The sequence below is a fragment of the Colwellia ponticola genome (assembly GCF_005885605.1).
Lineage (GTDB): Bacteria > Pseudomonadota > Gammaproteobacteria > Enterobacterales > Alteromonadaceae > Colwellia > Colwellia ponticola.
Map to the genome: position 1 here is coordinate 576,716 of NZ_SZVP01000001.1, position 57,671 is coordinate 634,386.

The window sequence follows — 57,671 nt, forward strand, 5'->3', positions numbered from 1 at the left end:
GGCGATGTAAATGACTTTCCGTTGCCTTAACAAACGCTTTAACCGCGGTGATTTCTTGTGGTAAAGCACGCACGGTAATTAAACCCGCTTGCGGAGAAACAATGACAGAACGACCTTTACCGGTACCCACAAAAGCAGTTAACGACTCTTTTAGTTCATCCCAAAAATTTGATTCATTTTCGGTATATAAATTAATACCACTGTTTTGATTACCTGAACCATTATTACCATTTTGGTTATTATTACCGCTGTTATTGTTGTTATTGCTGTTGTTGCTACTATTACTGTTATTATTGTTACCACTATTTGGATCATTTTCCGAAACGCCACCCGAGTTGATAGAAGTACTCGATGAACCAAAACGTTTCAAAAAGAGGTAATTTAAGGCGATAGTTTCGGTGCGTATGCCTGGCGGAAAAACTTTAACGACATTACCACGGCGTATAATTTCATAGCCGTAAACATCTTCAACTACTGTTAAGGCTTCTGTTAAGGTAACATTATTTAAATTTAACGATATTTGTCCTACGACATCGGGGTGAATAACCACGTTATAGCGTGACCCTCTGACAATCGCTTGAAAAAAATCTTTTGCTTCAACTTCTGTCGCCGACACTTCCAAGCGTTTTTCCGCCAACATGCCTTGCTTAGCTTGATTCATATTAGTAAGCATTAACTCTTGCTGTACCGAGCTAGGCAATTGAGTTAACGGTTTTGGGCCATTAATTCTTTTGTTTTCTTTAATAGCGGCATCTAAATCTTCCTTTATTTCAACGGGGTCATTAGGCACGGATTGACAACCCACTAAGGTGAAAAATATTGTTGATAAAGCAATTTTTAATGTTAATTTTTTCATAGGGATACTTGTTTTTACCATGAGTTAGCTACCGTATTTTCTACCACGTTATCTTTAAGAACGTGACTTTTAAACCCTTTACTTTTAAAAATATTAATTTTTAATCGCTTAGATTTACTACGTAAAATCACGTTATGACTATTGATTGCAGTAATTCGATACTCACCAATATAGTCAAACATTTTGTATATTTTGCCATTAATAACCGCCGTATGAATGCCGTCACCATGAATAATTGAGCTGAGAACAAACCCCTTTTCAGGCGCTAACTTGTTATGAGTGCTGGCATTACTCCCCCCAAAAGGACGTGTAGGGTCAACATCGCTAGCAATACTTATCGATGCCGTAAGCATGTTCATCAACATAAACGCAGCTATCACTAAAAAGCGCTGTGAACAAAGGCTTAATAATGAAGTAAAATAAGCTTTAAACACCAATGAACTCCTTAGTTAATCCTAAACTGTAAATGGTAATATCTACTTCACTGTTAGGATATTCTTTGACTTCAAATTGAAAGTCTTGCCAAAAAAACTTCCACGATAGCTGTTCAAGTCGTTGTAAGTAATTTCGTAACTGAAAATACTCACCTGATAACTTAATTTTTATACCATGTTGATATAAATTTAAACCAACAGGCTCTTCCGTACTGATAGGCTCCGCTGTACTGGCCTTATTTTTGCTAGCTTGCTCTGTAATGGCGTTACTTGGCTGCTGTGCTAACGCTAATAATGGTTTGGCTCCTGTCAATTCAAACGAGAGTAATGACACGCCTGGCTCAAGGTTCAATAATTTCAATAGCGCTTGACGCATTTCACTCGGACTAATAAGCTCTGTGGTTAAGTGCACGAGTTGCTCATCAATTTTGCCAAGTTTGGCCTCAAGTTGTGCTATTTTTTTACGCGTCTCTTCATCAGGATCTTGTTCAAGTGCTGATTGATACTCTGTTATAGAAAAGTTAAGCGTTTGATTACTCAACGTGATTTCTTGGCTTTTTCTATCAAAACCAATAACTTGAGCCGACTTTTGCTCAATAAAAAAATATGATATGACAAAGAATATTGCCACCACACCAGTTAATAGCAGTAAAAATTGCTCTCTACTGGTTAGTTGCAAAAATTTTTCACAAGTATTCCGCCATTGTTGCTGCATTAACTTTTATCCTTTTGGGCGATAGAGCTAACAACAAACTCTGTAATATTGTCATCATTTTTAGCAAGTTTAAATTGCACAAACGCCTTACCTGAAAGTAATCGCGATGCTTTAAAGCCGGCTAACCATGCAGGTACCGCCTGAGGGTTTCGAGCAAGACCGGTAAAGCTCATATTGTTAGCGTTAATACTGATGGTTTGCAAACGAATATCTTTATGGTGCATAACTGACAAATCATTCATCACCATCACAAAGCCGCCGGCAAACGTTTCATTAGCATCGGTCAGTTTATCTAGTAGCGCATCTTTATGCTGCATCACGCGTTTTATTTTGGTCAGTTTACTGGTCAAATCAGCGGATACTTGCCTATTTCTTAATTGTGCTTCTAACTCGCTAACCTGTAGTTTTTTTTGCTGTTGAACATTTAATAAATCATGGTATTGGGTAGCTGAGCGCTTAAAGTTAACCTCAGTTAATACCGCCCAAACAACCATAATCACTAACAATACTAACCAAACACCTAGTATTTTGGGTAAAGATAATAAAGCTTTGTCAGGAAATAGTTCTGCTTGTAATAAGTTGATCGTTTGTTTAGTGGTCATCATGCGCCCCCGTTAATTCTTCTAGCTCAGCATGGTACGGGGGATTATTTAAACTAGCGCCAATAACAACTGCAAACTCTCGATGTTGATGATACGGTGTTGGTAAGTCAAGTAAGCTAACAGGCACAGCAGTATTTTCTGCTAGCTTTTCTACTAAAAAAGCCTCTAATGCAATAGGTAGTAAAACTTTAATGCCTTTAATAGGTGCTTGTTTTAGTTGCCGCTCAAAGTAATCTGTAGAGCGCTGGATCTCTAAGCTAATATTATCAATAACACTAAAAGACAGCTCTTCAGCGGTTTTACTTGCTAGCTCAGCGAAACCACGTAAACGACGATGAAAAAACAGTTGTTTCTCTTTCACTATGATTAAAACAATTTCTTCATTAGGTTGCTGACAAACCAATAAGTAGGCTTCTTTTTGTGGTGCTAACAAGTTAGCAAAAGCAAACTCTTGCGTAGTAATAGTACTGACCTTAACACTACCTTGCTCGGTAGCTGTAACCAACTTTTTCAGCTCGTCTAGCGGCGCACAAACGACATTAATTTTTTCTTTACCACCAGCAGGGGTCGGTGCATCATAATAGTCAAGCACCATGTTATCAGGAGCAATACTAACCTGATCTTTAATTTGCCATTTGAGCGCACTGTTAATCTCACTGTCAGGCACGCTAGGCTTATCTACTTGTACTATTTGAGCTTGTGTTTCATTAAGGACTAAATTAGCCGCGCCATCTAATTCATTGTTATGATGTAATAACTGAAGCGTTTTGACGAAATTGCTAGTATTGGCCTTTTCTTGTCGAAAAAAAACATTCACTGCACGCTGCTCATCGATAGGGCTATTAAGATCTTGTTGGGGAATTGAACATAAAGAGACGCCCTGTTGCTGAAAAGCGATACCAAGACGTTGTGCAGAATTACTTTTTGAAAATATTTGGCTTATTTTTGTTAAGAATGACATTTATTGGCAATATCGCATCATAGCTAAAATTATTATCAATATACACTTTGTTACACCTAGAGAGCAAGCTTTACATTAGTGATTAGTGGGTCATTATTAACTAAGTTTATTAGCTATTTACCCTTTGACTAAACTTATACGGCAGGTTAAAAACCAGACTATAAATATTAGAATTGTTATGTACAAAAGTGACTGCTGGTAACAAGATGGTTTATACTATTTTTTTGTTAAAAAAAATCAAACCCATTAAATTTAGTTTAGCCTAATTAAGACTCACCAAATATAACTCAACTCAATGTAAAGTAAGACAAAAAATGTCTCAAGCCTTGTCGTTATTACAAAAAATACAACACCCACTATTCGAAAAATATCAGCTTGATGTGCGCGTAAAGCGAGATGATGCCCTCCACGGCATTATTTCAGGTAACAAGTGGCGTAAACTAAAGTACAACCTTGCTCACCTAAAAAATCAAGGTTACCAAGGCGCATTAACGTTTGGCGGTAGCTATTCTAACCATCTTCATGCTTTTGCCTATGCCTGTAAGCAAGAAAATATTCCTTGTATTGGCATCATTCGAGGGGAAGCTGATTATGCTAATAACTTTACCTTAACTTGGGCAAGGCATTGGGGCATGAAATGTCACTTTGTTGACAGAAAAACCTACCGTCGCCGATTTGATACAGACTTTATAAACGAACTCAATGCTTTATACCCCGAATATTTTATTATTCCTGAAGGCGGCAGTAATGCTTTAGCCGTCACCGGTGTTGCTGAAGTTTTAACAGAGCTAGCTAGCCAAGCCGATTTTGATACTTTGATCACCCCCGTTGGCAGTGGTGGTACGCTAGCAGGTTTAATTTCTGGTGATAGTGTCGTCAATAACAAACAACATAAAATTTTAGGCATCGCGGTATTAAAGCAGGCGGAGTATTTACGTGAGGAGATTAAACGCTTAGTTACTCCTCAAGGCTTAAAGCACAACAACTGGCAATTACTAACTCACTTTCATCGTGGCGGTTATGGAAAGTTCAAAGCGGCTGATGTTGAGCGACTTATTGCCTTTAACAAGCAAACCGGCCTAACCTTTGAGCCTATGTATTCAGGAAAAATGATTTTAGCGTTACTTGATTTAATTTCACAAGACTACTTTGCTGCTCATGAGCGTATTATTTTATTACACACTGGCGGCTTACAAGGACTTGGCGGTATGATTGAACAAGGACGGCTTAAAGCAAGTGACTGGCCCCCTATGCCAACGTTATAATAACTTATATTGGCACATTGTTATTGGCACATTGTAGGTCGGCACGAGCGTAGCGAGGCCCGACAGGTTTAGCTTTGTCGAGGCAAGCATCGACCTACAAATCCCCAACGCATCGTTCTACACCGGGTACTGCCTTTGTAGGTTAAAACCTTAATAAGTAACGACCTTGATTATCTGGTCGCCCGATAAAGCGTAACGATGATGTTAATTGCGCAGGAAATTGTGCGCCAGGCTTTAAATAACCCTGCCCCGACACTTTTTGATTGGCTAACGATATACGCGCAGTAAAGTGTAAACCAAGATTATTTTTGGGGGATATTTTCGCGATTAAATCACCTTGTTGACAAGATAAATCCGCATTGACGTTACCTAATTTAATATTATTTTCTAAGGCGAGCACGCCTGAGCCTAGCCAACTGACTTGCCCTTGTGCTTGCTCGCATTGTAACTCTTCTGAAATATCCAGCCTTAACTGTGTTATCAATAATTCAACATTACCTTGTGCGGTGACTGGCATAAGTGATGGCATAGTTAATGCGAGTTGTTTAGCAATATCATTCGCCCCAAAAAAAATCTCAACATCGTTGAGTAATAACTGCTTAGTCGTAGCAGTTAGGGTAAATTTTCCTTCAGCGCCTGGTGAAAATGCCTCACCAAAGTTAACGTCTAACGTAGGTGATAAACGTAACAACGACCAAAAATTTAGTTGTGTTTTAATATGGTTAATTTGATAGTTATTGATTAAGGCTTGCGTTATTTCACCTTGCCAAATAGAACCAGAAACACTACCGATATTAATATTTTTAGGTAATTTAACGGTATTTAACACTAACGCTAATGGCATAGTTGCCACCAAAAACACTACATAACTGCTGACAAAAATTGCGATAACCGCAAACCACTTCTTCATTTAATTTCTCTATTTTGTATTTAACTCTATGTACTTAACTACACCTAGTCGTCTTGAGTTGCTATCACTTAGGCTTAGTATTTAATTCACAGCCTAGCAAGGTGTAAGCGTCTCACCCTGACTTCACCGATTTTATCACCAGGCGTTAAATCTATTGCCTTAACCTGTAAACCCTCATTATTAGCTAAATGCTCAAGCCAAAACAATAATTGGGTAAATGACGTACTGTCTACCCACACCTGTAAATCATCCCCTTGCGGCTGCATACGCGTGATGGTTATTTTATAGGTTTTAGCACTGCGATTAGCGACACTTGAGAGACTGCCGCTAAATTTTTTTGCACCTGAGTATTGCTTAGCCTGTTGATACAATGAGGTGTTTTCTTGCACCCAAGTTAATAATACTTGCTGTCTTGATAATTTATTATCGGCTTGAATTAAACGTTTATTTATCGGTTGCCATAGCGCGCTATAAAAAATAAACGCCATAAAAACAACCGCCATTACCGCAACAAGGCGCTGCTCTCTACCGTTGAGTTGTTGCCACCATGCTTTCATTACGATGCGTCCTTACTAGGTTTATGATTACCATTATCAGTAATACTAAAAGAGCCGATGACTTGCTCCCCCTGATTAGTTTGCCCGCCTTGCTTAACCGCTAACTTAGCATGTGCTAAGGCTAATCTAAACTGCTCAAAAGCTTGATAGTCTTTTGCTGTTGCCTGAATGCGCAACTCGCCTCGCTTACCATCAAACTTTAATGAGGTAGGTTTAAGTGTTGGCACTTTAGCAAAAGCGGGCTGTAACTTAGCTAATAATGCTAAAAAACCTTGCTTATCGCCTAAACTACCGAGTAAAGCGAGCTCTCGATTCAACTGTGATTTTATCGTCGAAAGTCGTACCCGCTTTGTATTAGGAAAAGCCTCTTGATAACTAGCGATAATAGCTTGCTCAACCCTTTGTTGCTCGGCGTTTAACTGCCAGAGTTGCACACTTTTATCAACCAAACTCAGCAATAGCGCAAAGACAGCAACACCAGCTACCCAGAGCCATTGTTGCTTGGAATGGCTACGTTTTTCTTTGACTTTATATTGACCTTGCAACAGATTAAAGCCATTAAGATGATGACCATAATGACTGGCCATTAACGCCAACGGTAGTTCTTCAGGCATTGCTGTTAACGCTATTTTTTCACTGTCTATTAAGGGAGAGTAAGCGGCAATATTGACGCTAGGCAACGGCTTATCCTTTTTATGCTCGCCGGTATTTTTACGCTGCTTAGTAGTTGTATTAGCCAGTAACTGACACTGTAATTGCCACGTATTCGTATCTAGCGTAAAACCCTGCCAAATATCCTGACGAACAATAACTTGTGCTTGCTTATCATCACCTAGGGCAATAGCGCTCCAAATATTGTCGTTATTGTTGACCTTATATGGCATAGCTAACACATCAGCAATAATATGTTTAGTGTACAACTTCGCATCGGCTAACCATGACAACCATTGCTGCATTTGACGATGAGCAACAATCGCGGTAAAGCAATTATTACCCTGACTATCAACCGCCAAATCAGCATAAGCAAAAAATAGCTGCTCAACCTCTTCGGCTAAATTATCTTCTAACATATATGGCGCCGCTAAGCGCATTGCTCTGCTAGATTTTGCTGGCACGGTTAACGATTTAAGCAGTACATCACAGCTAGGGACTAAAATTTTAACCTGCCGCTGTGCCGCTTTACTGGTTAGCTCGTTAAGTTGTTGAGCATTGTCTAACTCACCGCTAGCAATAATATCTTGGCTATTATTTTTATTGTCAGCAACAATCAGCCAATAAATACGATCCTCGGCTTGGCTTCCTAAACGGATAAATAATGTTTCTGTCATTAGTTACGTCCTATAGTACGACTAATTACTTGAATTTGTTGGGTATCATTAACTTTCATTATCGAACGCATGGCAAAATAACTATGGTTAAAACGGGCATTGGCTTTTAATTGAAAATACTGACTATCGACAACAAACTGCGCTCTTTGCCATTGGCTCATACTAACCTTACTTAGCTCTGGCAGCTTATAGAAATCTTCTACATTTTTATAGCCTGAACTACCCCGTGAATTTAGTATTTCTTGTGCATCTTCGACACTTAAATCAAGCAAGGCTTGCAATAATTCAGGTTTTTCAACATCAAGGGTATTAATATTAATCAAGTGCTGCGCATTTTGTGGCAGCACACAGACATAAGGTGTTAAGGCTAAAATAACCGCTGGGGTAAAATGTTCAATTAACCTTAATTCGTTAACACTGGTTAAATAGTTATTCGCGGCAAGATAAGGAAATTCGCGCGCAGCGTAATCATTATCCTCTGCACCGCCTGAGCCGGTAATGATATCATCATCATCGAGCCAGTCGCTTAGCGCATTTACCATAGCTTCAGCTTCAAAATTACCCACCCCAGCAATATGTAAATTAATAATCAGTGCTTCTAGCACAGTGGCTGCCGGTAATACTTGATTACTACCACGACCAACACGCTTGGTAACATTCTCTGTGTTAGCCGCAGTGTTTAATGACGCTGAGGTATTGTTGTCATTAGCCGATGCTGCTTGCTCTTTTGTAGTTGCTTTAGGATGTAAAGCATTAAGGTTTAAACAACTTTGTAAATCGGTAACTACACCACTTATTTCACCAAAATCAACGGGGTAGCTGGTTTCCTGCGCTGCCCATATTTGGTCAAGATGAGTTACATGCGACTGTTCTTTAAAAGCTTTTATTAACACGCGCTTGGTAAAAGCTTCTGCGCCTAAGGCATACCAATAAGCTTGTTGATTGAAAGCAATATTAGTACTACGCTGCAGCTGAGTTTGTAATCGGGTGGTCATTTGCGTGGCAATAATAGCAGCTAACGCGACAATTAGCATGACGGTAATCAAGGCAACGCCTTGCTGATTTTTTTTGTGCAACTGAGCACTTAAACGCGCTATAACCATCAACTAGGTCCTGCTCTGCTCATCAGCGCCAAGATCACCTGCCACTAAAAATTGGCGACGAATTACCCCATAATCTAGTGTATCAATTTCAATGGCAATTGCTTGGGGAAGTGTGTTTCCAGACCATTTTTTTTGCCATTGACTACCATCATAAAACTCAAAAGCTAATCGAGTTACCTGAGTAATTAATGGTCTTATCTTGGGCTCTTGACCAACAACCGCATCAACAAAGTTGTAATGTAAACGCTCTAGGGTTTGATCAACCAGTCGATAGGCAACACTTTGCATATCGCTACGCGGTAATAATAACCCTGGGTTAGTCCAGCCATTTCTAACAAAAGCAATGGCTTGTTGGTCGGCTAAAAAATTATTATCTGCAGTCTGTAAAAATTTTTTGCTCGCAGCTTCGCCATTAATACGCATAGTACGTTTGGCGATTTGGCTGAAATCTCGCTCTATTAATAAAAAGGCACGTTGTAATTCATTTTGTCTTTCACTGCGTATTTTAGCGCTTTCGTCGCCACGTAATACCGTATCAAAAATGGTAAAACTGGCTAAACTAATGACAGAAAATATCGCAATAGCAATCAACACTTCAATTAAAGTAAAACCTTTTTTCCTTGCTGTCAGCCCTCTATTGACGCGATGAACAGTAAGATAAGCACTAACTTTCATTAGGGAGCCCTCTGAGCGAGGTAAGTCATTAAGTTAGCACTTACCAACTTATCACCTTCTGTTAAACCTACTTGTATATTGACTGCACGTAGCTCTTTATTCGTTGTTTTAATTACGTTTTGTTGCCAATACCAGGTTCTGCCCGCCATCTCGACTTTACCTTTACGATTGTTTTTCGGTGGCCAAGCTTTATCTAAACTCAACTCAACTAACTGATTAGATGCCACCCAGTTAGCAAACATTTGCTCTTCTAAATGACTAATATGCCGATAATTATTATCAGCAACAGCCAGTAGCGCCACGCCAGCAATAGCAAAAACTGCCATAGCTAGCATGACTTCGATTAAGGTAAAACCACATTTTTTAGCAAGAGCTGAACTATTAATGCTCAAGTACGGGTCCCTCAATAGTTAAAGGCACGCTGTAAATACCGGTAACACGATAAGCTAAATCTTCTGCGCTTTGACGATAAGCTAACGGTGGTGCTAAACGAAAAGTAACACTAAAAGGACTAAGATCGCCGCCGGATAGAATATACACTTGTGGGATGACTTTCTTTTCTTGTTCTTCTTTAGATAATAAAGTGAAATCGTCTTCATCTTTTGCTTTAAATATATCAGCATCAAAGAGCAAGGGCTCTTCAATAGGCAAATCATCGAGCTCTATACTCAGCTCTATTTCTGCAGGTACGGTAACATTAGCTTGCCAGCCCTGTTCCGCAATTTCAGTCCATCGCGTGCCATCGTAGCCAAAAAACTGATAACCATTTTTTTTTACAACTAAACCTAGCTCAACATTATTAAGCATGCCGTATTCTGCCGCCACTTCAAAAATTGCTGCAAAGCGCGCACTCTCATGCTTTAACTTATCGGCAGGGTTATTACCTGAAAAATTAAACTGTACCAAACTAGCCATTAATCCAATCAACACGACAACGACCATCACCTCAATTAAGGTAAAGCCTCGATGCTGTGCTGCTGAGATTGAGCCGTAAGAGTTTTTAAGGTTCATAGTATAATTAACAGTATTGATCATTTCGTTTTGAATAAGCATTGCTGAGTGAGCAAGCAAGGCGCGTAAAGCCATCCATGGCCCTCAACACCAGCATCCCTGCTACATAGTGTAATTAACACTGCCGATTTACATAAGCATTATTGAGCGAGCAAGCAAGACACGTAAAACCACACATATTGATGCCGCTCAACACCAACATCCTCGCTGCATAGTATAATTAACACTGCCGATTTACATAAGCATTGTTGAATGAACAAGCAAGACACGTAAAACCATCCATGGTGCTCAACACCAGCATCCCTGCTGGTGATGCTTGCTTTTATCACTTCAATAACACTTATTGTTGATTATTTCAGTGCCAATTGCTTTATCACTCCGTAATGTGATGAGTATTAACACTGCCGATTTACATAAGCATTGTTGAGTAAACAACACTTATTTTATTAAAGTTATATATACCAACTCTATTAAATTTATTCCCAACTCAGCGCTGTATTAGCGAGCTTAGAACAAGCAAAATTTGTTAAGTATAGTGAGTCTATATTTCATAAATTTTGTGCTGTTATCAGTTTGCTAATAAGCGCCCAAGGGCGAGTACCTAATAAAAGGCAAAGGCTTACATGCGGCGTTATTGATTTTAACAAGGGAGTAACCATTCTCTTCAATCAATGCCTTGCCTCTAAGCCTTTTAATTCTCGCTGAGTGGGAAATAACTTAATAGATTTGGTATTAATAATGGTTGAGCTTGCAGCGCTAAGGCATAATTTACAGGAAAGAGCACGGAGTTGACGCTAGTCAATGAGTACTTTTGACGCATAAATTAAGCTTTATCGCAAAAAGATTGGCCATTATTTACTGGAAGTCGCCCAAATTCCAATTACCTATATCATCTTCTGTGCCGGCTTCGCCGTCTGGCCCCACTGAGAACACATCCATTTTACCCTGCTCGCCCGGATTCAATAACACATAGTCATTACCCCAAGGATCTTTAGGCAAACGCTTAATATAGCCACCATCAGGAAAACGACGTGGCTCTGGCGCTATATCTGTTTGATCAACTAGCGCGTCTAAACCTTGCTCAGTAGTTGGGTAATCGTAATTATCCATTTTATATAAACTTAACGAGGTTTCTAATGCGCTCACATCCGATACCGCTTTTTGCATATTAGCGCGCTCTTGGCTACCCATTAAGTTAGGTACCACCATGCTGGCTAAAATACCTAAAATAACAATAACCACCATGACTTCAAGTAAGGTGAAACCTTGTGCTTTTTTCATGTTTGTATTTATATTCATCGTGCTTTGCTAACCTCTAATAACATTGTGTAAAAAAGTAAAACTTAACCGCCCACTAGGCTATTAAGTTGTAAAATCGGTTCTAAAATGGCCATAACAATAAAGAGTACCACGCCTGCCATAGCGACCATCAATGCTGGTTCAAAGGCTTTTAACGAGATACTGACTAAGGCATCAAACTCTCGGTCTTGGTTGTCAGCCGCGCGCCCTAACATATGCTCTAATTGGCCACTTTTTTCGCCACTGGCAATCATGTGCAGCATCATCGGCGGAAATAACTTAGTTTGTTCTAATGACACGCGTAAACTAGCGCCCTCGCGTACTTTATCGGTAGCGCCTTTGACTTGTTGTTTAATATATAAATTGTCGAGCACTTCACCTGAAATACGCATACTTTCAAGTAAAGGCACGGCACTTGCGGTTAGAATACTTAAGGTACGAGCAAAACGCGCTGTATTAATGCCTCGGGCAACCTTACCTATACCTGGTATTTGTAATAAATGTTGATGATAAGCCATTTCCATATCAGGCTTTTTCAATAACTGTACGCACAACAACATCAAAGCAGCGATAATAAGCACCAGCATTAAACCATAATCACGCAGAAAGTCACTACTGGCAATGAGAAACTGCGTAGTGCCAGGTAAGTTCTCTCCCATGTGCTCAAACTGACCAACAATTTTGGGCACCACCGCGGTGAGCAAAATAGTAATAACACCAACAGCCACCACGGTCATGATAAGAGGGTAAACCAGTGCTTGAATAAGCTGCGAGCGCATTTGTTGACGTTGCTCGGTATAATCTGCCAAGCGATTAAGTACTTTATCAAGGTGACCTGATTTTTCGCCCGCAGCCACCATAGCCCGATACAAACGATTAAACGCTTTAGGATATTCTGCCATGCTTTCAGATAAACCATAGCCTTCGGTCACTTTAGTGCGCACGCCCATGATCATACTTTTAATGCGATTTTTTTCACATTGCTCAGCCACTGCCAGTAACGATTCTTCTAATGGTAATCCCGACTCAACTAAGGTCGCTAATTGGCGAGTAACGAGCGCTAGCTCTGCGGCAGAAATTTTACCTGCTTTGCCTTGGCTAAAGCTCGTTGAAAAACCCTTATTATCATGGTCAATTTTATTTTTTCGTTGCGATAGCGTCGAGGTAACCACTGTTGGCATTAACCCTTGGTCACGCAATAAACCGCGTACTTGCCTAGGCGTATCGCCTTCGATAACACCCTTTTTTGTTTTACCGCGGCTATCTACCGCTTGGTATTCAAATGCTGCCATAGTTGCTTGTATGCTTATTTTTAGTGATATCTTGCTCAATAAGTGACTTAATCTTCACGGGTTACTCGTAACACTTCCTCTAACGTAGTTTGACCCAGCATCACTTTATCAAAACCATCTCGGCGGATACTGGCGCTGGCGCGTCGGGCGTATTTTTCAATAACTTGTTCACCCTCACCATTATGAATAAGCTCTCGTATATGCTCATCAACCGGCAATAATTCATGAATACCCATACGTCCTCGGTAACCTTTAAAGTTACAGTCACTACAGCCCACCGCGCGATAAATCATCGCCTTGTTATGAGCAGGCAAGGCTAATAATTGTCTTTCTTCTTCATCGGGTAGATGGCTTACTCGACAATGTGGGCAAAGGGTTCTCACTAGGCGCTGCGCCAAAACGCCCAGTAAACTTGACGATAAAAGAAACGGCTCTACGCCCATATCTTCCATGCGTGTTATCGCACCAGCAGCGGTATTGGTATGTAAAGTAGATAGCACTAAGTGACCGGTTAAACTTGCTTGCACTGCAATTTGGGCGGTTTCTAAATCTCGAATTTCACCGACCATGACCACATCTGGATCTTGACGTAAAATAGCCCGTAAGCCGCGGGCAAAGGTCATATCGACTTTGCTATTGACCTGGGTTTGTCCAATACCTTCAATGGCATATTCTATTGGGTCTTCCACCGTTAAAATATTACGCTCTTTTTCATCTATTTGCGTTAAACCCGCATACAAGGTAGTACTTTTACCCGACCCCGTAGGCCCAGTAACCAGAATAATGCCATGGGGTTTTTCAATCAATGCAGAGAAATTGATCCGATTAGTGTCAGTCATGCCTAATTCTTGTAAATCTAAGCGGGCGGCATTTTTATCTAATAAACGTAACACCACGCGCTCGCCATGCCCTGTAGGCATAGTTGACACACGCACATCAACCGCACGACCACCAATACGTAATGAAATACGACCGTCTTGTGGAATACGTTTTTCGGCGATATCGAGTTTTGCCATAACCTTAATACGCGACACCAGTAATGAAGCAAGCTTGCGATTAGGCTTAAGTACTTCACGCAAAACACCATCAACCCGAAAACGTATTTGTAAGCTATTTTCAAAAGTCTCAATATGAATATCTGAGGCTCTCTCTTTTATCGCTTCACTGAGCATAGCATTGATTAGCTTGATAATGGGCGCATCGTCTTCATTTTCAAGTAAGTCCTCACTTTCAATGAACTCGTCAGCAAGTGAGTATAAATCAACCTCATTACCAATATCTTCCATCATCTGTTGCGCTTCAGAGGAGTCTCTTTGATAAACTTGGGTAAGTAATAATTCGAACGCGGGTAGTGATAAAAAATCAAATGAAAAAGGCGCTTTAAGTAGGCGGCGAACCTCTAAAATAATGTCAAAGTTAACATCCGCCAAACAATGCAAAATATAATCGCCGCTGTGTTCGTCAATAGACACTAAGACACTGTGCCGTTTAGCAAACGAGAATGGTAACAACCACGTACTGCTCGCTTGTATTTGAGCGACTTCCTCAATAACGCTTAATGCGACTGGGTCAGTCATTATTATTTATCTTCTGTTACTGTCGGTGGTTTAGGAAGGTCGACATCTTTTTGATTGAGCTTTTGCTGATACTCGTCAAACGACGGCGGCAGCGTTAACTTGTCTTGCCACTTAGGTAAAATAGGCATATTTTTATTGCTCATTAATGATAAACCTTCCTCACGTTTACGAATTTGATCGGCGCGAATATAATTATACTTTTCTTCACTTATATCGGTCATTAATGTTGAATCACGGACAATAGTTGCTCGTAAAAACACCATAAGATTACGTTTTCGGGTGCTATTACTGGTTGATTTAAACAAGTGACCAATAATAGGAATGTCACCTAAAATGGGGACCTTTTGCACGCTTTCTTGTATGTCTTCATCAATTAAACCGCCAAGCACTACCGTATCACCACTATCAGCCATGACCGTGGTTTTAATTTCTCTTTTGTTAATTGAAATATCAACACCGGTAGTGCCACTAACCGATGACACCTCTTGTTCAATAATTAATTGCACTGCATTACCTTCATTCACTTGCGGTGTAACACGTAATTTAATGCCCACTTCTTGACGGTCAACTGTTTGAAAAGGGTTGGTGTTATTACTGCCCGTTGCTGAACCGGTAATAATAGGCACTTCTTGACCAACAATAAAATAGGCTTCTTCATTATCTAAGGTAGTGATACTTGGCGTGGCGAGAATATTAGAGTTAGTGTCACTGCTAACCGCTTGCACAATAGCGCCCCAGTCATTTTTAGCAACGCCAAACATCATGCCACTGACATTACCCAGTACTTGCGCAAGAATACTGTAATCACCATTTTGATCTGGGTTGACCACGGTATCGCCATTTTCTTTGATAACAGTACTGCCCTTTTCACCTTCGGCAGCTTGTGCACCTGCAGCAATGGAGGAAAGACTGGCAGGGCCATTGGTAAATTGCGTAAAACCACCCGCCTCGTTATACCACTGAACGCCAAGGCTAACACCGTCGCTTTCAAACACCTCAACAATAATCGCTTCAACTAATACTTGCGCGCGGCGCACATCTAACTGACGAATAACCGCTTCTAAAGAGCGCAGCATATCGGGCTGGGCGGTAATGACTAGGGCATTGGTTGATTCATGCGCCTCAATACTGACTTCACGCGTTTTATTATTACTTGCCCTTGTGGTCGCTACTTTTTCTTCAGAGACAATAGAGTCACTCACGCCTTGTAATACTTTAACTAAATCTTCCGCTTTTGAATATTTAAGGTAATACACGCGCGTATTGCCATTGGTTTCTAGCTCGCTATCTAAACGCTTAACTAAGCGTGCAACGCGCTCACGGGTTTTAACTTCACCGCTAACAATGACGCTATTAGAGCGGTCATCTGCAACAATTTTAGGAATTAAAAAAGTATCTTGGCCTGCTTTACCGCTCGACTTATTCATGGCCTCAATAATACGCACTATCTCACCGGCTGAAGCATAATTAAGTTTAATTATTTCAACATCTTGATCTCCGGCTCTATCAACACGCTCAATAATTTTTACTAGTCGATTAACCGTTGATGCCGTCCCTGTTAACATAATCACGTTAGCCGGGTCGTAATTAACCACGTTCCCCCCCCCGGCTTGGTCTGATAGTTGGCGAAGCAAGGGGACTAATTCACGGACAGTGACATTTTTAACTTCAACCACTCGGGTGACCATTTCATCACCGATGACATTGCTTTTTGCGCCCACCACCGGAATGGCCGCCGTTTTGGCATCTTTATCACGAATAATTTTAACAATGTTATTGTCCATTTCTATTGCGGCGTAGCCATATACTTCAAGGACATTGAGAAAGAATTGGTAGTATTGTTTTTCAGATAATAAGTCATAACTGCGAACATTGATTTTACCGCGAACATTGGGGTCAACGATCATGGTTTTTTTCAAGTTTTTACCGACGATATTAACGAATTCGGTAATTTCAGTGCCTTTAAAATTTGGCGAATATTGCGCGGCACTGGCTTGACCAACAAAGCATAAGCCATTAAAGACTAACGCTGTCGTTAAAATTAATAAAAACTTTTTCATCATTATTACTGTCTCTGCATTGTCACGCTATTAACAAGTACATGCTTAAAAGAGCACGTTAAAGCGTGATGGTTATACCAAGTTGATTAAGGGATTACTCTCTCTGTGAGCATTTAATCAAAGCGGTATTACATTAATTAATTCGATTAATCGAGCGCATTACTCTACGCTAATCAGTATTTCAGTTAAACTACCTTGACGGTCAACCAACAATGAAATATTACCTGCTTGCTTCATAGCTGCCATTGCTTGCATTGCTTGGGCAGGAACAATTAAATCGTAGCCATTCATTTCAACCGCAACATCACCGGCTTTTAAACCAGCTTGCTCAAAAAACTGTGCTTTTTTGCCTGGACGCAAGGTGTAGCCAACAATACTACCTGCTTGGCGTTTAGGTGAAATTTGTAAATAATCGCTTATATTGGCAGGGCTTTTAACCAGTTCATTGCGCAGTTCTTTTGCGCTAACTGCTAGTCGTTTATTATTACTTTGATCGATAACCTCTGCACCAGCAGATTGGGACGCTACCGCGGAGACGGTGTTCAGTATCGTTGTTGTATTACTCTTATTGGAGATACCGCGCGCTGGCTGATTATAATCAAAACCATCAAGCATTAAGGTTTCTAATCGCCCAGAGTGCTTAATGATCACTCTATCCATCAACACTTGCTCTAAATTGGCCCGTGTACCGGTAATAATATCGCCAATACCGTAGGTTTCTTGCTTACCTCGGTGCTCAATAATAGCCGCTGCGATAGATTGTTCATCACTGGCAACTAGACCCGACAAAGTTAAATTTAACGAAGTTTCAGGAGCATTAACAACCTCAGTTTTCGCAGAAGTATCAGCTTCTTCATTGAACTGCCCAAAAAGGTTAAGCGACTGGACTTTACTCACATCGATGGTTTTATTACTATTTTTGCTATTTATTTTTTTTGAGTAAGCGTTGTTAACGACACTATTATCAGTAGTTTTTGTTGCTGGAATAACTGACCAAGTTATTTTAGCGCTTATATAAGCAATATAAACAATTAATAACGCCATCACGACTTGTGCCACACGTCGATGAGTGCAATGAGTGAGCAAAGAGGTAACCGCTATCATGTTAGTGGGAAAGGCCATAACTACTTATTATATTATTGAATAATCTAACCATTTATAGCCACAGCCCAATGCTAGATTTGTATTAAGTAAACACGAATGATACTTGAGCGTAAGGTTAGCAACAAGTCATAGCTAAGATTTTTAAGTACTTTAGGTAAATAAAATCACTTAGGCTAAAAAGAGGAGGTTGTTATACGTATTTTCAGACCAATATCTGTTGTAAAGCTATTACTTAAGGCAAGTTTATTATGTCAACAAAATCTCCTACGCACAATGACACCATTAGATTAGACAAATGGTTGTGGGCAGCAAGGTTTTATCGCACCCGTGCTATTGCCAAACAAATGATTGATGGTGGTAAAGTTTTTTATAATGGCCAACGTACTAAGTCAGGTAAAGCCGTATCAATCGGTGATATAATAAAAATAAGACAAGGCTTTGAAGAAAAATCCATTACTGTTATTGCCTTAGCAGATAAGCGTAGCGATGCTACTTTTGCTCAAACACTCTACCAAGAGAGCCAGCAAAGCATTGATACCCGAGAAAAAAATGCACTAGCGCGTAAGCAAGGTATTTTACTGAGCCCTGCAAGTGATACTAAACCAGACAAAAAACAACGTAGAAAGCTACGTGAATTTAAAGAAAGGATCTAACTGCTATGAGTCAATTTAATGAATTAAATCGTTATTTATTTACCGATGCCCATGCCCGTGGCGAACTAGTACAATTAAGCAGTAGCTTTAAAAGTATTATTAAAAACCATAATTATCCTACGGGTGTTGAGAAGTTATTAGGTGAATTACTATGCGCCACTTGCCTATTAACGGCCACCTTAAAATTTGAAGGTGATATTACCGTGCAATTGCAAGGCGATGGCCCTGTCGGTTATATGTCAGTAAGTGGTAACAATAACCAACAAATGCGTGGGATTGCTAAAATGGCAGAAGAGACCACTGCCGATACCCTACAAACATTAATTGGTAAGGGCACTATGATTATCACCATACGCCCTAGCGCCGGAGAAGCATATCAAGGTGTTGTTGCGTTAGACCAAGAAACACTTGCCGATTGTTTAGCCCATTACTTTGAAGTCTCTGAGCAAATTCCCACTAAAATTTGGTTATTCAGTGACACCCAGCAGCAGTTAGCAGCTGGCGCTTTAGTGCAATTATTGCCTGATGGTGATGGTAGCGTTGAAAATAAAGAAAAACAGGTGAGTGATTTTGACCATTTATGTCAGCTTACTAACACCATTAAAAGTGAAGAAATATTTTCGTTAGAGGCACAAGCACTGCTTTATCGTTTATATCACCAAGAGCAAGTGAACATTTTTGAACCGCAAAAAGTGAGCTATGTCTGTGGTTGTTCTGCAGATAAATGTTTATCGGCAATAGCACAGATTGAGCCAAGTGAAATAAAAGCATTGTTAGCAGAGCAAGGTAAAATATCGATTACTTGTGAGTATTGCATTACTACTTATGATTTTGATGAACTGAGTCTAAAAAGTTTCATTTCGAAAGTTAACCATTAAATAAAAAGCCTTAAAAGCGTCTTTTTAGCACTAAAAACACAAATAATTACCTGCCTTAATTATCATTTTAGTTATCATTTATTTCATATGGTGATAATTAAGGACTAATTAACATAGTAGTCTACTCCTTTAGCTAGTTGACTTAATCGCATTCTAGCCCAATTACAATGGCATATAAGATAACCATTCATTGTGCTTATAACGAAAACTTTCACAATAAACTATTTTTTACTTTCGTTTTGCTCGATATTATCCTAAAATAGCCGCGATGAAAACATACTGAAACCTTTCATAAATTCATAATGCATTTCATTAACCACCTTATCTTACCATTAATGTTAAATTAAAAAATTTGTCATACTTAGGAGTGAATGTGCTATGACCGCCCCAAAAAACTCAATTGATCTGTCACAATACGGCATCAACGATGTTAACGAAGTAGTTTACAACCCATCGTACGAGTTGCTTTTTAGTGAAGAAACTAAAGCTAGCCTTGAAGGATTTGATAAAGGCGTAGTAACTGAGCTTGGTGCAGTTAATGTAGACACGGGCATATTTACGGGTCGTTCTCCTAAAGATAAATATATTGTTCGTGATGACGTAACTCGCGATACAGTATGGTGGTCTGATCAAGGTAAGAATGATAACAAACCAATGACGCCTGAAACTTGGGATCACTTAAAAGGTTTAGTGACTACACAACTTTCTGGACAACGTTTATTTGTTGTTGATACTTATTGTGGTGCTGATGAAGCAACACGTTTAAAAGTACGTTTTATTACGCAAGTAGCGTGGCAAGCACATTTCGTTAAAAACATGTTCATTCGCCCTACTGATGCAGAGCTTGAAAGCTACGAACCTGACTTCGTAGTAATGAACGGCGCAAAAACAGTAAATGATAAATGGCAAGAACAAGGCTTAAATTCTGAAAACTTTGTTGCTTTTAACTTAACTGAAAAAATTCAATTGATTGGCGGTACTTGGTACGGCGGCGAAATGAAAAAAGGTATGTTCTCAATGATGAACTACTACCTTCCTCTACAAGGCATAGCATCTATGCATTGTAGTGCTAACGTTGGTGAAGATGGCGATACCGCAATTTTCTTCGGCCTATCTGGCACAGGTAAAACAACGCTTTCAACGGATCCTAAACGTCAACTTATCGGTGATGATGAGCACGGTTGGGATGACAACGGTGTATTTAACTTTGAAGGTGGTTGTTACGCGAAAACAATTAACCTAAGCAAAGAAAATGAACCTGATATCTACAATGCTATTCGTCGTGATGCGTTATTAGAAAATGTAACTGTTGATGCCAATGGTAAAGTTGATTTTGATGATAATTCAAAAACAGAAAACACGCGTGTTTCTTACCCTATTCATCATATTGATAATATTGTTAAACCAGTTTCTCGTGCCGGCCATGCTAAGAAAGTAATTTTCTTAACTGCTGATGCTTTTGGTGTTTTACCACCCGTAGCTAAATTAACACCTGAGCAAACTGAATATTATTTCTTATCAGGTTTTACCGCTAAATTAGCAGGTACTGAGCGCGGTATTACTGAGCCAACCCCTACTTTCTCTAGCTGTTTTGGTGCTGCGTTCTTAAGCCTACATCCAACACAATACGCTGAAGTATTACATAAACGTATGGACGCTGTTGGCGCTGAAGCTTATCTAGTAAATACTGGCTGGAACGGTACTGGCAAACGTATTTCTATTAAAGCAACACGTGCCATTATTGATGCTATCCTAGATGGCTCTATTGATAACGCTGAAACAGAAATTGTGCCTTTATTTAACTTAGAAGTACCAAAAGCCATTGCTGGTGTTGAAGGTGATATTCTTGACCCTCGTAACACTTATGAAGATGTTAACGTTTGGAATGACAAAGCAGTAAACTTAGCACAACGTTTTGTTAAGAACTTTACTAAGTTCACTGATACTGACAATGGTAAAGCACTTGTTGCAGCCGGCCCTCAACTAGATAGCGCTAAATTAAAAGCAGTGAGCTAATCACGCTTCTTTTATAAAGATATCGCTTTAAATAGCGAGCTTTATAAGCACTAAAAAAGCCAGATGTTACTTTAACAGCTGGCTTTTTTATTGCCGTTTATATCGTTTGGCATAACAGAAATAAAAAATTTAAGTAAAAAAAATTAAAATACAGCTCCGCTAGACTTTACTGGTAAATAAATTTTGGCTTCTAAACCACCAGATACCTTATTAGACAACTTAACCTTACCGCCATGCTTATCAACGACACGCTTAATAATAGCTAAACCTAATCCACTACCTCCCGTACCACGCGCGGTATCTCCCTGCGTAAACGGTTGAAATAACCGGTCGATATCAGCAGTGGGGATGCCCGCACCATGATCACTGACATTAACAAAAACATAATCTTGCCCGACACCATGTTCCACGCTGCGCTCAATACCTGTAAATACGTCAATGTCATCGCTGGTATAGCGAATAGCATTTTGCACTAAATTAGCCAACGCACGTTTTACCGCAACATGGCGCAATGGTATTTTAGGGCAGTCACTCGGGTGAAAGGTTATTGTCCTGTTATTAGGCGTTTCAATATTTAGTACTTCTTTAACGAGTATATTTACATCACCAAGCTCTGCCTTATCTTTAGAATCGTGACGAATATAGTCAATAAACTGGTCGATAATGTTATTCATATCATCGATATCCGTTTCGATACCCTCTTTTAAAAAAGTATCTTGGTCTTGCATCATCTCGCTCGCTAAGCGAATGCGAGTTAAAGGGGTACGTAAATCGTGAGAGATACCCGCCATAAGTAAATTACGATCGTCTTCAAGACGTTTAATACCTTTAGACATATGATTAAAAGCTTGAGTTACCGCCATAATCTCTGACGTACCTCGCTCAACCAGGGGTTCAGGAAAATTACCTCGCCCGACATTCTCTGCCGCTATCTCTAACGATTTTAACGGTCTATTAAGCTGTCTTACAAAGAGCCAGCCTCCCATAATACTTAATAAGCCAATGAAGGCCATGAAAAATATTAACGGTGAAAAGTTACCTTCTTCCATCCCCATTAACGGAATTTTTACCCAAAGATGTGGCGCTTGTGGAGCTCGTATCCAAAAAAGGTATTCATCACCTTGTGAGATCCTCACTTCTGCCGGTCCACCCAGTAATAGTGACATTTGCTCTGATCTATAAGGATATAAACCTGCTTCAGCTAGACCAAACTTGTAGGCATCTGCTGCATAGTAAACGCCAATACCTGTTTCGTTGTGAAATGCCTTAGCCATTTTAGGGCTCAATCGGGCATCACCAATATCAATAAAAACCACTCGTACTTGCTTGGCCAGCAGCTGATTTATCTGTTGCTGATTTGGTTCGATAACATAGAGTGCAAAAGAGATATAAGAGACTATTTGGTTAATAAAGAGTAAAAAACTTATCAATAAAACCGTTTGACCAAAGGCACTGCGAGGTAATATTTTCATAAGGGGACTACGTTAATGTCCCATCAGGTACAAAGACATAACCTAAGCCCCAAACCGTTTGTAAATATCTGGGTTTAGCGGGATCTTCTTCAAGCATGCGGCGCAATCGTGATACTTGTACATCAATACTGCGCTCTAACGCTGAATAATCTCTTCCGCGGGCAAGATTCATTAGTTTATCGCGAGACAGAGGCTCTCTAGGGTGAGTCACTAACGCTTTAAGCACGGCAAATTCACCGCTCGTTAATGGCATACTTACGCCATCTTTTTGCATTTCTCGAGTTGCTAAGTTCAATTGATAACTACCGAAGTTAACAATATTCTCTTCCAATGACGGTGCACCTGGCGCTTCTTGAGTACGACGGCGTAATACCGCCTTGATACGAGCAAGTAATTCTCTTGGATTAAAAGGCTTAGGCATATAATCATCAGCGCCTAATTCTAGCCCTATAATACGGTCAACCTCATCACCTTTAGCTGTTAACATCACAATAGGAATATTATTAGCGTGTTGGCGTAATCGCCGACAAATAGAAAGGCCATCCTCACCTGGTAACATTAAATCAAGTACTAACAAATGAAAGTTTTCACGTGCAAGTAAACGATCCATTTGCTCTGCATTAGCAGCACTGCGTACAGTAAAACCTTGCTCAACTAAATAGCGCTCTAGTAATGAGCGTAAACGCATATCATCGTCTACCACTAAAATTTTGGGGGTTTCTTGAGTCATCTTTTATTTCACTTTGCTGGTGTTGCATCTTATATATTGACAGTGGTATTACTATAAATGATATTGCTAACAATAAGAAAATTACCCAAGTAAAAGCAGGTAAGCATTTGTTACAATTTATGTAATTTCTTAAGCCGTTATTGTAAATAGTGAATACTTTGCTCGGTAACACATTGGGTAAAACTTTTTTTACGCTCGTCATAAGAAAGTGAAGATACTGCCTGCCTGACCAGCTTCATTTTCTGCTGTTGTTCGATGTTAGGTAAGTGACTAAGCTGCTGTTGAAAACAAGCAACTAAACCAAAGTTAATTGCGACGTCAGACTGCATAGTGTCTTCACCTAAACATCTATTAAGCTTTTCTGCCAAGGTATTTTTATCCATCTGCTGAATTAAAAAACTTAAGGGATAGTTAGTTTTGTCTGTTTGTCGTACTTGATTACAACTAAAAAATATATCAGCTACGGCAACAACAGGTATTAATTGCTGATGCTGAACACTAAAACGTTGTTTTAACCACTGTTGATGTGCTTCATCCTTAGCAAGCAACCAAGCTTTACTGGGTAAAGCATAAAAAAATAAAATAACGATGGATATTAATGCCGTTTTCATAAAAACCCGCTTTGGTAATGGCTAATACCATTTCGTATAAAGAAGTCACCACTTAGCATTCCATGGACGACATTAGAACAAATAAAATTGATGAGGATATAGTTATTCTACATCGAATAAATGTTGTGACGTTATCATGGTGCCCATGTATTCCCAAAGGGCCAGTACCTAATAAAAGGCAAAGGCTTATATGCATCGTTATTGATTTTGAAAAGAACGCTACCGGAGGTAGCTTATTAGAGAATGCAGAACGTACATTCTCCTGAGTACCCTTCTCTACAATCAATGCCTTGCCTCTAAACCTTTACATTCTGGCTAAGAGATAACTTTCTTATACGGATTAGTATAATAATCTTCAAATTATAAAGTCAGAATATTGTGCATGACAACACAAGTTAAGTATAGTGACCTTAATTATGTAAAACTGTGTAAAATTACGTGAAATTATGTATCAAACACTCATTCGTGGCCTAAGGAATAGCATGGCAAACTTAGTAAAAACTTTAAAAAATATATTATTAATAACAATAACGTTACTGCTTACCTGTAAAGATGTACTAGCAAATGATCCAAACAATGAGTTTGAGCAAGCAATGGAGCAATACAAGGGCAAAGTTGTTTATGTAGATTTTTGGGCTTCGTGGTGTGCCCCTTGTCGAGAATCGTTCCCTTGGATGAACACCATGCAAGCAAATCATCAAGCACAAGGCTTTGTTATATTAAGTATCAACTTAGATGCACAACCAACATTAGCGGATGAATTTTTAGAGCAAACACCCGCTAACTTTGGCATTATTTTTGATTCTAAAGGCTTACTCGCCAAGCGCTTTAAGCTAAAAGGTATGCCAAGCAGTTACTTATTTAATCGTAACGGAAAACTTATTAGCACCCATACAGGGTTCAATGCGACCAAGCAGAAAAAATATGAGCAAGAAATATTACAAGCACTGGTCAGAGAATAAACTAACTTACTAGCAATGCTACTATCAATGCTACTAAATATATTCCCCTCTCAGCTGCCAAAGACGAGTTGAGAGGGGAATAACTTAATAGACTTAGTCTAACTTACCCCTAAAATACATAGGTTAAAATAACAGCCATGCTAAAGCATCGTTATACCAGCGAGAAGCTTAAGCCTGAACAACCTCTTCTTTTTTTACTTGTAAAGATAAATGTGGATAAGGAATTTCGATATCAGCGTCATCGAAGGCTCCTTTAATTTTTTCTAGTAAATCACGGTGTAAAGTCCAGTAATCTGCAGAATTAACCCAAGGACGTACAACAAAATTAATTGAGCTTTCCCCTAATTCTTGCACACCAATAACAACCTCTTGATCTTTTAATACCAGTTCGTGTTCACTGGTCAGTTTAGTCAAAATAGCTTTAGTTTTTGATAAGTCAGCGTCATAACTTACGCCAATGACTAAATCTAAGCGGCGCGTTGGTTTGGTTGAAAAGTTAGTAATAGTACTCGACGTTATTTTACCATTAGGAATGATTACCGCTTTGTTGTCGCCTGTTCGTAACTTTGATGAAAAAATATTAATTTCTTCAACAATACCTGAAATACCGGCAACATCGATAAAGTCACCACTTTTAAAAGGTTTTAACACAATAAGTAGCACACCTGACGCAAAGTTAGATAAAGAGCCTTGTAACGCTAAACCAACCGCTAAACCTGCAGCACCAACAATAGCCACTAGCGATGAGGTATTAAAACCTAAATGCGATATTGCCGCGATGATGGCAACAAAAAAGACAATACCATAGGCAATACTGCCAACAAAGCTAATAACAGCCGCATCAACTTTTTTGTGTTTAAGCATTTTACTAATGCCTTTACGGACAAGTTTTGCAACCCATTTACCAATAATAATGATTGCAATCGCAACCGCAAAATCTATGACAAATTGTAGTAATTTAGTCTCATTTTGTGCAAACCACTCAAGAATTATATCCATTATGTTAACCTTTCACTTATGATAAATATGGTGTTGTAGACTAGCAGTATATAGTAACTTTTTTTAAGGATATAGCATTAATACACGACAGTATCTCGTCGTGAAATATCAACAGATGCTTAACAAAAAATTTTGCAAATGTTATGCTCACTTTGCTAGATAATAGCCAGCTGTACTTTCTATACGGCATTAATGGTATACGACATCATATGGGCTGTGTTATTTACAATGATTATCAAGCATCAAGTGCTCTCTTAAAAAATACTTATAACGCATCACTCAATAAGGAACGCCCTACATTATGACAAGTCTGCTATCTTTTTTTACCCACAAATTTTTTAAGATATTATTAGCCTTGTACATAGGTGTTTTTCTTCTTATTTGGCTAATTTCCTCACCGTTAATTAAGTACTTTATTACCCCTGAACTGACCGCCCAGCAATTACATTTATCTGATAACGCTAGCATACGTTTTAACCCGTTTTTAATGCGATTAACACTAAATGATATTAACCTAGTGAGTACAAAAACAACGCCAGAAAAAAGTGTTTTTACCTTAGCAAATATGGAAGTGCAGGTTGCCTTATGGCAGCTCGCTTTTAATAAAATTGTATTGAGTAAATTATTAATTGAGCAAGGGTCGCTAAACATTAGCCAACACAATAGCAAACTAGTGATTGCGGGCATTGAAATAGACAACTCGGCTGAAGAACCTCAACTAACGGCAGAGCCGGTAGTAGAAAAAAAACCGACTGAAACTATTGAGCAATCAAGCAGTAGTTTTCCTTATCAATTACTGTTACCTCATTTTTCGTTAAGTCAGTTTACTATCGATATAGAGATGGATACTGAGCAGCAAAAACATAAAAGCCATCAAATAAAAATTGAGCAGCTAATACTAAGTCAAGTAAGCGCTACTGAAACACAGCAACAAGCTAAGTTAGCGTTAAACACCTTAATTGATAATACGCATTTATCTCTCACCGCTGACACCAAATTAACACTTGGCAAAGGCGATATAAATAGTCGTATCGCCTTAAAAAACTATCCTATTGAAAAGTTAGCTAGCTACGTTAAAGATCTCACTGAGTTAAAAGGCTCGCTTTCTTTTAAGAGTCAGCAAACAATTACCTTAGCAGAGCAAAGTATCAATTTGACTATGCAAAACGCCAACTTAACCTTACAAGATTTTTTAGCTGGGCTAGAGCACCAGCAATTTACCCTCAAGGAGCTGGAGTATAACTTTACCGACTTAGCGATTAGCATAGAAGATAGCGCACTAACTCACTTAACAGGTGCCAGTAATATTAAGCTTATTGATGCTGTAGTTACCGACAAAGTCAGTAAAGATAATGTGGTCGCTTTTAATCAACTTAGTGTTAATGATATTCGCTTTATTTTAGATGAAGCACCTAGTATAGATATTGCTAATGTTAAGCTAGATGAGTTCATGTTTTCTAAAAAAGCGGCATTGAGTGCTGCTGAAGCTGAAAAAAACATTAATAAAATCAATGAGCGTGCTGAAAAAGACGGTCTTGATATTGCTGCACAAGAAATTGTGAAATTACCACCGGTAGTGCAGTTAAAGCAGTTAATGATAGATGAACTACATATTCACGAAAAAAGTATTACCGTCAATAATATTATTTTTGATACCTTAACAGGTGGCATAATTGTTAACGAGAAAAAGGCTATTGCGAATTTAATCGCTTTGACCAATGACGCTGATGCACAGATGACACCAGAAGCAGCAACGCCAGTAACAAAAGACAGCCCACAAGTGGTTAAAAAAGCGGCTAATGCTAATGATATTAACGTAAGCGATGATAATTTTATCTTTAGCTTCAAGGAATTACGCTTTATTAATAACAATTCCTTTAGCTTTACTGACTTTAGTGTTGACCCTATTTATCAACGGACACTATTTTTAGACACACTCACCGTCGGCGCTTTAAGTAATAAAGTTGAACATAAGCAAGTAAAAACGCCTTTTACCTTTGCTGGTCGTAGTAACAAGTACGCTAAAATTAACCTAGTGGGTTACCTGCAACCTTTTGCACAACAACCGACGTACCATGCGAAAGGGGATTTTAAAGAGTTTTCATTACCCGCGCTTTCTTCCTACTTAAAAGCCTCTACTGGTGTTGAAGTTAAAACAGGTCAACTAAACACAGCTTTAGACTTAACGCTAACCGCTGATCAACTCAAAGGAAATATTGTCGTGCTATTAGAAGCCTTGGAGACTGGCTTAGTCGATAGTGAAGAAGCGGGTAGCCTAATTGACCAAGGAGCTTTACCGTTAAATGTGGCTATTGGCATGTTAAAGGATAGAGAGGGTAATGTAGAGCTTGACGTACCAATTAGCGGCTCTACCTCAGATCCAAAATTTGGCTTCAGTAGCATTATTACCTTAATCACCAAAAAAGCCATTATATCGGCAACACAAGAGTATTTGCTAACCACTTTTGTGCCTTATGCAAACATAGTGTCTATCGCAATAACGGCCGGTGAAATAGCCTTAAAGCTGCGTTTTGATGATGTGGAGTATAAGGTAGAACAGGTGACGCCCGATGAGTATCAAAGGGCTTATTTGAAAGACTTCATTGCTTTGATGAAAGACAAAGAAAAAACTCGCGTAACCCTTTGTGCGATAAGCACTCCTGAAGATATTGGTCTTCCTGCAGGGGTTGCTGTAAAAAATAAAGCAGATATAAAACGTTTACTTGATTTAGGTGAACAACGTGAACATGCCTTTAAAGATCATTTAGTTGAGCAAGGTAACATTGAATCATCACGTATTTTATTATGCAAACCGCAGATAGACAGCAGTAAAGGCGCAATACCACGCATCGCTATTTCGGTTTAGTCTTTATCACCACTGTGGTTAGGTTGAGCTTTAAGCAGTAAAATTATTTCGAAATAAAAGAGAAACATTTGTGAAAATAATGACACGTGAAGATAATTTTATTTATCTAACTTGCGCCTTAACTCTCTTGTTACTAGGTACCGCCTTAGCACAGCAATTTTTTGATGGAACTGCACAACGTTTAGTGCAATCGGCCACCACAGTAACCCTGTTAGTAGCGGTTTGGGGCGTAGATTCAAAGGAATTTGTTTTACGAAAAACCTTTATTTTTCCTATTGCGGTTGTCGTCTTTTCATTAGCTAGTGCTTGGCTTGATAATGCCGGCTTTGATCAATTATATTTATTGTTATTACTTAGCTTCTTAATTTCGAGTGCGTTACGTACCATGAAACAGGTGATGTTTACCGGTGATATCGATATTAATAAAATATTAGGCGCTATTTGTTTATACTTATTAATAGGTCTTATTTGGGCGGTACTCTATACCCTAGTACAACTGACCTTACCGGGAGCTTTTGCAAACATTACCGCTAATAACGAATGGTTTACGTTATTCCCTGATTTTATTTACTTCTCCTTTGTTACTATAACGACTTTAGGGTTTGGCGATATTTCACCGCTGTTTCCTATCTCACGATTTTTTGTTTATTGTGAAGCCGTTGTTGGACAATTATATTTAGCTATTTTAGTCGCTAGCTTAGTTGGCTCGCATATGAGCAGCTTCGGTCCAAACAATCGTCGTTCTAAAAGGAGTCAAGTTTTAGCTGAAACTATGGCTAAAAATAAAATCGACATTAAAGTTAAAGATAAGGGTTAATCAACCGAAATACTGGCAGTAAATTCAGGGTTACTACGATCAAGTAAGGCTACACGGGCTGGTGCACGACGACTAGACACATCTCTGGTTTTGCACCCATGATGATTAAGCACCTCGTCCTAAATTACCATAACCAGCAATAGCTACTCTGATTTGATTCGACATTCATCTTGCTTCTAAAGTATAAACAATCAAAAATAACCATGAGTTGTTGCACATAAATCAACAAAGTTAAGAAAGTCTAATAGAAACTTAGCTGCTTATTAAAAACTACTCTTTTACACTAACGGGTAATTTTCCTAACGCTTTACTGACATCAAACACTACCGCCATACTGGCATTGAACCCTGGACTAATAGCTTGGTTATGTTCGTTTTTATATATCCTATCGTCAAAGTTTAATAATACCGCACCGGCCAATTGACGGTATTCATTTATCAAAAATGGCGAGCCTTTAGCAATAACAATGGTAGGTATATTTAACTGTCCTGCAAACGTAAGTTGCTGTTTTAACAAAGTGGCATAGCTTAGTTTCAGCTGTTTTTGTGCTGCACTACCGTAGCTCGGTGTTAAATCGTCCATTCCTCCTAGATCAACTAAGCTGGCTGTTTTAATATCAACAGTAGCGATGACAATATCAGCGTGATTTAGCAAGGTACTCCTTTGCTGCTCAGGCGAAGTAGCATAAGTAGCAATAAAGTCGCTCATAATAATATTATTCACGGTATGGGTTGGTAATACTTTGACAAGCGCGCGTTGGGTTGCATAAGTTAACGCCGCTAATTCTTGCTTATTGGCGACAATAAAATGTATTTTTTTTACTTGCTGAATATTAAGTGGTAATACTTGTTTATTTTTCAATAGGGTAACCGCGGCATCGGCAAGTGCTTGCTCCGTCTGTATATGCTTTTCATTAGCGATAATAGCTTTTGCGGCCACGACTTGCTGGGTGATTGAGCTATTATTTATCGCAATATATTGCTGCTTATAGTGCTTTAATCGAGCAATAGACTCTTCAAATTCTACTAACTGGTAATCGCCTTGCGCAATGCGCATCGTTAAGGCTTTTGCCACGTTTTTGATAAAAGTATAAAAATTATTGATATCTTCAGGGGTTCTAACTTTAAATGGCATTACAGCAAGATCTGCACCGGCAATAAACGTTTCAACCACAGCTTCAACATCAGTAAAAAAGTGTGTTACACCAGCCATATCAAGGGCATCGGTGGCGATAATACCATCAAAGGCCATTTCTTTTCTTAACAAGTCAGTTAATATTTTACGTGACATAGTCGCTGGACGAATGAGCTTTTCACCTTGTTTACTGACAAAAATACTATTATCCAGCACTGGGTATTGAATATGTGCAGTCATGATCATAGCGGGTTTGCTGTGCTTAATTGCCCAACTAAAAGGCGCTAAATCAACTCTGTCTATTGTCGCTCTATCATGATCAACGCGAGGTAAACCTAAGTGACTGTCGACATGGGTATCGCCATGACCTGGAAAATGTTTCAACGTCGCCATAACCCCCTGTGCCTGAATAGCATTTACCGCACTGACCCCAAGTTTAGCGACCTGCCCTGCTGATTCACCAAACGAGCGGGTATTAATAACGGGGTTAGCAACATTCGTATTGACATCAACTACTGGCGCGTAGTTATTATTAATGCCTAAAGCCTGTAACTCTGTTGCGATAACAGTATTTACTTGCGTGGCAAAATCAGTGCCGTGTTGAGCATAACTTGCACCAATAGCCATATTACCAGCAAAGCCGGTCATTTTAGTAAAGCGAGCCACCCGACCACCCTCTTGATCCATAGAAATAATCAAAGGCTTACCTTGTATAGATTTTATAGCGGCTTGTTGAATATCATGGGTTAAGTTAACCACTTGCGTTATTTCTTGCACATTTTCAGCAAATAGCACTATGCCGCCAACATTACTGCTAGTGATAAGCTGGGCAAGTTCATCAGGGAGTTTAGTCACTGCTTTTCGACAATGTTTTGATGTTGGCACGCTCGATTTGCCAGCTATATCGGCACAAAAATAACGTATATCAAGCGACATTTTTTCAGCAATTTGTTGCTCAAAGGCAGTCAATATTGGTGTACTAGTAGGCGTATTGCTCATATTTTTTATCGCTGCGTGGCTTTGTCTCATGTTTAGCGCCATGATGAGTGCGACGAAGATTAGGGGGATAACTATACTTACCTGCCGATACTGTGTTTTGTTCATCAACGCTATTTTTATGGTAGGTAAGTAACTTGATAAAATACTCGACAATGATGTCGATAGCTTGTTTATTAAAAAGTTGCTCATTAAAAACGATAGCTATTTACACAGCGCAAGCACATGCTTAACCAGCTTATTAATACCCACTGCGGCTTCATCTATTGATTCAGCTAACATATAAGCAGGCGTAGTCACTATTTTATATGTGTCATCAACCACGATGTCAGTTACTTCACAATCAATATGCGTTAAACCTTGCGCGGTAATTAAGCTAGCGGTTGCACTGTCTTTACCAATAGTACCTTTAACGCCAACAGGGTAAATCATCGGCAATAAAGCCGGAGCAATACACATAAAGCCTGAAGGTTTATCTACATTAGCAAACATTTTAGCGGCATTAACTACTTGCTCATTAACGTTGTAGTTATCATTATCTAAGGCAAAGCTACTTAAATTTTTTGCCGCGCCAAAACCACCCACAAAAATGATGGCATCAAACTCTTTTTCACTTAGTAGCGTTAAGTCTTCAACATCACCGCGCGCAATACGTGCCGCTTCAGCCAATACATTACGGCTTTCACCTTCACTCACTTCCCCCGTTAAATGATTAATAACATGGTGTTGAGCTATATTAGGTGCAAAACAACGATAACGAGCGCCTTGTTGCGCTATCGCTAATAAGGTAATAACGGCTTCTTGAATTTCACTGCCATCGTAAACACCACAACCACTTAATATTACGGCTATATTTTTCATGAGTATTCCTTTTTATAGTTAATTATATTTGCTATGTCTTAGGTTAAGACGACTTTTATCACTAAACCATACGCTTAACTGACAACATAATACAACCAACACAGCAAAAAACATTAATAAGGCAAAAGGCTTAGCGCTACCATCATAAAAGAAGGCTAAAATAGGCCCTGCTAATGCGCCAATTCCCCAACGAAGTGTACCAATAACTGCCGTTACCGTACCTGAATGCTCAGGAAATTTAGTGAGAATTAATGCATCACTATTTACCGCTATCATAGAAATACTTCCCATCAGTGGAAAAATAGTCATCACGGTATACATTAATGGCAGCTGCAAAAAATTGACCACGACTAATGCGGTTGCGGCAATGGTGGCTAAGCTTAAACCAAAACGTAACATCTTTCTTGAGCCTTTACGCATAACAAAACGTGTATTAGTAAAATGTGCGGTCATTAACGCAAAAATATTTAACGCAAATAGCACACTAAAGGTGTATTCAGATACCGCAAAAACCTTTAAATACACATAAGGAATAGCGGTGATATAGGCAAAAAAGGCCAGTGCGATCATCATTGATGAAATAATATCTAATCGCGCCTCTCCATTGCTTAACACTATTTTATAACGCTGCATAAATCCCATTTGCACTGTTACTTTGCCTAATGAGCTCGCTCCTGCTGCATCAGTCACGTTAGCCGCATCTGGCAAATATTTCATCACTAACAGTAAGACAATAAAACTATAACCCGCTAATACATAAAAAATAAGCTGCCAGCTATGAGCAAGTAGCAATACACTACCAATACTGGGCGCGATCATAGGAGCTAACATCATGATCATACTGACATACGACAGTCCTTTCGCGGTATCCTTACCGTAATACTCTCGTACGGCGCCGGGTACAACAACCGTTGCCGCACTACTGACAAACGCCTGTAAAAACCTCACTGTTAAAAATTGCTCAATGTTAGCGACTAAAGTTAACAACACACTAGTAATGAAAAATCCGCCAATACCAATAAAGACTAGAGTTCGACGGGCATGCTTATCCGCCATAGGACCAAATAATATTAAGCCAAGCGCATAACCCAACAAATAAATGCTTAAGCTGTTTTGTACCATGCTCATCGGGGTATTTAAATACTCTGCTAGCGCTGGCATAGCGGGTAAGTACATATCTACCGCTAAAGGTGATACCGCTAAAATTGCCGCGAGTAAAGGTAATAATAACGCCAAAGATACCTTAAGTTGTGCCGTTGATTGGTTTATATTTTCATGCTTTATTGATTTATCACTACTGTTTAGATTAGCCTTTTCGACCTGGTGACTATTAACTTGATGAATAGCTGAATTCTTGACCGCTGAACTTGAACTTGCGCCATCATTATTTTGTGCTGTCATTAATTCCTACTATCTATGCTGTTTATAGTGTTTTTTATTTAAAAAATGCTTTTTTTTATAGCGACTGTGTAGGTTGCATTTTTATGTATTTGTAAGTGTTATTAGAACAAAATATCATTACAATGTCACTCTTACCCTAGAAGCACACTCTGATAAATAGGCACTAATGAACAATAGTTTTTTATATATAATAACGGTACTTATTTGGGGCTCAACCTGGATTGCTATTAATTATCAATTAGGCGAGGTTTCTGCTGAAGTGTCTATCTTTTATCGCTTTGGCTTGGCTGCTTTGTGCATGTTTACTTATTGTCACTTCAAGCAATTACCACTTACATTTTCTGCCAAGCAACATGGACAACTATTCTTTTTCGGCTTAACCTTATTCGGTGCTAATTATTATTTAATTTATCACGCGCAGGCGCATATTAACTCGGCGCTAACCAGTATCGCTTTTTCAACCTTGATGATGGTTAATATTATTAATGCCCGTATTTGCTTTAAAACCCATATCTCAAGTCAGGTTTATTTTGGCGGTGGGCTTGGTTTATTCGGTATTGTGACTTTATTTTGGCCGCAAATAAGTAATGTACACTTTGGTGATAGTACCTTACTAGGCTTAGGCTTATCGTTAATTGGCGTAATGCTTGCTTCTACTGGTAATATGATTTCCATTAAAAATCAACGTAGCAATATGCCGGTACTACCTGCTACGGCTTGGGGCATGATGTATGGCGCGATATTCATGGGAATTGTTGCGATGGCACAAGGTCAGCGTTTTAACTTTGCTTATACGGTTGAATATATCAGTTCATTATTATATTTATCGGTATTTGGCTCTGTTATTGCTTTTGGTTGTTATTTAACCTTGTTAGCACGCATTGGCGCACACAAAGCCTCTTACGCTACCATTATGTTTCCGGCGGTAGCTGTGGTTATTTCAAGTATTGTAGAAGGATTTGTCTGGGATAGTTATACCTTGATTGGCTTAAGCTTGATGCTAACGGGGAACTTAGTAGTGTTAGCTAAGCCAGGCGTACTTAAGCTATTTACTTTTCACTTTTTAAAAACCAGTAAAGTATAAATTAATCGTTTTAGTCATGTTAAAGCCAAGCACAAACTTGCTATAATATCGGTTATTTATGATGTCGCCAATATCCAGCTACTCGCTTGCCAAAATGTTGTAAAACGCTTGCCAAGAAGTAATGCAACGATATAGCCAAACAACTTTACAGTAATTTAGGTAACCTAATGCAACGACTAGCCCCAGCTTTACGTCAAGATAATGTCCCTCTTGATTTGATTTCATTAATAAAAACTATTTTAGCTGCCACGAAAGAAATTTCGTTTCGTGTTAGCCAAGGCCACTTAGGTGATGTGATGGGCTCAACCTTGGATGAAAATATTCAAGGCGAAGTACAAAAGAACTTAGATGTTGTTGCTAATGAGTTATTCAAAGATATTTTACTTGAATCAGGTTTTGTTAAAGCGATTTCATCAGAAGAAGAAGATCACTCGGTAGCCGGCGATGCAGAGGGCAAATATATTGTTTCTTTTGATCCGCTCGATGGTAGCTCTAACATCGATATCAACTCATTAATTGGTACTATTTTCTCAATTCATGAAGCACCTAAAGATATTGCTGCTGGTGATGATGACATGTTCAAACAAGCTGGCAACAAGCAAGTTTGTGCGGGTTACGTTTTATACGGCCCTTCAACCATGTTAGTTATGACAACCGGGAGTGGTACACATTTTTATGTATTAGACAGAACCTATGGTGGCTTCTTATTAGTAGAACGTAATGTACAAGTTCCTACTGATACTAGCGAGTTTGCTATTAACATGTCTAACCAACGTTTTTGGCAAGCACCTATGCAAGCGTACATTGATGATTTACTTGCAGGTGACACTGGTCCACGTGGTAAAAACTTTAACATGCGCTGGATAGCAGCCATGGTAGGTGATATTCATCGAGTATTATGTCGTGGTGGTATTTTTACTTACCCTGCTGATAATAAAAACCCTGAAAAACCGTATAAATTACGCTTAATGTATGAAGCTAACCCAATGGCGTTTTTACTTGAGCAAGCCGGTGGCTTAGCGATGACTAGCGAAGGACGCATTATGGATATAGAGCCAGAAAGTATTCATCAACGTGTTGAAGTGATCATGGGATCTAAAAACGAAGTTGAAAAATGCTTAAGTTACTACGCTTAACATTAACGTTTTAGTAGTCGCTCTTTAGTAGAGACAGACACAATAAAAAAGGCTTATTGTTGTAAACAATAAGCCTTTTTTATGACTAAAACGTAAATTTATAGCAAGCAGATTAAGCTCTACGTTGGCGCACCATTTCAAACAAGCAAATACCTGTTGCTACTGAAACATTTAAACTAGAGACACTGCCCGCCATGGGTAATTTGACTAGTTGGTCACAGTTCTCACGGGTTAATCGACGCATACCTTTACCTTCAGCGCCCATCACCAGTGCCATTGGTCCAGATAATTTCACATCATATAAACAAGTGTCTGTTTCTCCTGCAGTACCTACAATCCAGACACCTTGCTGTTGTAATTGCTTCATCGTTCTTGATAAGTTAGTCACTTGTACTAAGGGCACACTTTCAACCGCGCCTACCGCTACTTTACGTACCGTTGGGGTAATTTGTGCGGCATTATCTTTAGGCACTATGATAGCTTGTACACCAGCTGCATCAGCATTACGCAAACAAGCACCTAAATTATGCGGGTCGGTAACACCATCTAAAATAAGAAAGAAAGCTGGCATACCTTTTTTTTCTGCAGCAATAAGCATGTCATCAAGATCGTTTTCGGTGTAACTTTTACCCGGTCTTACTCGGGCAATGACGCCTTGGTGCTGCTCACCATCACTTTTATCATCAAGGGTTTTACGACTCGCTAATTGCGTACCAATACCGTATTTACGTGATAAGTTAATAATAGGCATCATACGTTCATCTTCACGACCTTTTAATAACCATATTTCAATAAAACGCTCGGGTGCTGCGTTCATTAACGCATTAACGGCATGAATACCAAAGACTAATTCTTCATTTTTTGCCATGTTATTTCTCTGTCTCTACATTAATCACTTAGATGATAAGCATTTACTTTGCTACTTTTTTACGGGCATTTTTTCCAGGGCGCTTTTTACGCGCACTACGTTTTTTCGCTTTACTTTTTTCTTTAGACTTTTCTTTAGGTTTGCCTTTAGATTTAGTTTTAGCATTAGCCTCACTTATTTCAGTAGCCGGCGTTGATGCTGAACGTCTAGGACTTTTAGCTTTACCTTTAGAGCTGTTTTTAGACTTGCCTTTAGTGTTACTTTGCTGGCTGTCATCACCTTCAAGTCGTAAGTCTATTTTCTTTTCATCGAGATTTACCGCGGCAACCTGTACGCGTATCTCATCACCAACACGGTATTTTTTACCGCTATTTTCACCAGTAAGGCACATGCGTACATCATCAAAATGGTAGAAATCGTGACCAAGTGAAGTAATGTGCACTAAGCCTTCAATATGTAAGTCTTGTAAACGCACAAACATACCAAAATTAGTTACCGTTGAAATCACACCAGTAAAGTTATCACCGACATGATCTTGCATAAATTCACATTTAAGCCAATCAGCAACATCGCGCGTCGCTTCATCGGCGCGCCGTTCAGTCATTGAACAATGCTCACCTAACTCAACCACTTCCTCTAAGGTATAGTCATAGCTACCTGCGTTGGCTTCATTCTTAGCTTCTTTTTCAAGAATGGCTTTAATAACTCGGTGCACCACTAAGTCAGGATAGCGACGAATAGGAGAGGTAAAGTGACTGTACGACGGTAGCGCTAAACCAAAATGCCCTTCGTTATCACTTTGATAAACGGCTTGACGCATTGAGCGTAACAACATGGTTTGAATAAGCTCTTGGTCGGGACGACCATCTACCATAGCCAAAATATCACCATAATCTCGAGGCTCTGGCTCTTCTTTTACAGCTAATGACAAACCAAGCTCATTTAAATAGGTAACAAAGTTACGGTACTTATCTTCGTTTGGTTTTTCGTGAACACGGAACAATCCGGGTTTTTGATGTTTTTCAATAAACTTGGCAGTGGCAACATTGGCCAAAATCATACATTCTTCAATGATTTTATGAGCATCATTACGAATTAATGGCACTACAGCAGAAATTTTCTTATTCTCGTTAAAAAGAAAAAGTGATTCTTGCGTTTCAAAGGCGATAGCACCACGCTTAAGGCGCGCGTCACTTAGTGCGTGATACATATGTTCTAGATTTTTTAAATCGGGTACTAGGGTCTGATATTCTTGACAAAGCGCTTCATCGCCCTCAAGAATGGCAGCTACTTTAGTATAGGTAAAGCGAGCATGAGAACGCATTACTGCTGGATAAAATTGACTACCGGTAAGCTGTCCGTCAGCACTGACGGTCATTTCACAAACCATACATAAACGATCAACATCAGGGTTAAGTGAACAAAGACCATTAGAGAGCTTTTCTGGCAGCATAGGGATAACTTGGCTAGGAAAATACACCGAGTTACCCCGTGATATAGCTTCATCATCTAAGGCAGTACCATGTTGAACATAATAACTGACATCCGCTATGGCAACCCATAAACGCCATCCACCTGACTGTTCAGGTTGACAATAAACCGCATCATCAAAGTCTCGAGCATCATCACCATCAATAGTAACGAGTGGCAGATCGCGTAAATCTTTACGTGGTAGTTTAGCTGACTCTTCAACTTCATCAGCAATACCGGCAACTTCGGCTTGTACCTCATGTGAAAATTGATGCGGTAAATCATGAGCACGTAACGCAATTTCAATCTCCATGCCTGGCGCTAAGTGATCGCCTAATACTTCAATCACCTTACCAATAGCATGTGAACGTCTAGTTGGTCTTTCTATTAATTCAACCACCACCATTTGTCCATGGCGAGCACCCATCTTCAATTTAGGGTCAATTAACACTTCTTGTTTTATTTTACTGTCTTCTGAGACGACTGAGCAAACATGATGATCAACATAAAAACGACCAACAATAGGCGCTTTTCTTGGTTCAACAACCTCAAGTATTTTAACTTCTTTACGACCTTTTCTATCGGTACGGTCAACTAAAATAGCCTGCACAGAATCACCATGAAATACTCGCTGCATTTCATGGGAAGAGATATAAAAATCTTTACCTTTTTTATCGGTTATAGAGGCATCATCTGGCGTGAAGAAACCAAAACCGTCCCGATGGCCAGTCACTGTACCTATAAGTAGGCTATTTTTCTCCGGCAAGGCGTATTGTTTGAATTTATTAAAAATTAGCTGACCACTATTTTCCATCGCACGTAAACGACGTTTCAAACCAATAAGTTGATATTCTTCATCATACTTTAGTGTTTTGACCAAGCTATTAAAGCTTGGTGGTGGCGAGCATTTTTCGATGATTGATAGCAGCAATTCGCGTGAGGCGACAGGCTGGTCATATTTTTTGGCTTCGCGTTTAGCGTGTGGATCGTTATAGGTCACTATAATGGGTCAATATTTAAGGATAACTGACGACAGTATATCATAAAGAATTAACCACTCTAACGCTTTTGCTTAATTTGTATAACGGGTTCTTTTAGCTTGTTCTACGACTTTATTTGGCATTTTACTGGCAAGTTTAGCTAATAAATCGCTAATTTGTTTATGGGTAGCTTTATCGTCAGTTAACGAATGGTGTAATTGTGAATAAAGCGCGGGATAATCTAACGGGCTACCGTAACCTTGTTCATACAAAGCAGCCAGGCGCATTTGTGCCGCTAAGTTATCTAAACTTGCCGCTGTTTTTAAATAAACAATGGCGCGATCAATATCAACCTGCATAAATTTACCAATATGATAGTAACGACCTAATTGCTCTAAACCCTCAGCTAAACCTTGGTCTGCAGCTAAGTTCATATAGTGTAGCCCTAACGGAATATCTTTTTTAACACAGATACCATAGGCGAGCATATCGCCCCACAAAAACTGGTATGAAGGCATATTAGCTTTATTAGCTCGCGCTTCAATATCTTGCACTAATTGACACTCATCAAGCACTACTTGACTTAAATGTTTGTTTTCTTTTATTAAATCAAGCAATTGGTCATCACTATAAATTTGTACTGCTTGTATGTTTTTCTGTATGGCAAATGCTGAAGAACTCAATAATAACAATAAAGAAATAAAGACCATCGATAATTGATGCATAAAAATCCTAACGAAGTTAATTGTAACGAAACCTGCCTTTACTATATCGGCAAGACAACAGTATAGATTACCGTTAATTTAAAATAACCTGTAAGCTACTAATAACTTAAGTCACTAGTGTAAATTTACTTTACTTAAGTTTAATTAATATTAAGCAATTTTAGCGCCAGCATAGCGATTATAACCATTATAGAAGCAGCTTTAGTGGCACTATAAGATTCTAAATAGTCATGGCTATGCTAATATCAACTATTATGTATTGATATAACTAAATAAAAATCCGCAGAAGCGGTAATAATACACGTTATAACATCAACGTAACTATTCTGGCTAATTGCTTTACTTAACTTATCTATGATGGTTTTAATATGCTAATTGAAAAAGATATTGCTGAATTAATTGTTGGCCATTATGTGGTGAAAATAACTCAACAAGAGGGAAACTTCTCTTTAACTGCCGCAGGACATATTAAAAGTGGTGCCGTTATCGAACTACTTAGCAGTAAAAAAGTTTATCGTGTGTTAATTGACGACAGTAAAACGCTGATAAAAAAAGCAATACCAGCACCTATGACTTTAGGTCACATTTCAGCCGATACTGCAAAGGCTCTTAGCCCTACAGAAAAAAAAACTACCCCACACCAAAAACTCCATAAAGAATTAACACAAGCAAAAGAAATTTTTAATGAATCTAAAGCGATTCAAAAAAAATTATTTGCTGATGCGCTCAGTGGCAGCACTTTACATCTATCTCCGGTCGTAGAAGTCACCAATAAATCAATCGATGCAATATTTAATAACCCAGATTCACTTGCCTGCATGTTAAATATTAGACAAAAAGACGAGTATCTCTTAGAGCACTCTGTCGCTGTGTCTATTTACATTACGCTTTTCGCACGTTATTTAGGGCTAGCAAGAGATATTATTGAACAATTATCTATGGGCGCATTTTTGCACGACATTGGTAAAATAAAAATACCCGATAATATTCTCCACAAGCCGGGTAAATTAACAGATGATGAATTTACCATTATGAAAACTCATGCAAATCATTCTATTAATATTATTAAAGCAACGCCAGGTGTTAGCACTCTTAGTCTTGAAGTGGCGGCACTACATCATGAAAAGCTCAATGGTGAGGGCTACCCTTTTCAAGTAAAAGGCGAAGATATAAGCCTGTATGGTCGTATGATTTCTATCTGTGATATTTTTGATGCATTAACCGCTACACGTGTTTACAAAGAAGGTTTTAATCACGGTAAAGCCTTTGCTATTTTACGTGAACTAGCCAAACAAGGGCAATTAGATAGCGACTTAGTTGATCATTTTATTAAATGTGTTGGGGTTTTTCCCGTGGGTTCATTAGTACTATTAAAATCAAATAAATTAGCCTTGGTAAAAGCCCGTAATGATAAAGATCCCATTAATCCGCAGGTCCATTCTTTTTATAGTGTTAACCTAAATCAATTCCTTAACAAAGAAGAAATTGATTTATCCGGGAGTGAAGATTCTATTGTCAAAGGAGTAAGAGCCGAAGAATTCGCTCTAGACATGAACAAAATTGTCGATATGTTGCTCATGGAAGGTTAATTTTCTTAAATAACAATACTTGCTTAACTCCCCTCTGCTTACAGCGTAACTGTGACTTGCGTATCTTCTTTACGACTATAATCTAGTGCATTAAGGGATCTAAATTCTTGAGCTGGCAAGAGTGAATGTAGAAACAAAAATGCCGACAATAAGTCGGCATTGGTATACTCATAGCAATTTTTACTAATGAAGTATGTTAGTAACTAGACAGAGAAAGATGAGCCACAACCACAAGTACTAGTAGCATTAGGGTTATTTACTACAAAGCGGCTGCCTTCTAAGCTTTCAAGATAATCAACTTCACCATCAACAAGGTATTGCAAACTCATTGGATCAATTACCATCATCACACCTTGTTTTTCAATGGTCATATCGCCATCGTTAACTTTTTCATCAAAAGTGAAACCATATTGAAAGCCTGAACAACCACCGCCAGTAACATAAACACGTAACTTAAGCGCTGGATTTTCTTCTTCTGTGATTAGCGAAAGGACTTTACTCGCGGCAGAGTCGGTAAATTTAATAGGTAATTCTAGATCTGACATGATGCTCTACTTAGTACAAAAAAGTACGCTAAAAAAAAGTGTTATTAATAATAATAAGACTAATTATCTTAAACCTGACTAATTTAATCAAGTATTATTCGTTACCAACATTATTCCTGTCTATATACTTTATTATATAGCTCTTTATATCATAAGGTGCTCATAGCGTTAACGCTGTTGCCTTTAGCCTTATTCACTAACTTGCCATGCTAGATTGGTTTCATTTTTGGCATATTTTTGCCAACGAGATTTAGTTAAAATGGTTGATACCACAACATTCTCAGGAGTAAAGTTGGCTGGTAAAGTAAATTCACCGCTAATCATTTGAAAATATTGAAAACTAAAGCTTACGTCTTTTTTATTTAATGCCGACACATCGGTTAGTTTCAGCTTTACTGCTTTATCGCCGCCGACTTCGTTAGCGCTCCCTTCAAACACTAAATCAATATAACCTTTACTATAACGACGTTTTAGCTGTTGCTGTAATAACGTCACTTGAAACTGGTAGGTATTAGGCTTTTTGCCTGCTTGTATTTTAAGGTCTTCAACAAATAAGCTAGTTGATTTCTTTTCGGGCGCCATGACTTTTTCATAAAAAGCTAATTGCGTTTGCAGATCAAACTTTTCTTCTGCGGCTGCTTTAAGTAAATCTTGTGCTTTTTTGTTAGCCAATTGTTCAACCGCTAATTCAACCTCTAAGGTATGAATTAATGCTATATTTTCTTCTTGTTGTTGGTAAAGTTGTTCTAGTCTTAACTTTTGCTGTTCAAGACTGGTGACTTGAAAATAATGATAATAATTTCCTAAGCGATATCCGGTAAATAAACAAAGAGCAATAACCGTTAATAACAACAAAGCCGACTTAAAAGCACCTAAACGAGCAACCACAACACCAAGATTTATTTTTTCTAACCATTTCATTTGTAAAGTATTATAATCCTGTAATGATAATATCGATCGCAGCAATAAGAAAACACTTAGCTTTACCAAATACTTCTTGGCAAATTTGCTTGCTTGCTATTATTGGTGGCTGCGCTTCAGCTTTATTGGTAGTGCTGTTTACCCTCACTATTGAAGCTATTCAACAAGTCTACCTAATAAAATCAGATAACTATAACAGTTTAGACGAGATAAGTCGTTTTGATTTGCCCATTATAGGCGCAATTCTTATCTTATTAATTGCTTGGTTTACCGGGTACAAATATTTGCGTACCGGTATTCCTTTTGTCCTGCATCGATTAAAAGTAGCGCATGGCGTTATTCCCTTTAAAAATACTATCAATCAATTTTGGGGCAGCGCCATCGCGCTAGCTTCAGGCTTTTCTGTTGGTCGTGAAGGGCCCGCTGTTCATCTTGGCGCAGCATGTAGTAGTTATTTAGGCAGTATGCTTAAACTTCCGTATAACAATATCCGTACCTTGTGTGCCTGCGGTATTGCGGCAGGTATTGCGGCAACCTTTAATACCCCAATAGCTGCAGTAATTTTTGTCATGGAAGTGATTATGCGTGAGTACAAAGCACATATTTTTATCCCTGTTATGCTCGCTGCTATTGTCGGCTCTGTAATTACCCGTAGCGTTTTTGGCACCAGTCATAGTTTTGAATATTTTCAAGTAGTGGCGCTGCAACATCCTCATTATTTCTCTTTGGCGTTATTAGCCATAGTGTTAGGAGTATTAGCGGCACTTTTTAATAAGTATTTAGTCGTTATTATTAAACAAAGTGTTAAATACCATATAGTGCCGCGCTTAATGTTAGCCGCGCTAATTACCGGTGCCTTAGGTTATTTTGTTCCTGCTGCTATGGGTACTGGCGCAAGTGCTATTGATCTTTCTTTAACCAGTAACGTATCGATAGGTTTTCTAGTAAGCTTATTAGTTGCTAAGTTATTAATGACTATGTTCGCACTAGGCTTAGGTATACCTGGCGGTATTATTGGGCCAACGTTAGGCATTGGTGCCATCGCAGGCGCTTGTGCTGGTGCAATTGTTACACAAATATTACCTGGTGAGCACCTAGGTAGTGATTTTATTTTAATGGGTATGGCTGGTTTTATGGCGGCTAGCTTAAGCGCGCCACTGGCAGCATTGCTTGCTGTTGTTGAACTATCAGGTCAGCTTGAACTCGTTTTACCTGCCATGATAGTCATTACCATTGCCAGTATTGTCTCGCGGCAGGTGTGCAAAAATGAATCTATCTTTACCATGCAATTAGATGCGCAAAACTTGCTCTATCAAAAGCCCCCCATTGAAGAATCATTACAAAACATTAGTGCTTTGGCGGTAATGAAAGATAATTTATTGATTTTAGATCAGGCAAGTACGCGCACAATGGTCGGCGAGATAATGAATAGCCATGAGTCACAATTGGTCATCAATAAAAAACCCGCTAGCCAAGCTGATATTGACCAATACGGTGCCGAGAATAGTTTTTATTGGGCACAATTGGATACAGAGCGTGTTGATACTAATACTGTTGACGTTGACGTTGACGTTGACGTTGACGTTGACAGTATTATTGCTCAAAACTTAATACTACATAAGCTTATCCCATTAAATCATCAAGTAACGTTAGCAGAAGCCTATTTAGCCTTAGTAAAGCAACGTTCAGGTGCGGTATACCTTTATCATAATGATGTTAACAACTGTATTGGTTTGGTAACATTTGAACAACTTAGAATTTATTTAGTAGAAGGACAACTCAATTAATGAGCTCATTTTTAATTAACAATATCCTCTGGCTTAAAGCCTTACATGTTAGCTTTATGGTGGCTTGGTTTGCTGGCATATTTTATTTACCACGTTTATTTGTTAACCACGCAGAAACCAAGTCAACTGAAATAGCACAACATCTTAAAGGTATGGAACGACGCTTACTTTATTTCGTCAGCCCCTTTGCTATTTTGACCCTCTTGCTTGGACTCGCTATTATTTATGCTTATGGCACTAGCTGGTTTATTGCTGCTAAATGGTTACATATCAAATTAACCTTAGTCATTGCGCTATTTATTTACCATGGCTATTGCTTCAAGCTTGTTAAGACTTTCGCCCTAGATCAAAACACACGTTCAGGACGTTTTTACCGAATTTTTAATGAAATACCTGTATTAATCTTGTTTGCCGTTATTATACTCGCTTACCTTAAACCGATGTAATATTGCGACAGTTATCATATTTGTCTTATTTTTATTGTTGGCTACGTATTACCAGCCAGCAAAAAAATAAGCACTTACCCTTTATAGCGAATGGGCTTTACCACTTTGGAGACATGATAATGAAGTACTTTTTGATGATTATTTTAGTACTATCGGTATTCTGTTCGTCAGTACAGGCCTCTAATACCTTACCATTAGCAAATTTCGTTAAACCTAAAATTGTTGGTGGTGAGTCTGCAACTCCAGGCGATTGGCCTTGGATGTCGGCTTTGATTTTTACGCAAAATAGCCTAGCAAGCTCTTTAACAGTGACGAGCAGCCAATACCTTAATGACGCGTTTTTAAATAGCCCGACAGGTACTGTTAGCGCAGCAATAGTTGACTGTGGCATCGGCGATAATTTATGCCCACTGGCTAATAATAAAATATGCTTAATTGCCCGTGGTGACATAGATTTTTCTGACAAAGCAACTAACTGTCAGGCAAGTGGCGGTATAGGAGCCATTATATATAATAATGTGGCAGGCATGATAGATGGTACCTTAGGCGAAAATTTTTTAGGGACCATACCCGTAGTCGCTATCAGTCAAACTGACGGTGCTGCTTTGCTCAATAAAGTTAATAGTATTGCCACCATCACTGTTATTGCACAACAAGCGATAGCCCAAAACGCCAGTTGCGGTGCTAGCTTTATTGGTGGTAGATGGTTACTTACAGCGGCGCATTGTGTTGAAGGTGTCAGTATTAACGAGGCCGACATTACTTTTTTAAAAGTAAAGGTCGGTGCTTATGATTTAGCTGATGATCTAAGTAAAGGCGCGGAAAGTGTCCAAGCTATAAAACGTATTTATATACATCCTGAATACAAGGTAAACACTACTTTTAATAATGATATCGCCCTAATTGAGCTTGTAGAAACCGTTAATCCTGATCAGCAAGCTATTAGCTTAGTTAATAATGCCACTAGCGAGCAATTGGCCTTAAATAATAGCGCTGTAACTGTTATTGGTTGGGGTAATATTATCCCTTACGGCCCTAAAGATGAACTGCCTGGCAATAGCCAACCTGATAAATTACAGCAAGTGGAGTTATCCTTATTAACCAATTCACAATGTAAAACTAAATTAGCGCAAGCTTATACTGAATTGGAAGGTATTACTTATTTAGCAAGCCAAGTTGGCATTACCGATAGCATGATCTGTGCTGAGTCTTTAGTTATTCAACCGCCAACTGGAGCAGCTTTAACTAACGGTAAAGGCTCATGTCAGGGTGATAGTGGCGGGCCATTAATAGTAGCAACTCATCTAGGTTGGCAACAGCTCGGTATTGTCAGCTACGGCGTTGGTTGCGGTGTCGCTGCTTTTCCTGATGTTTATACTCGCGTAGGTAACTTTACCTCGTGGATTAAGAGTATTACCACAGGAATCGCCATTGAACCTAGTTATAACTTTGCCATTACCCCACAAAATACTGCACAAACAGCACAACTCACTGTCACCAATCATAGTAATAGTAGCGCTAATCTAACCTTCAGCTTATCAGCTGAAAAACTTAGTAGTAGCGCCTTTACCTTAAATGCTGAGACTTGCAAGTTCTTAGCGGCAAAGCAAAGTTGTCAGCTACAAGTAGACTTTGATGCTAAGACTGTTGGACTGCATAAAATGAGAATTATCATCGACAGTGGGAATATTCCTTCAAGTCACAGTATTATCAGCGCACAAGCGCTTGCCGAGGATAATAACATCAACACCCAATTATCGGGTGGTTCAACAACATTACGTTGGTTTAATGGTGGCGATAAACCTTGGATACTCGATAATACCGAAGCTGCAATAAAGAGTGGTAATATTGGCAATAATCAGCAAAGTGCTGTGTTACTCAACTTTTTTGGCGCAGGTAGTTTATCCTTTGAGTGGGCCGTCTCAAGTGAAGAAAATACTAATAACACTAACGATCCTTTTGATGCCCTGTATTTAATTGTCGATGGTAAACAAGCTAGCTTTATCTCTGGCGGCGTTACGACCAATATTGATGAGGTGACTTACACTAAAGTCACGCTTGATAACTTAGCTGGTGGTGAACATAATATCACCTGGTTATATAAAAAAGATGCTGGCACCAGTGCCGGTAAAGATCAAGGTTATTTAAGAAATGTGATTTTTACGCCAAGCATAACAGCTAGTGTTCCTCCTGCTTCACCAGCGCTAGCGGAAGACGCAACAGACAATAAATCTAGCGGCGGTAGTATTTACTTTCTCTTGCTTATGTTGACTTTATTAACCTCTCGAACTCGAAGTGTTTAAACGCCCACCTAAAAAAGCCAGTTAGTGTTTTTTAGGTTAAGTCACCCTTTTTCGACGCTTAATTAACATTAACAAACTAGCTGTTTTGTGCTATATTCTTGGCAAATTTTTCACCCTTCAATGTAATAATCAAGATGATGAAATTCCAAGGCAGTCACATTCTGTCGGTATCACAATTTGACCGTGAAGCTATCGCTAAAATATTGCAAGTATCAGCGAAAATGGCTCCTTATGCGTCAAGACAAAAGCGTTGTCATGTGCTCAATGGCGCCATACTAAGTAACTTGTTTTTTGAACCAAGTACCCGTACTCGCGTAAGCTTTGGTACTGCCTTTAATTTATTGGGCGGCTTTGTCCGGGAAACAGTAGGTCAAGAAAACTCATCGCTAAGTAAAGGTGAGTCTTTATTTGATACTGCTCAAGTCATTAGTGGCTATTCTGATGTTATTGCTATGCGCCATCCACAAATGCATTCGGTAGAACAATTTGCACAAGGGAGCACAGTACCTGTAATCAACGGCGGTGACGGGGCTAATGAGCATCCAACACAAGCCTTACTTGATCTTTTTACTATCCAATCTGAAATGATGCACTTTAATAAAGGTTTAGATAATTTAGATATCGTTTTGATGGGAGACTTAAAACATGGTCGAACGGTACACTCTTTGTCAAAATTATTAAGCCTTTACAACAATGTAAAAGTCACTATGGTCGCGCCAAAAGCTTTACAAATGCCTGATAGCGTTATTTCAACCTTAAGTGATGCGGGTCATGAGGTTATCTTAACTGAAACCATGGCGGGTAATTTATCTGCTGATGTTATCTATCAAACCAGAATTCAACAAGAGCGCTTTGCCAGTAAAGATGAAGCAGACTTGTATCGTGGACACTTTAGTTTAAATAAAAGTGTTTACCAACAATATTGCCGAGAAAACACGGTGATTATGCACCCATTACCGCGTGATTCGCGCCCAGAAGCTAACGAACTTGATATCGATCTAAACGATTTAGACAACCTCGCTATTTTTAGACAAGCGCAAAATGGTGTTTTAGTCCGTATGGCACTATTTGCTTTAACCTTAGGTGTTGAAGATCAATTAACCGATTATGAAAAACCGGTAAACTGGTTTACGAATAAAAATACCTAAAGCCTATGCCTCCTATTATTAACGATTTTTTAGAAGAGAAATTATGAATAAATCTGAACAATTATTTGAACAAGCTCAAAAAATAATCCCTGGTGGTGTTAATTCCCCAGTACGCGCATTTAATGGCGTTGGCGGCACTCCTTGTTTTATAAAGCGCGCACAAGGTGCTTATATTTATGATGCTGATGATAAAGCGTATATTGATTATGTTGGTTCATGGGGACCGATGATTTTAGGCCATAATCACCCTGCTATTCTTGACGCTGTTATTAATACCGCTAAAAATGGTTTAAGTTTTGGTGCACCAACCGAACTTGAAATTACCATGGCTGAAAAAGTACGTGAATTAGTCCCCTCAATGGAATCTTTACGCATGGTTAGCTCGGGAACAGAAGCGACTATGAGCGCCATTCGTTTAGCACGTGGCTATACAGGTCGCGATAAAATATTAAAATTTGAAGGTTGTTATCACGGACATGCCGACGCTTTATTAGTAAAAGCGGGCTCAGGCGCATTAACCATGGGCGTACCAAATTCACCGGGTATTCCAGCTGATTTTGCTAAACATACCCTAACCGTTGGTTATAACAATATTGCCGAAGTAAAAGATATTTTTGCTCAATATGCTGATGAAATAGCCTGTATTATTGTTGAGCCTGTTGCGGGTAACATGAACTGTATTCCTCCTGTAGAAGGTTTCCTTGAAGGCTTACGTGAAGTCTGTGATCAATACGGCAGTGTATTAATTTTTGATGAAGTAATGACCGGCTTTCGTGTTGCTTTAGGGGGTGCCCAAGCGCTTTATAACATTAAGCCAGATTTAACTACCTTAGGTAAAGTGATTGGTGGCGGTATGCCTGTTGGCGCCTTCGGCGGTAAACAAGAAATTATGGACTATATAGCGCCTATCGGCCCTGTTTATCAAGCGGGTACTTTATCGGGTAACCCAATTGCCATGGCTGCAGGTTTAGCCTCACTCACTGAATTGGCGCAAGGTAATAAACATCAACAACTAAGCGATGCCACTGAAAAATTAGCCATGGGCTTACAAGCGGCTGCTGAACGAAATGGCGTAAGTTTAAGTGTTAACTATGTAGGTGCTATGTTTGGATTTTTCTTTACTGAAGATCAAAACCCAATTACTACTTATGCACAAGCAACACAATGTGATGCGGACATGTTTAAACGCTTCTTCCATTTAATGCTTGAGGAAGGTGTATACCTTGCGCCATCAGCTTATGAAACGGGCTTTGTCTCTACCGCTCATACTGATGAAGTTATTGAAAAAACCTTAGTGGCTGCCGATAAGTGTTTTGCTCAACTCTAGTAGAAAATCAGTGTAATAATAAGCTTTATACTTGGCTTAAAAAATAAGCTTTAGTTGCGCTAAAAAACCAAAACGCCGTCAATAATACTGACGGCGTTTTTTATATAACTATTTAGCAAAATATTAGCTTCTTAGCTTTTTGCGATGTAATTCACTCTGTAACCATTGTAATGCTTTTTGTCGACCTAAGCTTAGGCCGTTAAATATTCTCAAGTTCCAGCCATCTCGTTGACGCAGTGCCGCAACCTTTTCTACCGATTTTTGACTTTCATTATTATAGGTAACCACAGCAATCGCCGTTAAATTTTCATGTGAGGCAACACTGAGCTTGGCTTCAAATGAAAAATCATAATGATTAATTTTATTAACTAAAATTGTATAGTTATCCGTGAGGTTTTTAGCGACAAACTGTTCATACTCTTCAGCCATTTCTAAAGATATCAAAACATTAGCGTCAATAATAATTTCTGCTAAATTTTCATTTAACAAATTTACTTGCGCAAAACTCAGTTGATGTTTGATCATAATGCTATACCTTATAAAGAGCTTTATAAAAAACCTTAAAGAAAATGATCAAATAATTGCACCGTTACTTTTTCACCCGCCGCTACTCTACCCTGCTCACTTGGGAGTATAATAAAGCAGTTAGCACGCGCTAAGCTCGATAAAATACCAGAGCCCTGCGCACCGGTTGAATCGACAACATTTTCACCTAAGTCATTAACGCTAAAGACCGCACGTTGAAAATCCATCCGCCCCGGCGATTTATACAAGTCGTTACTGCAGGTAGCCGTTAACTGCGTTCGCTGTAAAGGTTGTGCATTTTGCATTTTAGTAAGTGCCACCAAGGCTAATTGATGAAAAGTAACTAAGGCTGAAACAGGGTTACCCGGCAAACCAAAAAAAACGCTATTAGCTAACTTGCCAAAAGCAAAAGGTTTTCCTGGCTTCATTGCTATTTTCCAAAAGCCAATTTCGCCTAACTCATCTAGCACTGTTTTAGTATAGTCGGCATCACCAACCGAAACCCCACCAGAAGAAATAACCGCATCGGCCTGTTCATCAGCGCTAACAAAAGCGGCTTTTATTGCCTCAAAATCATCAGTAATAATGCCAAAGTTAATCACCTCAACATGCAGTTTTGCAAGCATAGCAGCTAACACAAAACTGTTAGATTCATAAATATCGCCAACGCGTAATGCTTGCCCTGGCAACTTAAGCTCATCGCCAGTAGCAATTAAGGCAACTTTTAATTTACGATAAACCACTACCTCAGCAATACCTAAAGAAGCCAATACGCCAATACTAACCGCAGTAAGTTTGTCACCAGAGTGCATTACCTGTTGGCCATGCTTTATATCTTCACCAGCATGTCGCACATGTGAACCAAGACGCTTTTCTTGTAAGAAGGTGATGCGTTCACCCTCAACGGTGACATTTTCTTGCATCTCTACAGAATCACAACCGTCAGGCATTTTAGCGCCGGTCATAATGCGAATACACTCTCCAGGCTGGCATTGTCCCTGAAAGGGCACTCCCGCCATAGAGCGACCAACCAGCGTTAAGGTTTTGCTTTGCGATAAACTATCAAGTGCAAAAGCATAACCGTCCATAGCTGAATTATCGTGAGGAGGCACATTTAAAGGGCTAGCAATATCTTGCGCTAATACATAGTGTAATGCTTGCTCAATAGGTAACGTTAATGTTTCAGTTATCGGGGAGACTTGCGTTAGCATATTGGCTAAAGCTTGTTCAAAAGGTAAAAGCCCTGGAGCCGTGCAACAATCAGACATAAAAACTCACTTATTATACATTGACGTACTTAGTTAATACGCTTCACTTAAATTAACTTATCACTAAAATTATTTCATTACACTTAGCGCATTAAGGATAGTATCGCTTAAGTACCAATAACATTAATAGTGCTATTACTGTTGTTTTCTTGATTATAATCAAAAAAGTGAGCCAACAAAAAATTTACCACTTATCTTAAGAGTGATATATACTATTTTTTGAACACTATTTTTATAACACCGAGCTATCACAGCTAACTTTACTTTATTTTTGTTTAAAATACGGCAGCTTATGCCAATTTATCCGAAGTATTCATGTTGTGCTATGCCGTAACTAAGCGTATTTAATATGCCTTAGTTACCAGGGTTAACAAGGAAACACGTTAGCCTCCCGACATTTGGAAAGGTGACATGCTAACAGACAATTTTGGCCGAAGGTTTTCATACCTGCGCCTATCAATTACCGACGTGTGCAATTTCAGTTGCACTTACTGCTTGCCTGATGGTTATCAGTGCGACCAACCGCGTGACTTTTTATCACTCACTGAAATTCAGCGTATCGCGACAGCGTTTGCCGAATTAGGTACTGAAAAGATCCGTATTACTGGTGGTGAACCCGCCCTACGTAAAGACCTACCTGACATTATTCGTCTTTGTAAGGAAACCGCTGGTATCAAAAAAGTGGCTATTACCAGCAATGGTTTTAAGTTACCTGAACATTTACCTCAGTGGTTAGATGCTGGTATTGATGCCATTAATATCAGTATCGACAGTTTAGATCCTAGAAAATTTCATGCCATAACAGGGCACGATAAGCTAGAAACTATTCTTAAAGGCATTGATATGGCGGTCGCTGATGGTAGAGCCTCAGTCAAAGTTAATACGGTACTTATGCGTGAGTATAGCGGTAAGGATATTCAAAGCTATCTTAACTGGCTAAAAGATACGCCTATTACTTTACGTTTTATTGAGTTAATGCAGACAGGTGATAATAAAGAGTTTTTTGATGCGCAACATGTACAAGGTGCCCGCATTAAACAAAACTTAATTCTTGATGGTTGGCTTCCGGTTATTCAACATAAATCCGCAGGCCCCGCACAAGAATTTTACCACCCTGATTATCAAGGCAAAGTTGGTTTGATCATGCCTTACTCTAAAGATTTTTGTAATAGTTGTAACCGCTTGCGCATTAGCTCTAGTGGTAAGTTACATTTATGTTTATTTGGTGATGAAGGCTTGTCATTACGCGAAGAATTACAAAGTGATGACAGTGCCCCTTTACAAGCCAAGATCGTCTCGTTATTAGGCGATAAAAAAGCCACTCACTTTTTACATGAAAAGTTAACGGGTGCCACCAAACACCTAGCTATGCTTGGAGGTTAACAATGACTGTGCAAGCCATCGATTGTTTAGGTGTAGTGCTTGCGGGTGGTTTATCCTCTCGCATGGGGCAAGATAAAGCTAAGTTACAACGTCAATTTAGCAGCGCTTCGCCTAAAAATTGGCCTAGCACTACGTCTGCTCAGAGCATGAGTAGACTTAGCATGCTCGACTTTTCTAAACAGTTACTAAGTGATGCTGGTATAAAAAACATTGTCGTTAGTGGCGATAATCATCAAATTCCAGATTGCGTTGCCCAAGCGGGGCCTGTTGGTGGCATTTATAGTGTCCTTGCGCATTACCTTGCAAATAGTCCTGAACATTTACAACCAAAAGCCTTTCTAATATTACCGGTTGATTTACCGCTCATGACCGCCCAAGCGCTAGCTGAGCTTAAACTTAAAGGGCAACTTAGTAATAAAGCGACTTTTTTCAGTGATAGTCAAAACCACCATCACCATATCCCTTTGTATTTGCCTAATAATGCTTTTTTACAGCTTTTTTTAAAGCAAGCATTCCAACAAGAGAATGTACTAACGGGTAGTAAAAGTAAGGCTATCAATAGTAACAATAACAAAAAAAATGGCCCTTCCGTGAGAGCGATGTTAAAAAATGTACCTCATCAAGCCGTTGCTAGTTTAAATAATAAGCTACTTTTTAACACAAATACGCCAGAGCAATGGCAACAAGCACAGCAAAAGTTTTAGTTTTAGCATTAAAATACCATCACCATTTTAAATAAAATATGTAGTAAAGGATAAACCTATGTCAGCACATGGCGGCAACACCTTCGTTGCCTTAAATATCGCCGTTTTAACGGTATCAGATACACGCAGCGAAGCAAATGACACCTCAGGTCAAGCATTGGTTGAGCGCTTAACACAAGCAGGTCACCACTTAGCAGATAAAGCGATTGTCATTGATGATGTTTATCAGTTACGTGCGCAGGTATCAAAATGGATAGCAGATGATAATATTCACGCTATTATTTCTACTGGTGGTACCGGTTTTACTAGTCGTGATAATACCCCTGAAGCCTTAACGCCATTATTTGATAAAGCCATTGAAGGTTTTGGTGAAGTCTTTCGTCATGTGTCATTACTCGAAATTGGTACATCAACAATACAGTCACGCGCTTTTGGCGGCATTGCCAATAAAACCGTTGTACTTTGTGTACCTGGTTCAACTAATGCCTGTAAAACTGCCTGGGATAAAGTGATTAAAGAACAGCTAGATGCTAGTCATCGCCCGTGTAACTTTGTGCCCCACCTAAATACATCAGCTGAATCGTCTATCAATAAAACATCGTCAACGGTAGATAAATGTGAGACACGCGGCTAATGACTAATGCAACAGATAAGCAACCTACGCTAAGTCACCTTAATCAACAAGGTGAAGCGAACATGGTTGATGTTACCGACAAAGCCATGACTTCTCGTACAGCGACCGCGCAAGGCTTTATTAAAATGAACCGAGCGACGTTTGAGTTAATTACCACAGGTAAGCATAAAAAAGGTGATGTGTTTGCGGTAGCCCGTATTGCTGGTATTCAAGCAGCTAAAAAATGCAGTGACTTAATTCCTTTATGTCATCCTTTAATGCTGAGTAAAGTGCAAGTAGACTTCACTCTTGATAGTGAAAACAGTCAAGTGCAGGTGACTAGCTTATGCCGTTTAACCGGGCAAACTGGCGTTGAAATGGAAGCATTAACGGCTGTTTCTATCGCGTGCTTAACCTTGTTTGATATGTGTAAAGCCGCTGATCCTGCCATGATGATCCACGGTATTGAGGTGTTAACTAAAACAGGCGGTAAGTCGGGTCACTGGCAAAGCCCATCAAATTAACTTAAGCTAACGGGTCAAACTTAGCTCAAGTTAAATTAAGTTAAGTTAACTTAAATCCTGAAATGAAATTTAAGAGAAATGTTATGATTAATGTTGTATTTTTTGCTGCATTACGAGAACAACTTGGCTGTGCGCAGCTGTCACTAGCCGCAGATGACGTAAAAACAGTTGATGATATTAAGCGATTATTATGTGAAAAAAATGAACAATGGCAACAAACATTCGCGAATACCTCACTGTTATCTGCGGTAAATCATGACATGGTCGACGGTGATCACTTAGTTAAGCCGGGTGATGAAGTTGCTTTTTTCCCACCGGTAACGGGCGGCTAAGCATGAAAAAGCACAATAATTTAGCTGAAATCTCCATTCAAACAGACGACTTTAGTTTAGCTGACGAAGTCGCGTTACTTGAACAAGATAACCTAACTGATGGTGCCGTTGTTACCTTTACTGGTCGAGTAAGAAACCATAATAATGGTAATGCAGTGACTGCTTTAACGCTAGAACATTACCCTGGTATGACTGAAAAATCACTCGCTAACATTATTAAGCAAGCTAAAGAACGTTGGCATATTGGTCGAGTTAAAGTTATTCACCGTATTGGAGAACTCAGCATAGGCGACCAAATTGTTTTTGTTGGCGTAACCAGTAAACATCGACAAGATGCTTTTGCTGCTAATGAATTCATCATGGATTATTTGAAAGTTAGCGCCCCTTTTTGGAAAAAAGAGAAAATCACCAACGCAGGTAAAATTTCAGAAAACTGGCTAGCGGCGAAAGACAGTGATAATGATAAAGCAAAGCGGTGGAGCTAGTATGTCACGCGCTATGTTACTCACCGTTTTTTTGCTAAATGTCGCACTCAACTTAGTTAGTGTAAAAAACAGTTACGCCCAACAATTACATAATGACAACACCAAGCCGCTACGTATTGCTGTCGCGACTAACTTCACCCCAATATTAAAAATATTACTCGAAGATTTCACCAAACAAACAGGCATTAACGGTCAGATTATCAGTGGTGCTAGCGGAGCAATGTTTTTACAAATTCAACACGGCGCTCCCTTTGATATTTTTCTAAGTGCCGATAGCCTTCGCCCACAAGACCTTGAACAAGCAGGCTATATAACCAAGGGCAGTCGAAAAACCTATGCAATTGGGCAATTAGCATTATATTCATCGTCAACTGATATCAGCTTAAACACAAAAACGCTGCTTGAACACTTAACTAACCCACCAACACGTTTTGCCATCGCTAATCCAAAAATTGCCCCTTATGGCAAGGCAGCTAAAGAAGTCTTAGTGCATTTAGATGTATGGCCGCGTTATCAGAGCCAACTTATTCAAGGTATTAACATTGGTCAAACCTTTGCTCAAATACGCAGTAAAGCAGTGCAAATGGGTATTGTCGCTAATAGCCAATTAGTACTAAATAACTTATCTGGGATAGTTATTCCCAGTAGTTACCATCAGCCTATTGAACAGCAATTAGTCATTGTTGCAGCGAGTAAGCAGCAGGCTGCCGCTAAAAAATTAACTGATTTTCTACTTTCACCTCAAAGTCAAAAAGTCATCGTTAGCTATGGTTATAGCCAAGTAAATGCTAACGATAAAGAAGTAGGCAACAGCGATGAACAAGCGAGCACGTTAGCAATAAAATGAACACTTCAGACTTTCAAGCGCTTATGACCACTTTAGAAATGGCGGCATTAACCACGGCTATCTTGTTGGTTATTGGTACACCACTGGCTTGGTATTTAGCAAAAATGACTAGTCGATTTAAAGTGGTTATTGAAGCAATAGTCGCCTTACCGCTGGTATTGCCTCCCACCGTATTAGGTTTTTATTTACTTATCGCCTTTTCGCCCGAGCACTTACCTGGACAACTATGGCAACAAGCCACAGGCAAGCAACTCGCTTTTAGCTTCTCTGCTATTGTTATCGGCTCGGTGTTATATTCGTTGCCGTTTGTGGTACAACCCTTACAAAAAGCCTTTGAACAGTTAGGTGACTCTTTAGTGGAAGCTGGTGCATTACTTGGCGCAGGTCCTATTGACCGATTTTTTTCCATTGTATTACCGTTAACGAAAGCTAGCTTTATTACTGCCGCCAGCTTAGGTTTTGCTCATACGGTAGGAGAGTTTGGCGTTATACTGATGATTGGTGGTAACATTCCCG

54 protein-coding genes and 1 riboswitch (2 of these 55 running past the window's edge) are annotated in these 57,671 nt (G+C 39.2%); of the genes, 23 read left to right on the plus strand and 31 right to left on the minus strand.

Annotated features, from left to right (window positions below; all coding sequences use genetic code 11):
- The 5 genes in view from mshL to FCS21_RS02430 are tightly spaced (at most 14 nt apart) and all read right to left on the minus strand, a layout consistent with a single transcriptional unit that may run on beyond the window.
- Positions 1-856: the 5' end (the start) of a pilus (MSHA type) biogenesis protein MshL gene (gene mshL, locus FCS21_RS02410; protein WP_246046954.1), read on the minus strand. It extends 956 nt beyond the left edge of the window; the window shows 856 of its 1,812 coding nt (coding positions 1-856); the start codon lies at positions 854-856; the stop codon falls past the left edge of the window.
- Between the two features lie 14 nt (positions 857-870).
- Positions 871-1,290 carry a hypothetical protein gene (locus FCS21_RS02415; protein WP_246046955.1) on the minus strand — a complete coding sequence of 140 codons (420 nt, stop codon included), beginning with the start codon at positions 1,288-1,290 and terminating at the stop codon, positions 871-873.
- Positions 1,283-2,005, minus strand: coding sequence for a hypothetical protein (locus FCS21_RS02420; protein ID WP_138620369.1), 723 nt, complete (start codon positions 2,003-2,005; stop codon positions 1,283-1,285). Before FCS21_RS02420 ends, FCS21_RS02415 begins: the two co-directional genes overlap by 8 nt.
- On the minus strand, positions 2,005-2,610 hold the full coding sequence (locus tag FCS21_RS02425) for a PilN domain-containing protein (RefSeq protein WP_138620370.1): 606 nt from the start codon (positions 2,608-2,610) through the stop codon (positions 2,005-2,007). Before FCS21_RS02425 ends, FCS21_RS02420 begins: the two co-directional genes overlap by 1 nt.
- Positions 2,597-3,568, minus strand: a complete 972-nt coding sequence (locus FCS21_RS02430) for a hypothetical protein (protein WP_138620371.1) — start codon at positions 3,566-3,568, stop codon at positions 2,597-2,599. Before FCS21_RS02430 ends, FCS21_RS02425 begins: the two co-directional genes overlap by 14 nt.
- Positions 3,569-3,882: 314 nt before the next feature.
- Here FCS21_RS02430 and FCS21_RS02435 point away from each other — a divergent pair, with 314 nt between their 5' ends.
- Entirely contained in the window at positions 3,883-4,833 is a 951-nt protein-coding gene (locus FCS21_RS02435) for a 1-aminocyclopropane-1-carboxylate deaminase/D-cysteine desulfhydrase (protein WP_138620372.1), read from the plus strand.
- A 142-nt stretch (positions 4,834-4,975) separates the two neighbouring features.
- Here FCS21_RS02435 and FCS21_RS02440 read toward each other — a convergent pair whose 3' ends face one another.
- The 12 genes from FCS21_RS02440 to gspC form a co-directional block, all read right to left on the minus strand.
- Entirely contained in the window at positions 4,976-5,743 is a 768-nt protein-coding gene (locus FCS21_RS02440) for a type II secretion system protein N (protein ID WP_138620373.1), read from the minus strand.
- Positions 5,744-5,829: 86 nt separating this feature from the next.
- Complete coding sequence (locus FCS21_RS02445; RefSeq protein WP_138620374.1) at positions 5,830-6,300, minus strand: type II secretion system protein M; 471 nt, start codon at positions 6,298-6,300, stop codon at positions 5,830-5,832.
- Positions 6,300-7,628 (minus strand): type II secretion system protein GspL, encoded by a 1,329-nt coding sequence (gspL, locus tag FCS21_RS02450; protein ID WP_138620375.1) that lies wholly within the window; start codon positions 7,626-7,628, stop codon positions 6,300-6,302. The genes FCS21_RS02445 and gspL overlap by 1 nt, the downstream gene beginning before the upstream one ends.
- A complete protein-coding gene (gene gspK / locus FCS21_RS02455) occupies positions 7,628-8,704 on the minus strand; it encodes a type II secretion system minor pseudopilin GspK (RefSeq protein ID WP_246046956.1) in 1,077 nt (358 codons plus the stop codon). Before gspK ends, gspL begins: the two co-directional genes overlap by 1 nt.
- A gap of 30 nt (positions 8,705-8,734) precedes the next feature.
- Complete coding sequence (gene gspJ, locus FCS21_RS02460; RefSeq protein ID WP_138620377.1) at positions 8,735-9,406, minus strand: type II secretion system minor pseudopilin GspJ; 672 nt, start codon at positions 9,404-9,406, stop codon at positions 8,735-8,737.
- Positions 9,406-9,798, minus strand: a complete 393-nt coding sequence (gene gspI / locus FCS21_RS02465; protein ID WP_138620378.1) for a type II secretion system minor pseudopilin GspI — start codon at positions 9,796-9,798, stop codon at positions 9,406-9,408. Before gspI ends, gspJ begins: the two co-directional genes overlap by 1 nt.
- Positions 9,788-10,492, minus strand: coding sequence for a type II secretion system minor pseudopilin GspH (gene gspH, locus FCS21_RS02470; protein ID WP_246046957.1), 705 nt, complete (start codon positions 10,490-10,492; stop codon positions 9,788-9,790). Before gspH ends, gspI begins: the two co-directional genes overlap by 11 nt.
- A 780-nt stretch (positions 10,493-11,272) precedes the next feature.
- Positions 11,273-11,716, minus strand: coding sequence for a type II secretion system major pseudopilin GspG (gene gspG / locus FCS21_RS02475; RefSeq protein WP_138620379.1), 444 nt, complete (start codon positions 11,714-11,716; stop codon positions 11,273-11,275).
- Between the two features lie 44 nt (positions 11,717-11,760).
- Positions 11,761-13,008, minus strand: a complete 1,248-nt coding sequence (gene gspF / locus FCS21_RS02480; RefSeq protein ID WP_138620380.1) for a type II secretion system inner membrane protein GspF — start codon at positions 13,006-13,008, stop codon at positions 11,761-11,763.
- 47 nt (positions 13,009-13,055) lie between these two features.
- A complete protein-coding gene (gene gspE, locus FCS21_RS02485) occupies positions 13,056-14,585 on the minus strand; it encodes a type II secretion system ATPase GspE (RefSeq protein ID WP_138620381.1) in 1,530 nt (509 codons plus the stop codon).
- A 2-nt stretch (positions 14,586-14,587) separates the two neighbouring features.
- A complete protein-coding gene (gene gspD / locus FCS21_RS02490) occupies positions 14,588-16,648 on the minus strand; it encodes a type II secretion system secretin GspD (protein WP_138620382.1) in 2,061 nt (686 codons plus the stop codon).
- Between the two features lie 156 nt (positions 16,649-16,804).
- The gene (gspC, locus tag FCS21_RS02495) at positions 16,805-17,767 is read right to left on the minus strand and encodes a type II secretion system protein GspC (RefSeq protein ID WP_138620383.1); all 963 of its coding nucleotides are present in this window, start codon (positions 17,765-17,767) and stop codon (positions 16,805-16,807) included.
- Between the two features lie 230 nt (positions 17,768-17,997).
- Between gspC and FCS21_RS02500 the strand changes: the two genes are divergently transcribed.
- From FCS21_RS02500 to pckA, 3 genes are all read left to right on the plus strand, one after another.
- Entirely contained in the window at positions 17,998-18,402 is a 405-nt protein-coding gene (locus tag FCS21_RS02500) for a S4 domain-containing protein (RefSeq protein WP_138620384.1), read from the plus strand.
- Positions 18,403-18,407: 5 nt separating this feature from the next.
- The gene (gene hslO / locus FCS21_RS02505) at positions 18,408-19,280 is read left to right on the plus strand and encodes an Hsp33 family molecular chaperone HslO (protein ID WP_138620385.1); all 873 of its coding nucleotides are present in this window, start codon (positions 18,408-18,410) and stop codon (positions 19,278-19,280) included.
- A gap of 378 nt (positions 19,281-19,658) precedes the next feature.
- Positions 19,659-21,296: a phosphoenolpyruvate carboxykinase (ATP) gene (pckA, locus tag FCS21_RS02510; protein ID WP_138620386.1), complete on the plus strand. Its 1,638-nt coding sequence runs from the start codon at positions 19,659-19,661 to the stop codon at positions 21,294-21,296.
- A gap of 143 nt (positions 21,297-21,439) precedes the next feature.
- Here the strand turns inward: pckA and envZ are convergent, their stop codons facing one another.
- The 3 genes from envZ to FCS21_RS02525 form a co-directional block, all read right to left on the minus strand.
- Positions 21,440-22,768 carry a two-component system sensor histidine kinase EnvZ gene (envZ, locus tag FCS21_RS02515; protein ID WP_138620387.1) on the minus strand — a complete coding sequence of 443 codons (1,329 nt, stop codon included), beginning with the start codon at positions 22,766-22,768 and terminating at the stop codon, positions 21,440-21,442.
- A 7-nt stretch (positions 22,769-22,775) separates the two neighbouring features.
- On the minus strand, positions 22,776-23,498 hold the full coding sequence (gene ompR / locus FCS21_RS02520; protein WP_138620388.1) for an osmolarity response regulator transcription factor OmpR: 723 nt from the start codon (positions 23,496-23,498) through the stop codon (positions 22,776-22,778).
- A gap of 137 nt (positions 23,499-23,635) precedes the next feature.
- Positions 23,636-24,109 carry a hypothetical protein gene (locus FCS21_RS02525; protein ID WP_138620389.1) on the minus strand — a complete coding sequence of 158 codons (474 nt, stop codon included), beginning with the start codon at positions 24,107-24,109 and terminating at the stop codon, positions 23,636-23,638.
- Positions 24,110-24,591: 482 nt separating this feature from the next.
- Between FCS21_RS02525 and FCS21_RS02530 the strand changes: the two genes are divergently transcribed.
- A complete protein-coding gene (locus FCS21_RS02530) occupies positions 24,592-25,071 on the plus strand; it encodes a TlpA disulfide reductase family protein (RefSeq protein WP_138620390.1) in 480 nt (159 codons plus the stop codon).
- A 168-nt stretch (positions 25,072-25,239) separates the two neighbouring features.
- On the opposite strand, the gene FCS21_RS02535 is transcribed toward FCS21_RS02530, so the two are convergent.
- Complete coding sequence (locus tag FCS21_RS02535; RefSeq protein WP_138620391.1) at positions 25,240-26,070, minus strand: mechanosensitive ion channel family protein; 831 nt, start codon at positions 26,068-26,070, stop codon at positions 25,240-25,242.
- Between the two features lie 301 nt (positions 26,071-26,371).
- Here FCS21_RS02535 and FCS21_RS02540 point away from each other — a divergent pair, with 301 nt between their 5' ends.
- Both FCS21_RS02540 and FCS21_RS02545 read left to right on the plus strand, forming a co-directional pair.
- Positions 26,372-28,936, plus strand: coding sequence for a DUF748 domain-containing protein (locus tag FCS21_RS02540; protein ID WP_138620392.1), 2,565 nt, complete (start codon positions 26,372-26,374; stop codon positions 28,934-28,936).
- A 79-nt stretch (positions 28,937-29,015) separates the two neighbouring features.
- Entirely contained in the window at positions 29,016-29,753 is a 738-nt protein-coding gene (locus tag FCS21_RS02545; RefSeq protein ID WP_138620528.1) for a potassium channel family protein, read from the plus strand.
- Between the two features lie 270 nt (positions 29,754-30,023).
- Here the strand turns inward: FCS21_RS02545 and FCS21_RS02550 are convergent, their stop codons facing one another.
- From FCS21_RS02550 to FCS21_RS02560, 3 genes are all read right to left on the minus strand, one after another.
- Positions 30,024-31,916: a glycoside hydrolase family 3 protein gene (locus tag FCS21_RS02550; RefSeq protein ID WP_246046958.1), complete on the minus strand. Its 1,893-nt coding sequence runs from the start codon at positions 31,914-31,916 to the stop codon at positions 30,024-30,026.
- A 171-nt stretch (positions 31,917-32,087) separates the two neighbouring features.
- Entirely contained in the window at positions 32,088-32,744 is a 657-nt protein-coding gene (gene elbB / locus FCS21_RS02555) for an isoprenoid biosynthesis glyoxalase ElbB (protein WP_138620393.1), read from the minus strand.
- An 18-nt stretch (positions 32,745-32,762) separates the two neighbouring features.
- On the minus strand, positions 32,763-34,145 hold the full coding sequence (locus FCS21_RS02560) for a multidrug effflux MFS transporter (RefSeq protein ID WP_138620394.1): 1,383 nt from the start codon (positions 34,143-34,145) through the stop codon (positions 32,763-32,765).
- 166 nt (positions 34,146-34,311) lie between these two features.
- On the opposite strand from FCS21_RS02560, the gene FCS21_RS02565 reads away from it, so the two are divergent.
- Positions 34,312-35,229 (plus strand): DMT family transporter, encoded by a 918-nt coding sequence (locus tag FCS21_RS02565; RefSeq protein ID WP_138620395.1) that lies wholly within the window; start codon positions 34,312-34,314, stop codon positions 35,227-35,229.
- A gap of 167 nt (positions 35,230-35,396) precedes the next feature.
- Positions 35,397-36,365 (plus strand): class 1 fructose-bisphosphatase, encoded by a 969-nt coding sequence (locus tag FCS21_RS02570; protein ID WP_138620396.1) that lies wholly within the window; start codon positions 35,397-35,399, stop codon positions 36,363-36,365.
- 112 nt (positions 36,366-36,477) lie between these two features.
- Here FCS21_RS02570 and rlmB read toward each other — a convergent pair whose 3' ends face one another.
- From rlmB to FCS21_RS02585, 3 genes are all read right to left on the minus strand, one after another.
- Positions 36,478-37,233 (minus strand): 23S rRNA (guanosine(2251)-2'-O)-methyltransferase RlmB, encoded by a 756-nt coding sequence (rlmB, locus tag FCS21_RS02575; RefSeq protein WP_138620397.1) that lies wholly within the window; start codon positions 37,231-37,233, stop codon positions 36,478-36,480.
- 43 nt (positions 37,234-37,276) lie between these two features.
- Positions 37,277-39,703, minus strand: a complete 2,427-nt coding sequence (rnr, locus tag FCS21_RS02580; protein WP_138620398.1) for a ribonuclease R — start codon at positions 39,701-39,703, stop codon at positions 37,277-37,279.
- A gap of 72 nt (positions 39,704-39,775) precedes the next feature.
- Positions 39,776-40,408 carry a tetratricopeptide repeat protein gene (locus FCS21_RS02585; RefSeq protein ID WP_138620399.1) on the minus strand — a complete coding sequence of 211 codons (633 nt, stop codon included), beginning with the start codon at positions 40,406-40,408 and terminating at the stop codon, positions 39,776-39,778.
- Between the two features lie 368 nt (positions 40,409-40,776).
- Here FCS21_RS02585 and FCS21_RS02590 point away from each other — a divergent pair, with 368 nt between their 5' ends.
- Positions 40,777-41,997, plus strand: coding sequence for an HD-GYP domain-containing protein (locus FCS21_RS02590; RefSeq protein ID WP_138620400.1), 1,221 nt, complete (start codon positions 40,777-40,779; stop codon positions 41,995-41,997).
- 203 nt (positions 41,998-42,200) lie between these two features.
- Here the strand turns inward: FCS21_RS02590 and erpA are convergent, their stop codons facing one another.
- Positions 42,201-42,542 (minus strand): iron-sulfur cluster insertion protein ErpA, encoded by a 342-nt coding sequence (gene erpA, locus FCS21_RS02595; RefSeq protein WP_138620401.1) that lies wholly within the window; start codon positions 42,540-42,542, stop codon positions 42,201-42,203.
- A gap of 189 nt (positions 42,543-42,731) precedes the next feature.
- The gene (locus FCS21_RS02600) at positions 42,732-43,463 is read right to left on the minus strand and encodes a DUF6776 family protein (RefSeq protein WP_138620402.1); all 732 of its coding nucleotides are present in this window, start codon (positions 43,461-43,463) and stop codon (positions 42,732-42,734) included.
- Between the two features lie 23 nt (positions 43,464-43,486).
- Here FCS21_RS02600 and FCS21_RS02605 point away from each other — a divergent pair, with 23 nt between their 5' ends.
- From FCS21_RS02605 to hemL, 5 genes are all read left to right on the plus strand, one after another.
- A complete protein-coding gene (locus FCS21_RS02605) occupies positions 43,487-45,250 on the plus strand; it encodes a chloride channel protein (RefSeq protein ID WP_138620403.1) in 1,764 nt (587 codons plus the stop codon).
- Positions 45,250-45,696, plus strand: a complete 447-nt coding sequence (locus FCS21_RS02610) for a CopD family protein (protein WP_171035614.1) — start codon at positions 45,250-45,252, stop codon at positions 45,694-45,696. The genes FCS21_RS02605 and FCS21_RS02610 overlap by 1 nt, the downstream gene beginning before the upstream one ends.
- A gap of 119 nt (positions 45,697-45,815) precedes the next feature.
- On the plus strand, positions 45,816-47,999 hold the full coding sequence (locus FCS21_RS02615) for a trypsin-like serine protease (RefSeq protein ID WP_138620404.1): 2,184 nt from the start codon (positions 45,816-45,818) through the stop codon (positions 47,997-47,999).
- Between the two features lie 137 nt (positions 48,000-48,136).
- On the plus strand, positions 48,137-49,147 hold the full coding sequence (locus FCS21_RS02620) for an aspartate carbamoyltransferase (RefSeq protein ID WP_138620531.1): 1,011 nt from the start codon (positions 48,137-48,139) through the stop codon (positions 49,145-49,147).
- Positions 49,148-49,190: 43 nt separating this feature from the next.
- Positions 49,191-50,474 carry a glutamate-1-semialdehyde 2,1-aminomutase gene (hemL, locus tag FCS21_RS02625; protein ID WP_138620405.1) on the plus strand — a complete coding sequence of 428 codons (1,284 nt, stop codon included), beginning with the start codon at positions 49,191-49,193 and terminating at the stop codon, positions 50,472-50,474.
- 123 nt (positions 50,475-50,597) lie between these two features.
- Here hemL and FCS21_RS02630 read toward each other — a convergent pair whose 3' ends face one another.
- Both FCS21_RS02630 and moeA read right to left on the minus strand, forming a co-directional pair.
- Positions 50,598-50,999 (minus strand): hypothetical protein, encoded by a 402-nt coding sequence (locus tag FCS21_RS02630; RefSeq protein WP_138620406.1) that lies wholly within the window; start codon positions 50,997-50,999, stop codon positions 50,598-50,600.
- 35 nt (positions 51,000-51,034) lie between these two features.
- Positions 51,035-52,267: a molybdopterin molybdotransferase MoeA gene (moeA, locus tag FCS21_RS02635; protein ID WP_138620407.1), complete on the minus strand. Its 1,233-nt coding sequence runs from the start codon at positions 52,265-52,267 to the stop codon at positions 51,035-51,037.
- A 226-nt stretch (positions 52,268-52,493) separates the two neighbouring features.
- A riboswitch (molybdenum cofactor riboswitch) is annotated at positions 52,494-52,692 on the plus strand.
- On the opposite strand from moeA, the gene moaA reads away from it, so the two are divergent.
- From moaA to modB, 8 genes are all read left to right on the plus strand, one after another.
- On the plus strand, positions 52,679-53,650 hold the full coding sequence (gene moaA / locus FCS21_RS02640; RefSeq protein WP_138620408.1) for a GTP 3',8-cyclase MoaA: 972 nt from the start codon (positions 52,679-52,681) through the stop codon (positions 53,648-53,650). (Overlaps the previous riboswitch by 14 nt.)
- Positions 53,651-53,652: 2 nt before the next feature.
- Positions 53,653-54,354 (plus strand): molybdenum cofactor guanylyltransferase, encoded by a 702-nt coding sequence (gene mobA / locus FCS21_RS02645; RefSeq protein ID WP_138620409.1) that lies wholly within the window; start codon positions 53,653-53,655, stop codon positions 54,352-54,354.
- Positions 54,355-54,412: 58 nt separating this feature from the next.
- Positions 54,413-54,988 (plus strand): molybdenum cofactor biosynthesis protein B, encoded by a 576-nt coding sequence (moaB, locus tag FCS21_RS02650; RefSeq protein ID WP_138620410.1) that lies wholly within the window; start codon positions 54,413-54,415, stop codon positions 54,986-54,988.
- Positions 54,988-55,491: a cyclic pyranopterin monophosphate synthase MoaC gene (moaC, locus tag FCS21_RS02655; RefSeq protein ID WP_138620411.1), complete on the plus strand. Its 504-nt coding sequence runs from the start codon at positions 54,988-54,990 to the stop codon at positions 55,489-55,491. Before moaB ends, moaC begins: the two co-directional genes overlap by 1 nt.
- 83 nt (positions 55,492-55,574) lie before the next feature.
- Entirely contained in the window at positions 55,575-55,823 is a 249-nt protein-coding gene (moaD, locus tag FCS21_RS02660; protein ID WP_138620412.1) for a molybdopterin converting factor subunit 1, read from the plus strand.
- Between the two features lie 2 nt (positions 55,824-55,825).
- Positions 55,826-56,308: a molybdopterin synthase catalytic subunit MoaE gene (moaE, locus tag FCS21_RS02665; protein WP_118056168.1), complete on the plus strand. Its 483-nt coding sequence runs from the start codon at positions 55,826-55,828 to the stop codon at positions 56,306-56,308.
- Positions 56,283-57,155, plus strand: a complete 873-nt coding sequence (modA, locus tag FCS21_RS02670) for a molybdate ABC transporter substrate-binding protein (protein WP_246046959.1) — start codon at positions 56,283-56,285, stop codon at positions 57,153-57,155. The genes moaE and modA overlap by 26 nt, the downstream gene beginning before the upstream one ends.
- A protein-coding gene (gene modB / locus FCS21_RS02675; RefSeq protein ID WP_138620413.1) for a molybdate ABC transporter permease subunit crosses the window boundary here: on the plus strand, positions 57,152-57,671 show its 5' portion. Its footprint extends 200 nt past the window's final position; only the first 520 of its 720 coding nucleotides appear in the window; its start codon is at positions 57,152-57,154; its stop codon lies off the right edge, out of view. Before modA ends, modB begins: the two co-directional genes overlap by 4 nt.

Coding starts and splice junctions, on each gene's coding strand:
- FCS21_RS02565 (WP_138620395.1), top strand. CDS start 34,312: ATGAACAATAGTTTTTTATATATAATAACGGTACTTATTTGGGGCTCA.
- ompR (WP_138620388.1), bottom strand. CDS start 23,498: ATGACTCAAGAAACCCCCAAAATTTTAGTGGTAGACGATGATATGCGT.
- gspF (WP_138620380.1), bottom strand. CDS start 13,008: ATGGCAGCATTTGAATACCAAGCGGTAGATAGCCGCGGTAAAACAAAA.
- FCS21_RS02630 (WP_138620406.1), bottom strand. CDS start 50,999: ATGATCAAACATCAACTGAGTTTTGCGCAAGTAAATTTGTTAAATGAA.
- FCS21_RS02445 (WP_138620374.1), bottom strand. CDS start 6,300: ATGAAAGCATGGTGGCAACAACTCAACGGTAGAGAGCAGCGCCTTGTT.
- FCS21_RS02600 (WP_138620402.1), bottom strand. CDS start 43,463: ATGAAATGGTTAGAAAAAATAAATCTTGGTGTTGTGGTTGCTCGTTTA.
- FCS21_RS02440 (WP_138620373.1), bottom strand. CDS start 5,743: ATGAAGAAGTGGTTTGCGGTTATCGCAATTTTTGTCAGCAGTTATGTA.
- FCS21_RS02530 (WP_138620390.1), top strand. CDS start 24,592: ATGGCAAACTTAGTAAAAACTTTAAAAAATATATTATTAATAACAATA.
- gspD (WP_138620382.1), bottom strand. CDS start 16,648: ATGATGAAAAAGTTTTTATTAATTTTAACGACAGCGTTAGTCTTTAAT.
- moaC (WP_138620411.1), top strand. CDS start 54,988: ATGACTAATGCAACAGATAAGCAACCTACGCTAAGTCACCTTAATCAA.
- erpA (WP_138620401.1), bottom strand. CDS start 42,542: ATGTCAGATCTAGAATTACCTATTAAATTTACCGACTCTGCCGCGAGT.
- rlmB (WP_138620397.1), bottom strand. CDS start 37,233: ATGGCAAAAAATGAAGAATTAGTCTTTGGTATTCATGCCGTTAATGCG.
- FCS21_RS02620 (WP_138620531.1), top strand. CDS start 48,137: ATGAAATTCCAAGGCAGTCACATTCTGTCGGTATCACAATTTGACCGT.
- elbB (WP_138620393.1), bottom strand. CDS start 32,744: ATGAAAAATATAGCCGTAATATTAAGTGGTTGTGGTGTTTACGATGGC.
- modA (WP_246046959.1), top strand. CDS start 56,283: ATGATAAAGCAAAGCGGTGGAGCTAGTATGTCACGCGCTATGTTACTC.
- envZ (WP_138620387.1), bottom strand. CDS start 22,768: ATGAAAATATTACCTCGCAGTGCCTTTGGTCAAACGGTTTTATTGATA.
- FCS21_RS02500 (WP_138620384.1), top strand. CDS start 17,998: ATGTCAACAAAATCTCCTACGCACAATGACACCATTAGATTAGACAAA.
- FCS21_RS02430 (WP_138620371.1), bottom strand. CDS start 3,568: ATGTCATTCTTAACAAAAATAAGCCAAATATTTTCAAAAAGTAATTCT.
- gspH (WP_246046957.1), bottom strand. CDS start 10,492: ATGGCTTTACGCGCCTTGCTTGCTCACTCAGCAATGCTTATTCAAAAC.
- hslO (WP_138620385.1), top strand. CDS start 18,408: ATGAGTCAATTTAATGAATTAAATCGTTATTTATTTACCGATGCCCAT.
- gspE (WP_138620381.1), bottom strand. CDS start 14,585: ATGACTGACCCAGTCGCATTAAGCGTTATTGAGGAAGTCGCTCAAATA.
- hemL (WP_138620405.1), top strand. CDS start 49,191: ATGAATAAATCTGAACAATTATTTGAACAAGCTCAAAAAATAATCCCT.
- moaE (WP_118056168.1), top strand. CDS start 55,826: ATGAAAAAGCACAATAATTTAGCTGAAATCTCCATTCAAACAGACGAC.
- FCS21_RS02610 (WP_171035614.1), top strand. CDS start 45,250: ATGAGCTCATTTTTAATTAACAATATCCTCTGGCTTAAAGCCTTACAT.
- pckA (WP_138620386.1), top strand. CDS start 19,659: ATGACCGCCCCAAAAAACTCAATTGATCTGTCACAATACGGCATCAAC.
- gspL (WP_138620375.1), bottom strand. CDS start 7,628: ATGACAGAAACATTATTTATCCGTTTAGGAAGCCAAGCCGAGGATCGT.
- FCS21_RS02545 (WP_138620528.1), top strand. CDS start 29,016: ATGACACGTGAAGATAATTTTATTTATCTAACTTGCGCCTTAACTCTC.
- FCS21_RS02615 (WP_138620404.1), top strand. CDS start 45,816: ATGAAGTACTTTTTGATGATTATTTTAGTACTATCGGTATTCTGTTCG.
- FCS21_RS02570 (WP_138620396.1), top strand. CDS start 35,397: ATGCAACGACTAGCCCCAGCTTTACGTCAAGATAATGTCCCTCTTGAT.
- mobA (WP_138620409.1), top strand. CDS start 53,653: ATGACTGTGCAAGCCATCGATTGTTTAGGTGTAGTGCTTGCGGGTGGT.
- FCS21_RS02605 (WP_138620403.1), top strand. CDS start 43,487: ATGATAATATCGATCGCAGCAATAAGAAAACACTTAGCTTTACCAAAT.
- gspG (WP_138620379.1), bottom strand. CDS start 11,716: ATGAATATAAATACAAACATGAAAAAAGCACAAGGTTTCACCTTACTT.
- FCS21_RS02525 (WP_138620389.1), bottom strand. CDS start 24,109: ATGAAAACGGCATTAATATCCATCGTTATTTTATTTTTTTATGCTTTA.
- FCS21_RS02420 (WP_138620369.1), bottom strand. CDS start 2,005: ATGCAGCAACAATGGCGGAATACTTGTGAAAAATTTTTGCAACTAACC.
- gspJ (WP_138620377.1), bottom strand. CDS start 9,406: ATGAAAGTTAGTGCTTATCTTACTGTTCATCGCGTCAATAGAGGGCTG.
- FCS21_RS02425 (WP_138620370.1), bottom strand. CDS start 2,610: ATGATGACCACTAAACAAACGATCAACTTATTACAAGCAGAACTATTT.
- FCS21_RS02535 (WP_138620391.1), bottom strand. CDS start 26,070: ATGGATATAATTCTTGAGTGGTTTGCACAAAATGAGACTAAATTACTA.
- FCS21_RS02540 (WP_138620392.1), top strand. CDS start 26,372: ATGACAAGTCTGCTATCTTTTTTTACCCACAAATTTTTTAAGATATTA.
- FCS21_RS02560 (WP_138620394.1), bottom strand. CDS start 34,145: ATGACAGCACAAAATAATGATGGCGCAAGTTCAAGTTCAGCGGTCAAG.
- moaA (WP_138620408.1), top strand. CDS start 52,679: ATGCTAACAGACAATTTTGGCCGAAGGTTTTCATACCTGCGCCTATCA.
- moaB (WP_138620410.1), top strand. CDS start 54,413: ATGTCAGCACATGGCGGCAACACCTTCGTTGCCTTAAATATCGCCGTT.
- moaD (WP_138620412.1), top strand. CDS start 55,575: ATGATTAATGTTGTATTTTTTGCTGCATTACGAGAACAACTTGGCTGT.
- FCS21_RS02550 (WP_246046958.1), bottom strand. CDS start 31,916: ATGAGACAAAGCCACGCAGCGATAAAAAATATGAGCAATACGCCTACT.
- moeA (WP_138620407.1), bottom strand. CDS start 52,267: ATGTCTGATTGTTGCACGGCTCCAGGGCTTTTACCTTTTGAACAAGCT.
- gspC (WP_138620383.1), bottom strand. CDS start 17,767: ATGGCCTTTCCCACTAACATGATAGCGGTTACCTCTTTGCTCACTCAT.
- FCS21_RS02585 (WP_138620399.1), bottom strand. CDS start 40,408: ATGCATCAATTATCGATGGTCTTTATTTCTTTATTGTTATTATTGAGT.
- FCS21_RS02590 (WP_138620400.1), top strand. CDS start 40,777: ATGCTAATTGAAAAAGATATTGCTGAATTAATTGTTGGCCATTATGTG.
- FCS21_RS02435 (WP_138620372.1), top strand. CDS start 3,883: ATGTCTCAAGCCTTGTCGTTATTACAAAAAATACAACACCCACTATTC.